This window comes from Hymenobacter sp., from assembly GCF_036388155.1.
GTDB lineage: Bacteria > Bacteroidota > Bacteroidia > Cytophagales > Hymenobacteraceae > Hymenobacter.
Map to the genome: position 1 here is coordinate 1 of NZ_DASVSI010000100.1, position 45,354 is coordinate 45,354.

A 45,354-nucleotide genomic window follows, 5' to 3' on the forward strand; every position below is an offset into this window, starting at 1 on the left:
CTCGCTCGGGGAAGTAAGTAGTTTCCCGAGGCAAGATGTCTCGGCTGCGCTCGACATGACGTTCTTCTTTCTAGTTGCCCTGCTTCAACTTGTACATCTCACTGCCAGCCAGCAGGAAGCAGCCGAGGCCGTAGTCTTCGAAGTCGGGGCGAGACGTGAGGTTCACGGGCTGGCCGTCTTTGGGCTCCTTGCCGGTGCCTTGCACGTAGGCCAGCGAGCCGTCGCGCTGCACGCATTCGGTGGCCATGGCGTTCCAGGCTTTCGCAATGATGGGCTCGTACTGCTTCTTATCGAGCAGGCCTTTGTTCAGGCCCCAGGCCATGCCGTACACAAACAACGCCGTGCCGCTCAGCTCCTTGCCGCCGAAGTGCGTGGGGTCGTGCAGGCTCACGTTCCAGTAGCCGTCGGCACGTTGCAGCGGCGGCAGGGCCTGCATCATGGCCATGTACATCTGCTCGTATTCGGCGCGGTGGGGTGCATCGGCGGGCATGATGTCGAGCACGCGCACCATGGCGGCCACCACCCAGCCGTTGCCGCGGCTCCAGTAGCAGTCTTCGCCGTTGGGCTCCTTGTAGGGCGGTACAAAGTCCTTGTCGCGCCACCACAGCTTGTCCTGCGGGTTGTAGAGGCCATTGCCGCCGTGCTTATACTTGGAGTAGGCGTAAATGCGGTACATCTTGCCGTAGTAGGCCGTGTCCTTGGTTAGCACGCCGAGCTTGGCGTACACCGGCATGGCCATTTGCAGGGCGTCAATCCAGTTCCAATCGTCCACTTTCTCACTCTGCACCATGTTGTCGATGCTTGCTTTGATGACGGCGATACGCTCGGGCTTGGGGTCAATCTGGTAGAGGTCGAGGTAGGTTTGGCCGGCGCACTGGTCGTCGGCGTTGCGGTTGGTGGCGCCGTTGCGGATGCCCCACTGGTGCTTTTCGCCCCAGTCCACGGCGTAATCGTAGTAGCGCTTCTGCTTGTCGGTTTGGTAAAGCGCCATCAGGCCTTCGTAGTACACGCCGCGCGTCCAGATGTGGCTAGGGCGGGCCTTATTCGTCACGATTTCCTTGCCCGTGTCGGGCCACTTCTTCATGAAGTAAGCATTGGCGCGGGTCATGCTTTTGAGCACGGCCTTTTTCTTGGGCAGCTGTTGGGAGTGCGCTGGCAGCGTGAACAATAAGGCAGCACCGAGGCAGGCGTTCAGGATGTTTTTGAGCATAAGATGAAACGTATTTTTCCTATCTAAGAAGTCATTTCAAACTGTCATCCTGAGCGCAGCGAAGGACCTTATCACGCTTGTGCCGCTGGAATTACTGCGAGCGGTTCTAACCTGATAAGGTCCTTCGCTGCGCTCAGGATGACAGACAAGTTTCACGAAGCGGTTTTGGCGATTTCCACGGCGTACACTTGCTCCTGGCCTTCAAAGTTGGCCCGGAAAATCACCCATTTGCCATCGGGTGAGAAATGAATGTTCGGCTCCAGCTTGTAGCCGTGGTGCTGCATGTTCACCAGTTTCTCGGAGCGGAATTTGTCGCCTTCGGGCCGGAACAGATAAATCCACATGCCGTCGGGGGCTTTGGCTACTTGGCCGGCGTCGCCGCCGTCGCCGGCAAATAGCTTCTGGTCGGGCGACACGTTGAAGTGGATGGACCACTCGTTGCGGTCCATTTGGTAGGTGCGCTCCTGTCCGGTTTTCACGTCGGTGCCGCCCAGGTAGAAGGTCACGCTACGGGGCTTCTGCACGTCGAACCAGATGGTTTTGCCATCGGGGCTGAAGAATTCGTGGCCCGCTATTTCGCCTTCCACCGTGCGCTTGTGCACCAGCTTCACGGCCTTGGTTTTGGTGTTGATGTGCCAGATGCGGTCCACCTTGTGCCAGGGGCCCTCGTGGCAAAACATCAACAAATCGGGGTCGGTGGGCGAAAACTGCACGTGGTTCAGCCACGCGTTGTCGGTGAACAGCTTGGTGAGTTTGCCGCTGCCGCCCGCGTCCACCACGAAGAGGGTGCGCGGCAGCTTGGCTTCGTAAATGCGGTTAAAAAAGTCGCTCTTGGCCGGGTACTGCCGGTAAATCTCCTTCTCGGCATCGGTGCCCCAGGCCCCGCCGAGCTGGGTTTCGTCGGCATTCAGCGAGGTGATGTCGGCCTTAAAATCAGCGGGGAATACGAAGACGCGGCGCGTCTTTTTAGTGTCGGCGTGGGTGGCGTACACCGTATCCTGCACCTGGTAGAACACCTCCCGGCGCTTCCGGCCCACTATCTCGCCCTTCACCGACTTGAAGTAGCGGGTAAGCGGCGTGATTTGGCGGGTTTTCAGGTTCAGCAGGCGGATTTGTTTGCCCTGGGCGTCGGTGTGGTAAATTACCATTTGGTCGCCCTCGTTGCCCTTGGCTTTCAGAAACGGGTTGTTGTGAAAGTAAAAGCTGGCATTGCCGCCGTCTTGCGGGGTGAGGCGCACCACTTTGTGGCCGGTGCTCTGGTCAATCCACTCGGCGGCCGGCATGGGCTTTTGGGCGCCGGTTTCCATTTTGGACTGGGCGCGGCTGCCGAAACTCAGCAACAGCAGGCCGCACAAGGCGGGCAAGAAGTAGTTGGTTTTCATGGGTGGGGATGAAAGGGAAAAGAGCAGGTTTTCAAGCTTTACCGGCGAGGAATACTCCCAACCGACGACGCAAGAACTTGCCGCAGTCATTCCCAGCCTTCCTGTACTCTTCGGTTTTCTGCAACTCAGTGCCGCTTCCGCCACTGCGCGGGTCTTCCGGTACTTGGGGGAAGCTTCGTTTTAGACGCTCAGCCTCTCTCCAGCGCCTGCGCAACCCGCTGCCCAATAATGAGGTAACTCTACCACCATCTAATGTAGAGACGCGACCCTTCGCGTCTCCTCGTTAAACGGCACCACGCGGACGACACCCAAACTGCGCAAACGCCGAGACGCGAAGGGTCGCGTCTCCACATCATGCAACCAGTTTCAGAACCTAACCAACCCTTTCGCTTAATTACTTCTGCTATGAAAACCGACAACCTGCTCTCCTCGCTCTCCCGCCGGGACTTTGTCCGGACCCTCTCGCTCGGGCTGGGCGCTACCGTGGCCGGCACCACCGCCCTGGCTCAGCCCCTGGCCTGGCTGGCCGAACGCGGCTACGGCCCCGCCAGCACCGAAGCCTGGCAGGCCGGCAAGCAGCTGGGCGTGGCGCTGGTGGGACTGGGCAGCTACAGCGCCGGGCAGCTAGCCCCGGCCTTGCAGAAAACCAAGCTCTGCAAGCTGGCCGGCATCGTGACGGGCACGCCCAGCAAGGCCGCGCAGTGGAAGCAGCAGTACCAGATTCCCGACCAGAACGTGTACGACTACAAGTCCTTCGACCGCATCGTGGACAACCCGGCCATCGACATCGTCTATGTCGTGCTACCGGTTGCCCTGCACGCCGAGTACGTGGAGCGCGCCGCGCGGGCCGGCAAGCACGTCATCTGCGAGAAGCCCATGGCAGTGTCGGCGGCCGATTGCCAGCGCATGATTGCGGCGATGAAGAAGGCCGGCAAGAAACTCAGCATTGGCTACCGCCTGCACTTCGAGCCTCACCACCAGGAAATGATGCGTCTGGGCCAGCAGAAAGTGTACGGTCCCATCCAGAAAATGAAAGCCGACAACGGCTTCCGGGCCGGTGGCATGTCGTGGCGGCTCGACAAAGAGCTGGCGGGCGGCGGGCCGCTCATGGATATGGGCATTTACTGCGTGCAAGGCATCATATACACCAAAGGCGAGCTGCCGGTATCCGTCACGGCGAAGTTTACGCCCAAGCCCGACCCAGTGCTCTTCAAAGAAGTAGAAGCCGGCGTGAACTGGCAAATGCAATTTGCCGACGGCGCAGTGGCCGACTGCCGCACCAGCTACGCCGAAAACATGAACAGCCTGCTGCGCGCCGAGGCCGCCAACGGCTGGATGGAACTGCAGCCCGCCTTCGGCTACGGCGGGCTGGAAGGCCGCACCAGCAAAGGCCCCATGAACATCCAGAACGTGCCCCAGCAAGCCCGCCAGATGGACGACTTCGCCGACTGCGTACTCAACAACAAGCCCACCCGCGTACCCGGCGAAATGGGCCTGCGCGACATTCAGCTGCTCCAAGCCATTTACCGCGCTGCCGAAACCGGCCAGAAAGTGTCGACCAAAGACGTGGTGGCTGTGTTGGATAAAGTAGGCAGCCGGTAAGCTGCTACCGAATTACCTCCAGCCAGCCTTTGTATTTGCGGCCGTCGGTGTAGGTGACAAGATAGTAGTAGAGGCCGCCCGCGCCCGCGCCGCCCCAGCTAAAGCCCCGGTCGCCCGACTGGTACACCTGCTGGCCCCAGCGCGTGAAAATCTTGACCCCGGCAAAGCGCCGGTCGCAGAAGTCAGCCGGTAGGTTGGGCAGGGCAAACTTGTCGTTTTTGTTGTCGCCGTTGGGCGTGATGACGTTGGGCCGGCGGAAGTCAGCCGAGTCCTTCACGGGCTCGACGATGAACCGGATGGCTCGCTCCCGCGGCAGCGGCTGACAGGGGCCGGTTTCGGCCAGCCGGAACCGCACCAGCAAGCCGTCGGGCCCAGCGGCGGCCACGGCATCGCAGGAAGGTGCCCACGAGAACGTGCCCGTGGCCCGGCCGGCGCCGTTGCTGGCCGCGAAGCTCATGCCCACCGACGCCAGGTCGAAGCCGGTGCCCGCGGCGGAAAGCGCCAGGGCGTGCCGGTCGGCGTCGGTGCCGGTGAGGTCGGCGGTGTAGCGTTCGCCCAAGGTCACGCGCACCACCGTGGGCGGAGGCGTGGGAATGGGCGGCGGGGCCGGGAAGGTGCTGGTGAGGACGGGGGCTTCGTTGGGGGGCTGCACGGCGGTGAAGGCCACCCTAATGGTGTCGCGCCGGGGCAGGCTGCAGCCGTTGTCGGCCACAATCACGTCCAGCAAATACACCCGGCCCTGGGTGTCGACGCACTCCGGAAAGCAGAGAGTGGCGGTGAGCGTGTCGGGCTGGCCGGCGGCGCGCACCGTGCCGCTGCGCGTGGTGGTGAACGACGGGGCGGGCGTAGTGAAATTGACCGGCCGGCTGCTCATGGTGAGCACCGAGTTGGGGTCGGGGTCGGTGTAGCGGATAGTGAGGCAGCGGTTGCCGCCGGGCACCAGCCGCAGCGTGTCGCGGCCGGGGCGGTACACGGCCCGCTCGCCGGTGGCCCGTACTTGGAGTTGCGGGGCGGTGTTGGTGGGGCAGTTCAGCACGTAGAGCTGAAAGTCGCGCCGGGTTTCGCCAATTTTTACGCCCTGGCGGTACTCCGAGCAGCGCACCCCGAACACGAACAAGCCCAGGTCGCGGGGCCGCACCGTGAGCCGGCCCGTGCGCGCGTCGATGCCCAGCGCGGGGTCGCCCGGCACTTGGTTGGTGGTGCTCAGGCCCGGGTTCCAGGTGACGGTGGAATAAGGCGCTGGCCCCGCCTGGTTCACCAAGGGCAGGGCCGACGTGGTGTAGCCGTTGAGCGGCGTCACCATGTCGTAGCGCAGCGAGTCGCCGTCGGGGTCCTGGCCGCCGAAATCGTAGTAGAACAGTTCGTTGCGGCAGGCGTAGTCGCCGAGCGGCGGAAAAATCCGGGGCGTCGAATCGATGAACGCGGCGCCGTTGCGCACCACGGCCGGAAACTCTAAGTAGAAGGCCTGCGCCGCCGCGCCGGGGTTGCGAATGTTGCTGATGGTGACGTTGCGGCAGCACCGCTCCACCGTGACGTAGTAGCCGCCAGCGTTGTTGTAGGTGTTCGAAGCCAGCACGATGTCGCGGGCGTACACGATTTTGCGGGTACTCAGCGAGCCCACCGCGCACGCGGGGTTGGTATAGTTAACGAAGGTATTGCCGGTGTTTTCCAGCACCACGTCGGCAATGCGCCGGTTGGTGCCCTTCTCGAAAATGCTAGCCGTTAGGCGCGGGTCGAGGGCGCCGGGGTCGCCGTTGATGGCGTCGAAATATAGGTTGAGGGTGAGCGAATAGTTGCTGCCGCTGCGGTACTGCAGGTCCAGTTCGCCCCCCACAATGTGCGTGGCCGCGGCGGCCAGCGGCAGCAGCAATGCCAGGACCGCAGCCGAAGCGCGCCAGGCCATTATAACCAAAGTCGACCAAATGGTATTCATCGAGGGTTAAGTTAGCCAAAAACCCTGATAAATGGCAATCATACCCCGCTCGCTACGACAACGAAGCGGGCATTGGCTTCTGCATCGAGCCCATTAGGACCAAACCCATTTTGCAAGTAATGGCGAGGTCTTTACCTACTTAAACGGTAAGCGGGTATGCCGTCGACTCTCAGCAGCGGCTTAAAAACCACATCGCCTGCTACCCAACATGCAGAATGGCCAGCAGCGAGGCCGTGGAAATCATCAGCCACAAGGCCAGCCCGAGCACAAAGGGCCGCGCGCCCACTGCCCTCAGCACCTGGCCCGACAAGCCGGCTCCGATGAAAAAGAGCGTGACGGTGAGGCCAATTTTGGCGATGGCCACCAGCACCGGGCCCAGCGGCTGCACGGCCGGCACGTAGGTGTTCAGCAGCATGGCGGCCACAAACCCGACGATGAAATAGGGCACTTTCACCTTCACGCCCTGCTGCTTGAACAGCACCGCCGTGCCCAGCGAAACCGGGATAATCCACAGGGCGCGGGCCAGTTTCACGGTGGTGGCCACTTGCAGCGCGTCGTCGCCGAAGGCCGCGGCCGCGCCCACCACCGAGCTGGTGTCGTGAATGGCAATGGCGCACCACAGCCCGAACTGGTTCTGCGTCAGGGCCAGGGCGTGGCCGATGGGCGGAAACGCAAACAGGGCCACCGCATTTAGCACGAACACCGTGCCCAGCGCCACCGACATTTCCTCGTCCTTGGCTCGCAGCACCGGGCCCACCGCCGCAATGGCGCTGCCCCCGCAAATGGCGGTGCCGCACGAAATGAGGTGCGCCACCCGTCGGCCCAGCCCCAGCCAGCGCCCCACGAGGTAGCCCAGCCCCAGCGTGCCCGCAATGGAAGCCACCGTGAAGAGTAGCCCCTCGCGCCCGGCTGCGGTGGCCGCGTGCGCATTCATCCCAAAGCCCAGCCCCACCACCGAATACTGGAGCAGCTTGGCCGTGAGGGCCCGCGTGTGCGTGGCGAAGGGGTTGCCCAACGTTTGGGCCAGCCCCAGGCCCAACGCCAAAGCCACCGGCGGTGAAGCCCAGGGCGTGAGGCAGTAAATCAGAAACAGGACAAAGACAACTTGACGCCCGGTTACCTCCTGCCCCGCCACCACGTGCGGGGCATGAAAGAAACGAAACACGTCCGTATTCGCAGCCAAACCATCCGCGCTGGACGGTTGCCCCGGGTTGCCAGCCGCGAACCCTTGCTTGCGGCTCTCCTTGGCAGGTGAGGCAGCGGGCGGAACGACGGGCAGTACGGGCTGGGGCATTGGAACGGGTTTTTACCGGCTCCAAATTTACGGCGACGCCCTGCCGAAAGGTAATTTCAAAATGTTATCTGAAATTACTTTTGGTTATGTCTTCGCGTTGAAATGTTGTTTGATGTCATTCGCCCGAGTGCCCGAAATTTAATTTCGGCTCGCGAGAACGACTGATATTCTGTCGAGTATTCTGTCGAGCCGGAATGAAACTTCCGGGCACTCGGGCGGACGCTCGGCTAAGCAGCGGTTTGAATCAGCCGAAGTAGAGACGCAACATCTTGCGTCTCCTCGTTGAACGACGATGGTGGAACGGCGCGGCCCCGGAAACGCAAGATGTTGCGTCTCTACCCCCCTACTGGGACCATTCACCTTGAAAAAAACTTTAGGGCAAACCGTCTTTAAACTGCTGGTGGGCATAGGTCAAAAACCGCTGCGCCGGGCGCGGCAATGGCTGCCCCTGCACCCACACGGCTTCAAACTGCCGGGCCAGGTGCAGCCCCGCCACGGGCACAATTTCGAGCAAGCCGCCCGCCAGCTCGCGCGTGAGCGCCCGCCGCGAAACGAAGCCCAGCGCTCCGGGCGCCGCCTCCAGATAGGCCTTGATGGCTTCGGTGTTATCGAAGTAAAAAGCCACGGGCAGGCTGCTGAGCTTGATTCTTAGCGTGCGCAGGGCAAATTCCAGCACTTCCAGGGTGCCCGAGCCGCGCTCGCGCAACACCAGCGGGGCGGCCAGCGCCTCGGCCAGCGACAGGGGGCGCCGGGGCAGGTCGCCGGCGGTGGCGCCGCGCACGGCCACCAGCTCGTCGGTCAGCAGCAGCTCGTAGTGCAGGTCGCGGCTTTTGGAGCGTCCCTCCACGAAACCCAGGTCCAGCTCGCCGCGCAGCAAGGCCTCGGCGATGTGCTCGGAATTGGCGCTCAGCAGGGTGAGCTGCACCTTGGGGTGGCGGGCCTGAAAGCCGGGCAGCAGGCCCGGCAGCACGTATTGGGCCAGGGTGGTGCTGGCCCCCAGGCGCAGGCGGCCGGCGGCCTCTTCGGGGTCGCGCAGGGCGTGCAGGTGGTCTTCCAGTTGCTGGTGCGAGTGGGCCACCGCCTCGGCGTGGGCCAGCAGCAGGCGGCCGGCTTCGGTGAGGCCCACGCGGTTGCCGCGGCGTTCCAGCAGCCGCTGCCCGTACTGCCGCTCCAGCTCCCGGATGTGCTTGGTCACGGCCGGCTGCGTGATGAACAGCCCCTGCGCCGCTTTGGTGAAGCTCAGGTGCTGCGCCACGGCCTGAAACACGCGAAGGCGAAAGTCGGACATGCGAAGCTGGATTCTGGATTAGCGGAGTGGCGGCAAGCGGCCTTATTGCGCCGGGGCAGGCCGGTTGAAATGGCTGTCCAGCACCTCGGTCAGCTTGTCCTTGGTCAGCGGCTTGTTCAAGAACCCGGCAATGTTGAGCTTCTTCACGCGCTCCAAGTCCTGCGGGTGCAGGGAAGTGGTGAGCATGACGATGATAATGGCGTGCCGGTGTGCCCAGGGCAATTTATCGTAGGCCTCCAGAAAAGCAAAGCCGTCCATCACGGGCATCTTCACGTCGAGCAAGATGAGCACCGGCGACTCTTCGGTGGCCGCCTGCGCGTAGTGGGGCAGCAGGTCCAGCGCTTCCTGGCCGTTGAGGGCCACGAGCAGTTGGTCGGCAATAGCCAGACGGTTTAGCAGCAGGCGGTTTAGGTAATTGGTCGTTTGGTCATCGTCGACCAACAAGGCGCAAGACAGCTTTTGCATGTACGGGTTGGGGCGGTAGTGGCCCCGTGGGGGACGGCAGCGGAAGGCGCTTACTTGGTAAAGTAAACAACAAACGTGGTTCCATCGTCGAGCTTCGAGCGCACCGTGATGCGGCCGCCGGCGTTTTCCACCATCTTTTTCACCATGTAAAGCCCAATGCCAGAGCCCTCCACGTGGTCGTGAAACCGCTGAAACATGCCGAATAGCTTTTGCTCGCTACCAGCATCCAGACCCAGGCCGTTGTCTTGCACTTCCAACACCACGCGCGCCCCCTCCTGCCAGGTGTGCACCCGCACCCGCGGCGGGCGGGCCGGGTGGCGATACTTGAGCGCGTTGCTGAGCAAGTTGTAGAGCAGCGAGCGCAGGTTTTTCTCCGAAAAAATAACCGTGGGCGCGGCGGCTACGTCCACGTCTATCTCGGCCGCGCTGGCTTGCACCAGCGGCTCCAGGTCGAGGACCACGTCGCGGATGACGGCGGCCAGGTCCACCGGCTCGGTGGCCTGGCCGTGCTCCTTTTGCAGCTTGCTCACGTCGGTCAGGTGCTCGATGGTGCGCTTGAAGCGGTTCACCGAATCCAGCATCAGGTCCAACAGGGGCTGCACCGACTCGTGGCCGGCAATGTTGGCGGGCAGCTCCAGCAGCAGGGCGTCGAGCAGGCCCTCGATGTTGCTGATGGGCGCTTTGAGGTCGTGCGAGGCCGTGTAGATGAAGTTATCCAGGTCCACGTTCACGCGGGTGAGCTGCTCGTTGTTGTCGCGCAGCTGGCGCTGGGCGTGGTCGATGCTTTCGAGGGCCAGCTTGTGTTCGTGGATGTCGGTGTAGGTGCCTATCCACTGCAGGGTTTCGCCCTGCTCATTGCGCGAGGCAATGGCGCGGCCCAGCATCCAGCGGTAGTCGCCGGCGGCGCTGCGCAGGCGGCATTCTACCTCGAAGGGGTTGCCGGTGCGCAGGCTTTCCTGCCAGCGGGCGAGGGCCTCCACGGCGTCGTCGGGGTGCAGGCGCTCGCGCCAGGAGCGGCCGGCCACGGGCCCCTTGCCTTGGTCCTGGCCGATGTAGTCGTACCAGCGGCGGTTGCGGTAGGTGTGCTCGCCGTGGGCGTTGGTGGTCCAAGCAATCTGGGAAATGCCCTCCAGCACGCGGCTGGCCTCGGCGGCGGCGCGCTCGCCCACCAGGCGGGCGGCTTCTTCGCGCCTCAGTTCTTCCGTTTTCCGGTCGAGCAGGGCGTTTTGCTTGGCCACCTGGGCCCGAATGGCCGTGATTTCGCGCTGCGCCGACAAATCGGTGACGATGACGGCCAGCGCCGGCGTCTCGTTAAAGGCCAGCACGTTGGTCGACACCGAAAACGGCACCAGCGCGCCCGACTTGGTTTGCAGCGGCAGTTCGCCCTTGCTTTTGCCCATCCAGCCCAGGTGCACCAGCTCGGCCCAGGCTTCGATGAAGGGCGCGGGCACAAAATCGTCGAAATTGCTGCCCATCACCTCGCTCATGGGGCGGCCCAGCAAGTCGGCCAGGCACACGTTGCAGTAGAGCACGGTGGCTTCCTCGCTCAGCAGCAGGGCGCCCTCGTTCATCTGCTCGATGAGCATGCGGTAGCCTTGGTCGGCGCCTTGCAGCGTAAAAATGCGCGGCCCCTCGGCCCCTTGCACGGCCAGCGCGTCCACGGCCCCCGTGCGGATGGCCTGAATTAGCTCCTGTGCTTCCTCCAGCTGGTAACGCAGTTCCTCATTTTCCTGGGCCAAGCGGGCCAGGGCCGGGTCGGTGCTATCCATGCGTCGAGTCGCCGGCCGGCGGCGTCACGCCCAGGGCCTTCAGCACCCGGTCGCGGTCGGAGAAGTCGCCCACTAGGCGGCGCACCAGCCCCGGCCGCAGCTTGATGAGCGTGGGCACGCCAATGAGGTCCTGCTCCTGCGCCAGTTCGGGCTGCTGGTACACGTCCACAATGAGCAGTTCGTAACGCCCTTTCAAATGCAGCTCCAGAATTTCCTTGATGTTGCGCACGGCGCGCGTCGAGTTGGTGGAGACGCCCGTGATGTAGAGGTGCAACAGATACTCGGGGCCGGTGGGTTCGGGCAGGTCGGCTGCTTCCGTGAATACTTCCATCGGCCGCGTTATTTGCTCGCAAAGGGGCGCACGTCCAGGCCCACCAGCACCCGCTCTTCGTTCGACAAGTCGCCGATGATTTTGCGGATGGGTTCGGGCACTTTGCGCACCAGCGTGGGAATGGCCAAAATCTGGTCGCCTTCGGCCAGTTGCGGGTTCACAAGCAGGTCAATTACTTCCAGCTTGTAACGGCCGGCGAGGTGGAGTTCGCAGTACTTCTTTAGGTTGGCCAGCGCCGTCATGGACTTCAGGATTTGGCCGGCCACGTACAGGCGCAATTCCCAGGTTTCTCCAGTGTCTTCGTCAAATGCTGCTGCTTCCATGGCGCGGGTGGTGGGGCGAGGGCCCAAAAAAAGCCCTTCAATCTCAGTCATACGAATTACTTGCTGCTTTTGCCGGATTTGGGCGGATTTTGGGGGCGCGGGATGCCGCCCCCCATGCGCTGCTTGCCGGTCAAGAGCGTTTCCTGCCGGTTTTGCTCGTCGGTGGCGATGAGCCGCAACTCCTCTTCCACCGACTCAAACTCGGTGCGCAGGTTGGCAATGTTGGCCTCCAGCATGCGGCGGCGGCGCTCCAGCTCCCGGTCGCGGCGCTCGGCTTCCTGCTGGGCCGCCAGGGCCTGGGCGTGCTCCTGCAGCTGCTGGGTGAGGCGGCCGGCGCCGGTCACGATGCCCGTGGGGCCCAGCACCACGTCGAGCAACTCGATGCCCTTGTCGGTCACGATGAACTCGCGCACTTGGTTGGAATGCGCCATGCCGCGCGACTTGAGGATGCTCAGGCCGCGGTTGCGCTCGCCCACGCCTTCCAGGTCGCGCACCGAAACCCAGGTGTCCACCAACGACGACACGCCCTCGTCGGTCATTTCCTGCTGCTGGCCGCGCCCGCTCACCAAGGCCGTAAACAAGGCCGTGATGCCGCTCACCTTCAGAAAGTCGATGAGGCGGGTGAGCATGCTCCGCACCTCTGAAATGTTGCCCACCGTGATGAGGTTGGTAATTGGGTCAATAACCACCGCGTTGGGCCGAAACTCCTTCACCAGGCGGTGCAGGGTCACGAGGTGCTGCTCTAGGCCGTTGAGCGTGGGGCGCGACGCTTCGATGCGCAAGCGGCCCTCGTCGAGGTGCGATTGCAGGTGAATGCTGACTGAGGCCATGTTGCGCATCAGCTGCTGCGGCGACTCTTCGAAGGCGAAGAACAAGCAGCGCTGGCCGGACAGGCAAATTTTCTCCGCGAACGAGGCGGCCAGGGTGGTTTTGGCGGTGCCGGCCGTGCCGGTTATCAGCACGCTGCTGCCCTCGTAGAAACCCCGCATGCCGAACATCTCGTCCAGCGCGTCCACGCCGGTCGACACGACGTTGTCGGACACCTGGTGTTCGAGCCGCAGCGAGGTCACGGGCAGCACCGAAATGCCCTGGCCGGTTATCAGGTACGGGTACTCGTTGGTGCCGTGGGTGCTGCCGCGGTACTTCACCACGCGCAGGCGGCGGGTGGTAATCTGGTCAATCACGCGGTTGTCGAGCAGAATAACGCAGTCCGACACGTACTCTTCCAGGCCCTGCCGCGTCAGCGTGCCGTCGCCGCGCTCGGCGGTGATGATGGTGGTCACGCCTTTGTCCTTCAGCCAGCGAAACAGCCGCCGGATTTCCGAGCGCAGCACGCCTTGGTTGGGAAACCCCGAGAACAGCGACTCGATGGTGTCGAGCACCACGCGCTTGGCCCCGATGGCGTCGATGGCGTAGCCCAGGCGAATGAACAGGCCTTCGAGGTCGTACTCGCCGGTTTCTTCAATTTCGGAGCGGTCGACGTGCACGTGGTCGACGCGCAGCATTTTGCGGGCTTGCAAGTCCTTGAGGTCGAAGCCGAGCGAGGCCACGTTGGCGGCCAGCTCTTCGCTCGTTTCCTCGAAGGCCATCAGCACGCCGGGCTCGTTGAACTCCTCGATGCCGCGCACCAGGAACTCGATGCCCATCAGGGTTTTGCCGCAGCCGGCGCTGCCGCACACCAGCGTGGGACGGCCCAGCGGCAAGCCGCCTTCGGTGATTTCGTCTAGCCCTTCGATGCCGGTGGGGCACTTGGGCAGGTGGGGCAAGGGGGAAGGCGTGGTCGGGAGTTGCGCTTGCATGTAGAGACGTTGGTAGCCTCACAAAGTTAGCCCCGGCGGGTGCACATTGCGTCACGCCCGTCTCTCCCAGCTCACGGCACGCCGCCAAAGCCCGCGCATCACGCCCCGCAAAGCCTAGCGCCTCATGTCGAGGTGAGCTATGCCGTTGGATTCGCGCCTAGCGCCCGGCCCCAAAGGCCAACCAGCCGGCGCGGTGCGCCTCCATTTCCTCGGCGCTGATGCCGTAGGCGCTGCGCACTTCGTCGAAGCTGAGCAGGCCCTGGTCCACGGCGTTGAGGGCGGCCCACACCTTCAGCTTGCGCTCGGCGGCGCTGGTTTCCGGGGCCGGTTCGGGACGACCGTCGGTGTCAAAATAATCGGGCGTGGCTTCACTCATTAGGGCCGCAAGTTAGCGGGTAATTTGTTAAGAATCCATGAATTTATCAGCGAATTAAGTGCCTTTTGTGGTTGTGCTTTTCGCCCGTGCTTTTGAGTCTCAAGCCCTTCACTGGCGCGCTGGGGCGGCTCAACGACAATTTTACCCAAATCATCGATAATCGATTCACTTGCTGCGATGAGCATTCAATCTTTGGGATGTTATCTGGATTACAGAATATCTATTTTACGGTTCGAGAGCAGTTAATTCTCGTCCTTATTTACTCCTATATATCTAATTACTATATAATTTTCCATCGCAATTCTTTCACCTTACCTGCAAATGAACCCCCACCCTGGCGACCTCGCCTTCGATGCCCTCTTTTCCGACATTGCCGTCAGCGGCTGCAGCGTCTCCCCCGACCTTCCTTTTTACTCGTCCCCGGCTGCCGAGCCCCTGCAAAAAGCCCCTTTTAGCCTCGGCCAGAACTACCCCAACCCGTTCCGAGGCGAAACCACCGTGCCGTTCACGCTGAACATGGCCGCCGACGTGCGCCTCGACCTGCTGGACCTCGACGGCCGCAAGGTGGCCGGCGTGGTGCGCAAAGGGCGCAGCGCGGGCGAGCAAAGCATCAAGCTGAACCTGAGCGGCCTGGGCCTTTTGCCCGGCGACTACCGCTATCAGCTCGAAATCACCTGCAAGCACGGCGTGTTCTATCAGCAGCTGATGATGACCGCCGTGTAGCTGGCCCTTGGGTGTGCGTAAATGAGTGAAGCCCCGAGGCTGACCGCTGCAACGGTCAGCCTCTTTTTTGTGCCCAAGCGGCGCACAAAGGCGCGTGGTGCGGCCCTGCGCCACTGCTTCGGCCGAATGCTTTCACGTTAGGCAGCGCCGACCGTACTTTGCTGCCGGGGCGCTGCTGCGGCAGGCCGCATCGTTCACTTGCTCATCCCACCGCGGCGTGCCGCATCATTTCCATTTTTATGGCTGACCAAACCCTTACCGGCCTGCGCGCCGGCGTGCTGCACGGCGACGAAGTGCAGGACCTTTTCCGCCACGCCAAGGCCCACGCCTTTGCCCTGCCCGCCGTGAACGTGACCGGCACCAACACCGTGAATGGCGTGCTCGAAACCGCCAAAGCGGTGAATTCGCCCGTCATGATTCAGTTTTCGAACGGCGGCGCGCAGTTTTTCGCGGGCAAGTCGGTGAGCAACGACGGCCAGCGGGCCAGCATCGCGGGCGGCATTTCGGGCGCCTACCACGTGCACCACATGGCCGCGCTCTACGACGTGCCCGTGGTGCTGCACACCGACCACGCCGCCAAAAAGCTGCTGCCCTGGATTGACGGCCTGCTCGACGCCGGCGAGAAATACTACCAGACGCACGGCCAGCCGCTCTACAGCTCGCACATGCTGGATTTGTCGGAAGAGCCAATTGAGGAGAACATCGAAATCTGCAAGCGCTACCTCGAGCGCATGGCCAAAATTGGCATGACGCTGGAAATTGAGCTGGGCGTGACCGGCGGCGAAGAGGACGGCGTGGACAACTCGGACGTGGACTCCAGCAAGCTGTACACCCAGCCCGAGGAAGTGGCTTATGCTTACGAGCAGCTCAGCTCCATCAGCCCACGCTTCACCATCGCGGCGGCGTTTGGCAACGTGCACGGCGTGTACAAGCCCGGCAACGTGAAGCTGCAGCCCAAGATTCTGCACAACTCGCAGGAGTTCCTGCGCGAAAAGCACAGCATCACGGAGGCGCTGCCCATCGACTTCGTGTTCCACGGCGGCTCGGGCTCCAGCCAGGAGGAAATCCGCGAGGCCATCGGCTACGGCGCCATCAAGATGAACATCGACACCGACTTGCAATGGGCGCTGTGGGAAGGCATCAAGGACTACTACGTGAAGAACGAGAGCTTCCTGCAGGGCCAGATTGGCAACCCCAGCGGCGCCGACTCGCCCAACAAGAAATACTACGACCCGCGCGTGTGGCTACGCAAGGGCGAAGAGACTTTCGTGGCGCGCCTGAAGCAGGCGTTTGAGGACTTGAACTGCATCAACCGCCGGCCCTAAGCAGCTGGCGCAGGGTTCACTCCTACTGCCCAAGATAAAAAAGCCCCGACATCGTTGCTGATGTCGGGGCTTTTCGTTTTTTAAGTGTCTAGCGCTGGGCCAGCACGGGCATCACGGGCGCGAGCGTGGTCGGGAGCACGTCGTTCCAGGCTTGGGCCAGGGCTTTGTCGCGGCCGTAGACGTCGGGCAACTGGCGGAGGCGGTCGCCGTCGGCTTCGCAGGTCAGGTAGCGCACCAGCAGCGTGACCGGGGCTTGCAGGCCGAAAGCTTTGGTGCGGCCGCTGTCGAGGCTGTTTTGCAAGTCGTCGAGGCGGTTGGTGGCGTTCTTGCCGTCGCGCTCCAGCAGGAAGCGGGCCAGGGCCACCGGCTTTTCTACCCGGATGCAGCCGTGGCTCAGGGCGCGGGTGCTGGCGGTGAAGGCTTTTTTGGCGGGCGTGTCGTGCATGTACACCGCATACGGGTTGGCAAAGCGAAACACCACTTCACCCAGGGCGTTGTCTTCGGAAGGCGTTTGCCGGATTTGGTAGGGAAACGCTTCGGGCTTCACTTGGTCCCAGTCCACGCGGTAGGGGTTCACGCGCTTGCCGGCGGCATTGTACAGCTCAAAGCCCCGGTCGTTCAGGAAGTCCGGGTCGCGGCGGAGCCTGGGCAGCATTTCGTTGGCGGCGATGCTTTGGGGCACGCGCCACTCGGGCGCCGCCTGCATGAACGTGATGCGGCTGTAGAGTTCGGGCGTGGGCGTGGCCGCCTTGCCCACAATCACGCGGTGGCTGGCCGCCACGCGGGCGCCGCGCACCACTTGCAGGGTGTAAGCGGGGATGTTGACGGCGATGTACAGCGAATCGGGGGTGGGCTCCCAACGCAGGCGCTCCAGGTTGATGGCCACGGGCAAGGCCACGCGCTGGGCGGCAGCGCTGTCGGTGTTGAGCAAATTGTGCCAGGCGTGGAGCAGCCGCACGTAGCTGCGCGAAGCAGGTTGGGCTTCTAGCAAAGCTTCGGCGAAGCGGCCGCTGCGCAGAGCGTACTGCAAGTGGGCCACCCCGTCGAAAGCCACGGTGGCAGTGGCGGAAGCCGGGCGCAGGTCGGAGCGGGTGATGCGTCCCTCGTGCAGGTGCTGGGCAAAGCGCAGCAGGGCGGCGCTGAGCTGCTGCTCGGCCCGCACCCGGCGCGCGGCGGCCTGGTCGTCGGCGACGGACAGCGAATCGAACAGGGCCACCAACTCCGTGGCGTGGTATTCGGCCGGCTTCAGGCCGTAGCGTGCAGCGGCTAGGAGCAGCTTGACGCCGGTCCGGGCTTCGGGGGCTACGCCGTCGGGGCGGGTCCACACGGGGGCAAAGCCGCTGAGGGCGTAGAAATCCATCACCTTTTTAGCGCTTACCGAGTCATCGCCGCTGGCCATTGCCAGGGGCTGTCGGAGCAGGGCCGCAACCACGCGGTCGGGAGCCGGCGAACCCGCCGCCTGCCCCGCGTGGGCCGCCAGCACCAACGCCAGCGACACCAAACCTACCCAACGCAAGGGCATAATTGTGGCAACATTTTGAGTAAACCAGGAGCCGAAAGACAGAAACGAAGTATAAATATTTTTCATTATCGGCAGCAGAAGGATAATTCGGTATTGAGAATTTACCAAATTTACCAAGCCTAAAAAGGGCTTTTTGGCCTTCTAGTTCAATGGCCACCGGCGCTCGGTGAACGGACCTTTTAAAGGGGCGTTTGGCAGTGCGTTGAGCTTCTTTTGGTGAGATTGATTCAGCCCAAAAATCTCGCTCCAAGTATTTCTAAGGCCTTTTTATATACAATAGTATAATTATTTACCCGTGTCATTTGATGAGCTAAACAGCCGTGTTAGAGGACTGAAGCCACCCATTACAATACAGCTAGCCTAGCTGCCTGCAAGGCCAGATGGGTACCCCTACCGTACTAGGTCGCTCAATAAGAACAGCACGACCCACTCATGTGGCTGGGCAACGGCGAAGTGGCATTTGTAGCTTGCTCGAAGCAGGTGTTTTTGAAGAGTTGAATTGCAGCAGCCGGCGGCCTGAAGTCTGTATTTTTTGTTGAAAAGACCATAAGCCCTGACGCTCCCAATGGCGGCGGGGCTTATTATTGTCTCCCTAACTCACGCCACTTCCCATGCACTACTTGCCCAACCCGGCCCGCTACCAAGACATGACCTACCGCCGCTGCGGCCACAGCGGCCTCAAACTGCCGGCGCTCTCGCTCGGCTTGTGGCACAACTTCGGCGACGTGGACACGCAGGCCAACGGCCGCGCCATTCTGCGCCGGGCCTTCGACAGCGGCGTGACGCACTTCGACCTGGCCAACAACTACGGCCCGCCGCCCGGCTCGGCCGAGGAGAACTTTGGGCGGGTGCTGCGCGAGGACTTCCGGAGCTACCGCGACGAGCTCATCATTTCCACCAAAGCCGGCTACCTCATGTGGCCCGGCCCCTACGGCGAGTGGGGCTCGAAGAAATACCTGGTGTCCAGCCTCGACCAAAGCCTGCAGCGCATGGGCCTGGACTACGTCGACATTTTCTACCATCACCGCCCCGACCCCGACACGCCCTTGGCCGAAACCATGGCTGCGCTCGACCTCATTGTGCGGCAGGGCAAGGCGCTGTACGTGGGCATCAGCAACTACCAGCCGGCCGAAGCCGCCGAGGCGTTTCGCCTGCTGCGCGAGCTGGGCACGCCCTGCCTCATTCACCAGCCCAAGTATTCCATGTTTGAGCGCTGGGTGGAAGACGGCCTGCTCGACTTGCTGGGCGAGGAAGGCGTGGGCTGCATTCCGTTTTCGCCGCTGGCCCAAGGCCTGCTTACGGACAAGTATTTGAAGGGAATTCCGGCCGACTCGCGGGTGGCCAAAGGCGTGGGCTTCCTCACCGAAAATAACCTCACCGATGAGCGCCTGTCCCAGGTGCGGCGCCTCAACGAAGTGGCCCAAGCCCGCAACCAAAGCCTGGCGCAACTGGCCCTGGCTTGGTTGCTCAAGGACGAACGGGTGACCTCGGTGCTCATCGGCGCCAGCCGCCCCGAGCAACTGGATGACTCGTTGCGCTGCCTGGAAAACACACAGTTCAGCTCCGAGGAGCTATCGTCAATAGACCAGATTCTGCGTACCGAAAACCCGGCTGCTTAGCCGGCTAAGCAGCCGGGCCTTACCGGGCAGCTACCGAATGGGGCTGCTTGGCGTGGCCGGTGCGGGCGTGACCGGCGCAGCTGGTGCGGGCACCGCTTCGGAAGCCGCCGGAGTGGTGGCCGGAACCGTAGCCGCTGCGGGGGCGGGGGCGGGGTCGGCCACGGCTGGGGTTGCCGTTTCTGTGACAGCTGGGGCGGCTGCGGGTGCGCTTGGCTCGGTTGGGGCAGTTGCGGGGGCCGCTTCTGCGGCGTTAGTCACCACGGGGGCAGGAGCGCACCCTTTGGTTTCCCACGAGCCTTTTATTTTGGGGCATTTGTCGAGCTTGTTGCTCACCAGGTCGCCGTCTTTGTCTTTGTGGCGGTGGCGGTGCAGGGCAAGGCCTACGCCGAAGTATACGTCGGCGCCGGTGGTGGTGGTCAGGCTCAGCAGGCCGCCCAGGTTGTCGGAGCCGATGAACATGGGCCCCATGCGCACCATGGCGCCTATTTGCAGCTTTTGGTAGCGGTTGGCGAGCATGATGGGGGTAGCCACTTCGAAGCGGCTGAATTCGATGCGCGGAATGACGGCCAGGCTGCTGATGCTGCGCTGCCCGATGGTGGACGCCGGCAGCAGGCTTTGCGTCCAAATCAGGCCCGCGTAGAGATGGTTGACCAGGCGGTAGTCGGCGGTGAGGCGCAAGGTGGTGGGCAGCGCGCTGCGGAAGCGCTTGCTCTGGCTGCTCAGGCCCACGAGGCGTTGCAGCGTCGGCGCCAGGTCATTCGGCGACTTGATGTTCAGGGTATCGAGCTGGCCCAGTTGCACGGTGCGGTTGTTGGCGAGCTTGGCTTGGCGCACGTACCGGCTGTTGTTGTAGCTGATGGCGCCCAGGTCGGTGAGGGCCAGTCCCACCCGCAGGCGGTACTTATTGCTTGAGTTGTCGTCCCAGTTCTTGCCATCCATGCGGTAGGCGTACTTGTCGAAAGTGGGGCGCCACTCGTAGGCCACGCCCAGGTCGAGGCCCAGGCCGCGGCCGAGGCGCTGGCTGCCGTAGAGCGTGCCCGCACTAAAATTCGGTTGGTCGTAGAAATCGGGGTTGGTGAAACCGTAGCTCAGGTTGCGGTTTTGGAGCTGGATGCTGTCGCCGTCGTACACCTGGTACTTGGTGCCTTCGTTCAGCACGTAGCCACCGCCCAGGCCCACCAGGTACTTGGCGGTGAAGCCCGCCTTCCAGAAATGCTCCTGGCTGACGGTGAGCGTGCGGGCGTAGGAGAGGGCAAATTCGTGGTAGGCCCCGGTGGTCAGGTTGAAGCTGTTGTCGTCGAAGACTTTGTTGGCCAGGCCCAATCGGTTGGCGTCGTCGAGGCCATAGCGCGCCAGCCGGGCCAGGCTCTCGCTCACGTTGCTGGCCTGCGCAAACGCGCGCACCCGGTTGGTGAAGGCTAGCCCCGCGCGCGGGCTCAACGCCAGCATGAAGCCCGGCAGCCGCCCCTCGCCCACAATGCTGGCCGCTTTTGTTCCGCCCGCCAACTGCTCATTGAGGTACTCAGAGCGCAATTCCCGGGTGCCATTGATGAACTCCCGGGCTGGCCCCGGCAAATCGAGCTGGAGGTAGGTATTGTAGAAATTGGCTCCCGCCCCGCCCAGGTTCAGGTAGAACTTGTGGCGAGAGTCAGCCAAAGAAGCCGGGTTGATGTACAGGTTGTTGGTGCCACCGTAGTTGCTCAGGGCCAGGCCCGTCCAGCCTTGGCCAGCCCCGGTCTGGGCCAGCAGCAACAGGCTTAGCAGAAAAAAGGTGAGCGGAAATGCAGAGCGTAGGGGTTTAGACATAAAAAAACAGAAAAAGATGAGGACAATGGCGTAGCCAGGCGGAGCCGCGCCCGCCAAGAGTGGTTCGGAAAAAGAAGTGGAGCGCCGGTTGGCGAGGCGCTACGTCCGCAGCGTATTGTGCAGGCTCAACAGCAGGCTCACGGCGCCCACCGAGGCCACTGTGCCCCCAAGCACCGACAAGTAGCCGTGGTGCTGCCAGCCAAGCTGCTCAGTAGCCAGCAGCACCACCACGCCCGTTCCCAACAAACGCAGCGAGGACACCATGGGCAGGTTGGCTCCCTGGGCCAAGTGCCTCAATTTGAGCGCGACAAAGCCCACAATGACTCCCATGGCGCCCCGGAGCAGCCAATCGGGCAGCACGCTAGCGGAGTGAGCGCCGGGCCACCCCTCCCCCGCCACCACCGAGCCCACCAGCAGCAGAAGCAACAACGCGTCGAAGAGCTTGCTCATCTCCAAAAGTCTAGAGTTAGTAAGAGAGGGCATTGATGAAAAGCTGAAGAGGCCTGCATGTACTTGGCTGGCAGCCAGCGGCCTCTCATCTGCATGTGCAACAGCTACATCGAAAGCCATGGGCCGCTGAGTGCCCAATGGAAAAGGAGAGCTGTGACATTGCATAAAAAAGATTAAACAGGATGAATTCAATACTCAAAGGTCCTGTCTGGCTTGGCCCAGGGCAATACCCACTTTTAGGTATATTTCCATTCGACTCCCCCTTTGCCGGTTCCCTGAACCTTGAGTGTCCTGCGTCTTGGTGCGCAAAACGCCTCCCACGAAGCTGCTGCCTTAGCCGCTAGCCTTGGTGAAACGGCGTCGAGGAAAGTGCTTTCGCCTATTAATAAAGCCGTTACAGGAAGCCGGCTTCGCCCGGTCCGACGCCCTAAGCGTCCGACCGGTTGCCGCACACGACACCCACAGGGCCGCTGACCTACAACCGGTCGGACGCATAGGGCGTCGGACCGGCAAGCGAGATATTTCCTAACCAGCTTCAATAACAGGGGTGCAGCCCTCCAATGAGACGCATGTGCACGCCCCCCACACCATTCGGACAGCGAATGAACTAGGGTGTGTGGACACTATTACTTCCTAAATAAAAAAGAACGTCATGCAGAGCGCAGCGAAGCATCTCGCGTGCCATCACTAACCAGTGACTGCGGGCGAGATGCTTCGCTGCGCTCTGCATGACGTTCTTGTGGTTTGCTGTCCACACAGCCTAGCCAATTAGGTTTCTCAGCGCGCCCTGTGCTATTTCCCGATTGAGCCGATTTTGGGCTGAATCTGAATGATGAAGCGCTTGTTGAGCGCCTCCTGGTTGCCGGTGTAGCGGCCGGCCCCGCGGAAGCCGCTGCCCGCCGCCACCACCTCCAGGTTGTTGGGGAAGCGCAGCCCGGCCTGCTCCCACAGCCGAATAACGGCCAGCGCGCGGTTGTAGCTGAGCTGGCGCACGGCCGGGCCGTCGGCGTTGCGCGGGTCGGAAGCGGGAAAGCGGAGGTCCTTGGCCGCGCGGCCTTCCACCACAATCAGGTACTGCACGCTTTCATCGTTTTTGATGGCCTGCATTTGGCTCAGCAGGAAGCGGCCGGCCTTCACCAACGGCGTTTGGGCCACGGCGGGCAGCACGGCGCTCTGCGGCGCAAACGTGACCGGGAAGTTCAGCTCGTAGCGCTTGTAGCGCTGGTTATAGATGAAATAATTGCTTTCCAGCCGCTTAAGGGCGGCTTTTATCTCGTCCAGCTTCTTCTTTTCCTGCAGCTGCACGTTCAGCTGCTTGTTGGCCGCCCGCAGGCCGGCTTCCTTGTCGTGGAACAGCTTGTAGCTGAGCACGAACATGACCAACATGGTCAGGAACAAGGCCGTCATGAGGTCCACGTAGCTGGGCCAGAAGAAATCCTTGCTCTCTTTCATTGATGGAGGTAGTCGGGATTAGTGGACAGTAGCGCGGACTTTCAGTCGGCGCCTTAAAACGGTGATAATGGCACGAAGAAGCTGACCAAACGTCCGCGTTACTTTTTGCCTAAAACATTCCGCTGAAACCAGTTTGGCTTCGTGATTTCTTCCAGCACTTTGTTGGTGCGGTCCACCTGCAGCAAGAGCTGCTGCTGCAACTGCGCATCGGCCAGCAGGCGGGCCTCCATGCGCTGCATGGCCTGCGCGGCCAAAGACGCTTGGCGCTCCTGCAGCACGTTGAGCTGCTGTTGCTGAGCCGGTAATTCGGTGAAGGGATTGAGGTACTCCGTGATTTTCTGGTAGACGTTGTTGTGGTTGAGCTCTCGGAAATGCCGTTGCCACTGCTCGTGGGCTTCGGTGGCTTCTTTCTGTAGCTCCACCAGGCGGCCGTCGAGCTCTTGGTCCATGCGGTGCACGCCCTCGCTCACGCCCTGGCGAATTTGCGCGCCCAAGTCAGCGAGTAGTTTGCCGTGCTGGCTGAAAAACGCTACTTGCTGCCGCAGCGCGTCGTCGTGCTGCTGCAGGTACTGCGGCACGCTGGCCAGGCCCTGCTCCAGCGCAGTGAGTCGGTTGAGCAGCGCCGTGATTACCTGCGCCACTTCGGCGCCGTGGGTCACGGTGTTGTTCAGCGCCTGCTGGTAGCCCAGGAATTTCTCAAAGGTCTGCGCGCTTTCGTCCACCCGGTCAAACACCTTCACGGTGGCGTTGGCCAGCTCCGAGTACCCAATTTTCTCCAATTGTTCCAGGAAGCGCTTCTGCACGCTCACGTTCTCCGTGATGCTGGCAATGAGCGGCGTGAACTCGTGAATCTTGCTGAAAAAGTCGTTCTGAATCTGGCTAAAAAACTCGGCGTTGAACGTGTCCAGCACCGACTTCAAATTGGCCATGCCGGCCTGCATATCCGAGTTCAGCTTGGGCAGCAGCGCCTTTTGCAGGTAGGTGTAGTAGGCGTTGATGTTGCGGTCGCGCACGGCGCGGGCCTGCTTCAGCAGCTGGTTGCCGGCCAGCGTAAAAGCCAGCCCGAACAAGCTGCCAACCATGGCAATGAGCACGCCCCCCAGGAAGTGCTGCACGTCGGTGTTGCTGAACGACGTGTCCAGGGCTGGGTCGGTTACCACATCAGCAAAGGGGTTCCCCACTAGCGACAACAAGCCCAGAATGGCCCCCGTGAAGGTGCCCAGCAAGCCCAAGTACAGCGGCGTGGCAATCTGGGCCTGAATCTCTTCGTCCAGGGCCTCCGCGTGGCGCTCCGAAATGTCCTTCAGGATACCAAAGTCAGCGGCCGCCCCGCGGTTGTTTTGCAGGTACTCGTTGGTGTCGGCAATGATTTGGCTGAACTCCGGCGAGGCGTCGCGGGTGATGAGCGCATCGTAATGCACCTCAAAATTCTTGTCCGGGTTGGCCGACGTGAACGGGATGGGCTGCACGGCCACCCGGCCCGCGGGCGGGTACATGGCGCTCACCCGTTCGATGAGTTGCCGGTTGCGCCAAAACACCACGGCCTGCCAGGCCACCAACGCCAGGATTAGCGCAATTTCTATAAAGAGCATAAAAAGAGGTTACAAACCGTAGAGACGCATAGTTGCGTCTCATCGTTCGCGCCGCCAGGAGTTGCCCGGGCCTTATTGTTCAACGACGAGACGCAAATATGCGTCTCCACCAGCTAGCTCAGCGCAATGCCGGCCTTCTGCACCACGTGCCAAGTGTCGTCGCGCTTTTCCAGTTTGCCCGGCGCCAGATTCTTGATGGTAGTGAACTGCTCGGTGGGCGGCAGCTCGAAGGCAAAGAATTCCTTTAGCTCCCGCACGCCGTTGCCGATGATGCGCGACTGGTCGGCCTGCGGGCTGAAGGAAAATTGCGCCGTGGTGGCGTCGGCCTGCAGCAGCGTAATGAGCAGCGGCATCTGCGGCAGCGGGTTGGGACTGAACTTGCGGTGCTCGATGCTAGGCACGTCGGGAGCAGGGGCGTAGTAATGCAATGGACCTGTGGAGGCTGCCGGTGCGGCAGCGGCAGCCGCTGCTTCCAACGCCTCCAGCGACTCAACGCGGGCATCGCGGTCAATGGGAATTTCGTTGGCCGTTGAGTCAATCAACTCCTGAATGGCGGGCGGCGTGGACGTAGGCGCCGACCACTCCACGGTCTGGCCGGTTTCCAGGGGCTGGTCGTCGCCGGCGGGCGGCCCGGTGGGCGTGCTTGGGTTCATAGCTGAACGGGGGGAAATGGCAGGCCACGACTCAGAGCGAGTCGGTTGGTTGGGCTTGTTGGATTTGTTTTTTGGCTTCCCGCCAGTCTGTGGTTTTGGCGGGACTTTCGCGGGTGGCGGCAGGTTGGGTGGCGTCTGGACCCCACGCAACGATTGCACCTTCGGGCCGCGCGGCACGTTTTCGGCCGGCTTCTTCCTGACTGGTTCGCTCACGGGTTCCGCTGCGGCAATAGAAGTCTCGGGCACAGCCGGCCGGTGCCGCGACGAACGCCGCGACCGCGACGAGCGCGACCACATGCGCGCCCCCAACACCCCCAGGGCAATGCCCCCCAGCACCCCAAGTATCAGGGGCCAGTTCGACGACTCGGCTTCCACAGCGGTGCCGGGCGCCACTACAGCGGCGGTATCCTGCACCGAGGTTAGCGGCGCCTCCCGCAGCGAATCGGCGCGGGGCTGGGCCAAAGTGGACTGCCCGCTGCCGAATACCAGCAGCCAGAGCAGCGCCCCTTGGCCCAGGTGCCTAGTTAAGCGGCTGCGCGTCATGAAGCACCTTGGATAGCTCATACAGGGCGTTTTTGAACGGCAGGAAGAATAGCGTTTCGGGCACGGTGTCGCCGTCGCGCAGCACGTCGGCGTACTGCTGCCGGTACAAGTTGAACGAGTCGCTGATGTGACGGTCAAGCGTCGCCATCACCAGGCCCGGGTCGTTTTTCACGCCCAGGTCGGCTTGCAGGCGCTTCACTTCGGGGTCTTCGAGCAGCAGCTTCAGGCAGGCGCGCACGTTGGCCAGCACGGCTTGCTTAATGTCGTCGGTCACGGCCGCGGCTTCGAGGTGGTGCTCGCCTTTGTCAGCTTGCGGGTTCTCCGGGTCCGGAGCGATGCCGACGGGGCGAACCAGCGGCGGGTCTTGCGGAATCTGGCCGGTGGCCAGCACGCCGCCGTTGGCCGTGGTTTGCTTGGGGTCGTCGGCCAGCTTGATGCGGAAGTCGGCCGGCATGGTCTGGCCCGTGGCCTTTTCCATGATGAGGCGGGCCAATTTCTCCACGGGCTGCAGGTTGGTGCCCGCCGCCAGCAGGCGCACGTATAGGCTGCCGCGGCCCGTGAAGCACAAGTAGCGCGGCAGTTGCTGGCCATTGGCCACCACCACCTGCGCCACGTGGTAAATGAGGGCGCCAAAGTGCAGATAGAATAGCACGCGCAAGTGCTCGGCCCGCAGCAGGCGCTCGCTAAAGCCCAGCAGCTGGTCGTAGTTGAACAGGAAGCTGGCCACGTCTTCGGACCCGAAATTGTCGGTTCCTTCGGCCACCAGCACGTATTCGCGGGCCCGGCGAGCGGCGGGCGACAGCACCGCGCTTTGCACCCCGGCCACGCCGAAGCGCACCAAGCCGTTGTCCTTAGCGCCGCGTACTTCAGCGCCACCGTCGCCCCACAGGTCGTTGCCGGCAAAGCGGAAGGACGTGCTCAGCACCGGCTTGCGGTCGGCGTAGAGCAGTACGTCGGTGGTGCCACCGCCGATGTCGATGAAGGCGGCGTTCTCGCCCGGCCCCAGGGTTACGATGTTGCGGCGGGTAAGGTAATAGTACGGCGCCGTGCTTTCCACCATGCAGGGCATGGAGTTGGTGGTGTGAAATATCTGGTGGAAAAGCGTGTCCCACTCGCGCTGGTACAGGTTGCGCTGGTAGGTCGAGAAGCTCAGCGGGGCAAACCAGGTGATTTGCGTGGCCGCGAGGTTGCCGCCGTTCAGGGCCACTTTCGCGCGGCACAGCAGCAGAATTTCCTGGAAGAAAGCCCGCACGCGGTTGGTGCTGGCTTGGTTCAAGCTGTTGTCCCACTTCAGGTTGGTGTGGTAGTTGGGGCGGCGCTGCTCCTCGGTGATGATGCCGAAAGCCACGTTGATGTTGCCCAACACGCTCAGTTCCTGAGTGGCGTAGTTGTTGGCCTCGTATGTGGCCGTGCGGGCCGGGAAGGCGTAGGGCGAGCTGTCTTGGCCGATTATAGGCGGCACAAACTCCCGCTCCTGGTACTGCTGCCAGCGCTTGATTTGCACGAAGTTGGCCGGGTCGTCGTCGATGCCGCGGTACAGGCGCTCGTAGGCGGTGCGGTCGGGCTCGCCGGTGCTCTTTTTCAGCAGGGCCACCGGCGTATCGGTCAGGCCGAAGCTGAACGGCTTGGGCTCCTGGCCGGGGTTGTCTTGCATGGCCACGTGGGTGTTCGTGGTGCCGAAGTCGATGGCAAAGCGGTACTCCTTGGTGCCTTGCCGCACCTCGGGCCACTTCGGAATCACCAGCGCCGAGCCGGCGGCCGGGGCGGGGTTCTGCACTTCCAGATAGTCGAAGTGGGTGCCGCGCACTTCGTAGTAGGTACTACCTTCGTCCTGGCCGGTTTTGGGGGTGCGCTCGTAGCGCGTAGCGCTCTGGCCGGTCCCGGTTTCGCCCAGCGGGCGGCCGTCCACCCAAAATTTCAGGTCGACTTTCTTAGTCACCATGCTTGGGTCGATGTTGTTGGCATCCACCAGCATGACTTTGTAAAAGTCGTTGTACTGCGGCGCGTCCACCACTTTCACAAAGGGAAACACCGACAGGGCCACGTTGGTCACCAGCAAGCGGCCGAGGTTGTCGCCCTGCGGGTTGGTGTAGTAGGCGCGTTCGTAGTCCACGTAATCGCCGCCGCTTACGGGTACCCGCAGCTTTACGCGCACGCAGGCCGGGTCCAGCTCCATGCTCAGGTGCTCGGTTAAATCCTGGGCAGAGAAGTAGTCGAAGTAGGCCGGCTTGATAGGCAGCAGTGGCCAGTTGTTGGGCTTAAAGCCGGGCGCAATCTTCAGGTAACCGCAGTGAAAGCGCGCTTCGTCCACCTCGTAGGGCACCGTGAGCAGCGTGTCTTCGAGCAAGTCGTTCACCGTGAGGTAAGGGTACGGCAGCTCCGGGCCAGGCAGCGTCCGCTCCTTGAGGGGGCGGGCATCAGCCGCGGAAATGATGGCGCCGCTGTCGGCAAACATCGTTTCGTTGAAATAGCGCTTGCCGATGGCTTTCAGGCCAGGCCGCAGCACTATGGGCAACGGGCCCGCCACGCCGGGCTTGCTGGGGCGGATAAACAGGTCCGAGTTGCGCACCGTGCCCTCGTCGGGGCGCACGCGCAGCAACACGCCGGCCACGTCAATCTGGTTGTTCGACGCGTCGGTGAGGGCGGGAAAAATGCCCAGGTTGGTGCCGCCTTCCATGGCCCACTTCTGCAGCAGGCCGCGGTCCAGGGTGTCGCGCACCAGCGGGGCCATGGCCGTCAGGGCTGGGTCGCCCACAAACTGCTGGTACACGAAGTCGCGAAACGCGGCTTCGCGGTTGGCCAGCGGCACGTAGGTGCTGTCGAAATAATAGCCACCGCCCTGGGGTCGCTGCACCGGCAGCGGGCGCACGTTGGGCGCCGGGAAAAACAGCGTGAGCGGCGAAGTGCCGCCAATGAGCTGCGGCACGCCGTTGGCGCCGGGGAAGTAAATGAGGTGCAGCTCGGTGAGCTTGGCGAAGCGGCCGTCCAGGTACAGGCTCAGCACGTCGGCCAGGGGCCGGGTGGCGGGGTTGGCGCGCAGTTTGGCCAGTTCCTCGTCCTTGCGCCAGGCCCGGATTTGCAGGCGCTGGCTGGCCAGCTTGCGCTGGTGGTAGTTGAACACCATTTCCCACACGTCCCAGAAGTGGCTCACCAGTTGGTGATACACCGAGTCCTGGGCTGCACCACCTTGCGTTACAAACCGCAACGCGGTTTCCACCAAGTGCATGCGCGCAAACGGCGACGGGATGGACACCGCCACCTTGGCGGCGCGCCCACCTTGCGGGTCGCGCAGCCGCTCCACCTCGTGGGGACCAATTTTACCAGTGGGCCCCCACCCTTCGTGGGTGCTGGAGCCGGTATCGTGCAAACGCAGGATTTTAGCCATGAAAGTTACTTTCGGTCAGGTGGCGCGTGTCGTAGAGCGTACGTCAGTCATTGCGAGGGCGCAGCCCGTGGCAATCCGTCCTGTTCTCAGCGCGTCACCTATTTGATGTAATGAGTTTAAAATTGGTGAAGCAGTTAGTCCTGCTTCAACTTAAGTAAAAAGCTAGTCACGACTCGAGACTGGTCACTTAGGGAGGAAGGATTGCTTCGCTCCGCTCGCAATGACTTAAGGTCGCGCGAGCCGCCTACGAATACTGGAGCTTCTTATCCAAAATCTCTCCGGTGGCTTCCTCAAACGCCTTCACTATCCAGCGCAAGGCCTCATTCTCGGTCGGGTTCTTCAAGGTATCCTTGCCTACAGCCTTGGTCAGCTCGTCGCGGAAGTAGCCCGGCGTGATGCCTTTGTTGAAAATGCCGGTTTCGACCGATTTGTCGGCTACCATTTTATTGAAGTCCATTTCCTCGGCCCGAATGGCGGTGTAGCGGCGCTGGTTCACGCCCAGCTCCCGAATCCACTCGTTGTACTCGCCGAAGAAGTCGTACAGCTCGCGCAGGGCGCGGTTGTTGCGCAATTGCGCCGCTAGGTCGCCAGCCTCGTAGTAAGGCGCTTTGGCGTCGTCGGGCGTGTGCTTGAGGAAGTAGCGCGCGAAGTAATGCAGCTGAATGAGCGGGCGGGCCACCTCCTGGCGCAAGTCGGCGGGCAACTGGCCGAAGTCCACCTCGGCAGCGTCCGACTTGAGGCCGTATTCGTGGAAAAGCGGCTGGTTGGTGTCGAGCTGATTGTCGGGCACCTCCATGAAGTGCTGCACCGACAGCGCGCCCAGCATTTCCAGCAAGTGGGCCTGGTTGCGCTGCTCGGCGCGGCCGGGATGGTTGGCCAGCGGCTGGCCGGGCTGGTCGCCCAGGTAGTACATGGCCTCCAGCCCTTGCAGGTTGTCGGCGTAGTACGACAGGGCAGTTTTGGTCTTCGTGATGAAGGTATTTGAGTCGATGAAGTCCTGGCCGGCGGCCTTTTCATCGGCCGACGGCTCCTGCAGCTTGAAGTAGGGCAGCATCACCAAGGCACCGGCTTTCATGCGGCGGCGCACTTCGGGGTGGGCCAGGGCCGAATTGGAATCGCGCAGGTTTTTCACCAGCAGCGGGAAGCCAGCGGCGCCCGTGCCGCCAAAAATTGAGCTGATAAAGAAGGCGCGGTCGCCGTCTTGCAGGCTCTGGGCGAGGTAGCGCATTTCCTTGGATTGCACCACGGCATTCAGCACCACCGAGCCTACGTTGGGCGAACCGCGGAAACCCACGTCCAGGTTGGCCGCCAGGCTGTCCTGGGTAAAGAGCAAATCGACCAGGCCCTGCGTTTCCACCGAGAGGTCGTTGTATTTCAGGTAATCCCGGAAGGGCTGGCTGATGCCGCCGAAGTCGTACACGAACGAGTCGCGCAGCTCCTCGCCGCCCCCGCTGGTGTTCAGGTGGGCCAGCGTGTTCATGGGCTGGCTGAAGAAGCCGGCCTTTTCCTTCTGGCCGTCGCTGTACAGGGCCTCGTGAATGCGAGCGTAGCGCTTGAGCAAGGCCACGGTGCGGGTCACGTCGCCGTTTTGGGTGTCGGGGTCGATGAGGACGGGCACCACTTGGTCGCAATTGGGAATGCGCACGCCCGAGGCCAGCAGCATGGTGAGGGAGCGCAGGACGCGTGCTCCGGTGCCGCCCACGGCAAAGATGAATAGTTTGGACATAGCGTTGAAAATAGCGCGAAGCTCCAGCTTCGCGTGTCGTTAACCGACTGGCTTTAAGACTTAATTGCAGGCCGCACTTCGGCGCGGCCAATACGCGAAGCTGGAGCTTCGCGCTACATTACTAGAACGGTCCCACAAAAGGCGTAGTGCGTGCATAGGTGCTCCACCGTTTCAGCAGCACCGAGAACAGCAGGAACCACAGCGCGGCCACCACCATGTTCACCACCATAAAGTAACCCAGGTAGCTGCTGGCTTCGGCGCCGTGCCCTTTGCTCAGGCTGTGGGCCATAAACGTGCCCAGGCCCGCGGCCAGAGCCAGGGTGAGCACCCAGTGCGTGGTACGGAACATGCCCGTTCGCAGGGCCGAATTGAACACATAGTAGAAAGCGAGTACCAGCAACAGGGCCACGCCGAGGGTGCTCCAGCCTACCAGCGAAAACAGGTCGGTTTTGTACAGGCCGTAGTCGGCCGGGCGCTGGCTTTGAAAGATGGAAATGAGGGCCGAATACAGGCTGGTGAAGAATGTTTGCATTGGGTATTGGTTGTCAGTTGTTCGTTGTCGGTTGTCAGGCTTCGGTGTCGTCAGCCCTCAGAGCAACCTGACAACTGACAACGAGCACCTGACAACTAATCTTTCTTAATCGGAAGCTGAACCGTGAATACGGGCGCCAGCGGGGTTGGGTACGATTGGCGGACGCCCGCCAGAATTTGGTCGAGGCCAAACGTGCGGGACGCCGGCGTATTGTCGTTGCTAGTCGACCACGCCGCCACCCACTCCGGCGTTTCCGGCGCGGGCAGCGCCACGCTGAGCGTGGCCGTGGGGCTGGCCAGCTTGCTCACCCGCAGCCGCAGCACGTGCGTGTACGGCGCCAGCACCGGCTGCCCGCTCTGCTCGTCTTCCGTGAGCGGACGCACCGAGTTGGGCACCAGCGACGCCTGGCCGTTGGGCAAGCGCACCTGCAGATGTTGGGCCAAAAATGCCGGTTGTTGCCACGCCGCGGGCAATTCTTTTAAATTAACCCCCACCGTAAAATCAACTGGGTCGTCCGACACGTTCAGCGTAAGGCCGTTGCCCTCGCCGTACACGCTGCCGCTGGGCTTCAGTTTTACGTCGGTCAGTTTGGTGAGCACGGGCGCAAAAGCCGGCGTGGTCGTCTTCAACCCAAAGAAGGCCTGCTGGACCGGCGCATTCTTAAATACTTCCGCCGAATAGCGGGCCACCAACGCGGGCGGGCCAATCACCCACACGTAGTACGGCACTTTTTCGCCGTTGAGGGTACGCTTGGCCATAGGCGTTTTCACGGCCGGGTGGTAGGTGCCGTAAAATTTTGAGGTTTCGCCAAACACGGCCACGGCCAGTTGCTGCTGGCTGACGGGCGCAATGGACGTGCGAATTAGGTTGGGCAGCTGCGAAAAATCCGACTTGCGGGCCGGCCCATAAATGAAGTCCGATATCACCACGCTCACCTGCTGCGGGGCTTGCGGCATACTCAGAATGCCTTCCAGCATCTGCGGCAGCTCGGTGCCGAGGGCGGCCTGGTTCACTTCGCCCTGCACCACGTCGCGCAGCTGCGCAAACTGCACGGCACGCGGCGCGGCGTTTTCACACAAGTAGTACTTGCGGTTGGCCACGGCCCCGCTCACCTGGGTTTCGGTTAGGAGGGCCCCGATGCGCCGCTGAAACTCCGTGGCGGGCTTGTCGGCCCCTCCGCGCGGCACAAAGCCTCTCATGCCCCCCGAATACTCCAGGAAGACGCTCACATTTAAAGGAGCCGCCTGCTCAGCGGCAGGTGCTGCTGCGGTGGGCTTTGTTCCTTTGGCCGGTTTGCTGGCGGTGTTTTCACTCGGTTCGGAGCCGCAGCTACTCACGGCTGCCATCACGCCCAAAAGCGCACTCAGACGCCGGAAACCGGCAAAAAAACGCGCGGCCGGACGCCCCGCAGAATCAAATAGTGGCATAGTACAAGCGCTAGGCTAGATTTTGGCGAAGTATAGGCATTACGCAGCGAAGTGCCCCGCGGCCGAAACTTGGCCGCTAAACGCAAGCGCCCCCCTAATGGTACCCGCGGCGGCATTCATTTCATTATTGAAATACGTATTAATTCACTGCTAAAAACGTGTTGCAGTGAATTAAATAACGGGAGCCGTAGAATGCGGGCAACCAGCTACGCGCCTTTGGGTGAGGCAGTAAAGTCGACCCAGTGCGCAGAGCGCAGCACTGCGTCGGACACTTCAGCTTAAATTTGTAGCGCTACAAATACCAATACCCAAACTAAGTACTAATATCGTCCTGCGGTTCAGCCGTTCATTTCCTTTGTTTTTCGTGCTGCTATGCGCCTCATTGCTTTTCGCCCCGAGTACCAGCTCACGGTAGACGACACCAAAAATCTCATTTTTTACCAGAATTTCGAACCGATGCAAGAGGCTACGGCCTTGCCGCATTACCTCGAAGACTGGCACGCGGCCCTGGCCACGGTGAAGCCCGGCTTCACCATCCTCAGCGACATGCAGGTCATCAACCACGGCAGCCCGCAATTGCACACCAGCTTTAAAACCGTGGAGCAGCTGATAGTGGAACGCAGCGTGCGGATGGTGGCCGAAATTCACGTACCCGGCGTCTCGACCGGCCGCCGGGCTGCCGCCGTTACCACCAGCCTGGCCATGCCCGTGCGCCAGTTTCTCAACTTGTGGGACGCGGCCCAGTTTCTCGACGAATTAAACGCCGTGCCCGAAGTTAACCTGGCGGAAGTTGGCTAGGCTGAAGTCGATTTTGTGCGCTGGGCCAACGATTTAGGCCGTCGGGTTGTTATCAGGCGGGTCGCGTTGGCGGCCCCGGCCGTGGGCCGTACCTTTGCATTGCGGCGCCCCGTGGCGGGTGGCCGCGTTGAACCCGGCGCCTGTCCAGGCCCCTATTTGCGACTATGTCCAATACGATTTCCACCGATATCTGCATTATCGGAGCCGGCCCAGTGGGCCTTTTCGCCGTTTTTGAAGCGGGTTTGTTGAAGCTTCGCTGCCACGTGGTCGACGCGCTGCCCCAGCCCGGTGGCCAGCTGTCCGAAATCTATCCAAAAAAGCCGATTTACGACATTCCGGGTTTCCCCGAAATCCTGGCCGGCGACTTGGTAGACAACCTCATGAAGCAGATTGAGCCCTTTCACCCCACCTTCACGCTGGGTGAGCGGGTGGAGCGGTTTGCGAAACTGGAGGACGGCTCTTTCCAGCTCTACACCACCGACGGCACCGAAATTCAGTGCAAGGCCGTGGCCATTGCCGGCGGCCTGGGCTCGTTCGAGCCGCGCAAGCCGGCCGTGGAAAACCTGGAGCAGTTTGAGGGCGGCAAAGGCGTGCACTACATGGTGCGCGACCCCGAGCATTTCCGCGACAAGAAAATTGTCATCGCCGGCGGCGGCGACTCAGCCCTCGACTGGACCAACTTCCTCGCCAACGTGGCTTCGGACGTGACCCTCGTGCACCGCGGCACCACCTTCCGCGGCGCCGCCGACTCGGCCGAGAAAGTGCAGAAACTGGCCGAAGCCGGCAAAATCAAGCTCGTGCTCAGCTCCAACGTTACGCACCTGCACGGCAACGGCAAGCTGGCCGAAGTGACCATCACCGGCAACGACGGCAAAGCCGAAACCGTGCCGCTCGACCACTTTATCCCGCTTTTCGGCCTCACGCCCAAGCTCGGCCCCATCGGCGAGTGGGGCTTGGAGCTGGAGAACGATGCCGTAAAAGTTGACACATTGGACTACAGCACCTCGCTGCCCGGCGTGTTCGCCATCGGCGACATCAACACCTACCCGGGCAAGCTCAAGCTCATCCTTTGCGGCTTCCACGAGGCCGCGCTAATGTGCCAGGGCGCGTTCAAATACATTTTCCCCGACAAGAAATACACCCTCAAATACACGACGGTGAACGGGGTGCCATCCATGTAAACTGGTGGACCAATAGTCAGAATGAGCGAGGCCGAAGCATTTCTCCTGCGCCACTAATCAAGGTTAGTGCAACAGGGAAATGCTTCGGCTTCGCTCATTCTGACGTTATTTTGGGTGCTACAACCAACCAATTCATGCAAGAAGATATCCGCGTTTACGTCGAAGAAGCCCCCGGACAGCGCACCGAAATTGTGGGCCCCACCGACATGGGCCTTAGCCTCATGGAACTGTTGAAAGCCAGCGGCTACGACATCATGGCCACTTGCGGCGGCATGGCGCTGTGCGCTACCTGCCATGTGGAAGTGCTGGCCGGACCCGCCCTGCCCGAGCCCGGCGACGACGAATTGGATATGCTGGAAACCTTGCCCGTGGTGCACGAAGGCAGCCGTCTCAGCTGCCAGATTCGCCTCACGCCCCACACTGACGGCTTGGTGGTACGCCTCGCTCCCACCGGCGCCTGAGTTAGTTCTCTTGCCTGATAGCAGGCTGGACTTGTTTTGGTTACTGATTCTTTTACATCTAGGCCAGGAGCTGGCGCATGCGTTCTTTAGCAAGCTCTGACAGTGCGGGCCCGGTGGTTTCCCTGGCGGCGGCCGCAGCGCGAGCTAGGTCGGCAACGAGCACCGTTTGCTCGGCGTAGCGGTTGCAGTAGGGACAGTACTGCAGGTGCAACAGCAGGCCAGCGCGCACTTCCTTGGCCACGGGTCGGTCGGCCTGCTCTTCGAGCAGCAGGGTCGCGCTTTGGCAAGTAATGAGTCGTTGCATAAACAGAGGTTAATTCTTGCCCAAGCCGTGCTTTTCCAGGCAGCGGCGCAACTGCAGTTTGGCCCGGTGTACGATAATCCAGTAGTTGGCGGCCGTCAAACCCAGCTCTTTACAAATTTCCTCGGCGGATAATTCCTCCACAAAGCGCATGACAAACACGGCTCCTTGCTGCGGCGGCAGCCGGCCTTGGCAGCGCTGCAGGATGTCGTGCTGCTCGGCTTGTTCCAACGCCGCGTCGGCGCTGAGCCAGCTGGCGGGCGCCTGGGCATCGGCCCAATGCCCGGTTTCGGGGTCAAAGAAATCTGCTTCTGTTGGGCCGGTTTCGCCGATTGCGTCCAGGCTGACGTGGATGCTCCGGGCTTGGCGACGGTAGTAATCGATGATTTTGCGGCGCAGAATAACGAAAAGCCACGTCCGTTCCGACGCCTCGGCCCGAAAGGTGGCCAAGCCGTCGAGGGCGCTCAAGAAGGTTTCCTGCACCAGTTCTTCGGCGGCCACGGCATCGCTCACCCGGCTCAGGGCAAAGCGGTAGAGCTCGTCGCCGTAACGGTCGGGCCACTGGGCCGGAACTGGGAGAGATGAAGTCATGTAGCGCGACGCAAAGGCCAGCAAAAGCCGCATCGCAAGATTACAACTGTGCTGGCAAACAACCGCCGCAGCCGAAGCTTCCCTTCATCAACAAGGCCTTCGTCTCACGTGAGACGAAGGCCTTGTTGGCATCAATCGCAGAACGGCAGGACGGTGTTAGTCGCGCTTGTTGGCTTGCTCGCTGGTAGCGCCCCCGCCATCGGCGGCGGCGGCCCCTTTGGCGTCCTTGGGGGCCTCCGTGTTGTTGAATACTTCCACCACCAGCTTCCAGCCGGCCACGGCCTCCCGTTTCCAGATGCGCAGGTAGCTGCCGTTTTCCTCGGCGTGTTTGGGCGTTGCCTCGCGGCGGAATTCGCCCACCACGTAGCCCAGGTCGCCGCCCGCCGCCAGGTAGCCGCCGGTGGGCGCAAAGAAGTAGCGGCCTTCCAAGTTTTTCATGTTGGCCGCGGCAGCTTCGCCTTGCATCATCGACAGGCCGGGGCGGTAGAGGCGGGCCTCGGCGCTCAGGTATTGCTGATACGTGGCGCCGGGTTTCATCATCTCCGCTTCTGAAAACTTGCGGTCGAGGTCGAGCACCACGCTCGAGGGCGCGGTGCTCGGAGTGGCCGCCGCCGCCAGCAAACGGGGCTGGGGCACGGTGGCGGGCTTGGCGGGCGCGGTGCCAATGCGCTGAATGCCCATGTCCACCACAAATTTCCACTTGCCGTCGGGCTGCTTGCGCCACACGGTCACGTATTCGCCGTCGGCCTGGGGCTTGTCGTTCTGAAAAGAGGTCCAGGGGCCGGTGGTGTACCCAAGGTCGCCCGATTGAGCGGCATCGGCCAGCACCGGGTACCACGTCAGGCGGCTGCCGGACTTTGCCGGTTGCGCCTTCCAGAACTCTTGCGCATTCACCAATTTGCCGTTGTCGGCCACCAGGGCGTTGGGGGCGCTGTTGGCAACAAATGCAGCCGTGGTGCCTGCTTGCGCGGCCTGGGCGGCGAAGGATTGTTCGGCTTCAACCACGGCTTGCCGGGTTGACTGTGCATATGACGAGAAGGATATTGTGAGGGCGAGCGCGGCGCCCATAGCCAACTGATTCTTCATAAGATACAAGGATAAGTAATTCTTTAAGCCAAGTTACGGTTTCCGGGATAATTACAATTGCTATTTAACGAGTATTTACAAAAAAATGCCTTTCTTGCGGTCAAATTCACTTTTAATACTCGATTTAGTCAATTTCTTTCCGTTGTTTTTCTTGCTTTTATGAAACTAGCCGACCTCACTGCCCGTGCCCGCCGCATTCGCCTTGTTTTAACCGATTGCGACGGGGTGCTCACCGACAGCGGCGTGTACTATTCCGAGCGCGGCGAGGAAATGAAGCGCTTCAATATCCGCGACGGCATGGGGGTGGAACGGCTGCGCGCGCTTGGCATCGCCACGGGCATCATGACCGGCGAGTTGTCGCCGTCGGTGCGCACCCGCGCGGCCAAGCTTCGCATTGAAGAGCTCCACTTGGGCATCAAAGACAAGCCCGCTTGCCTGCGGGAAATCCTGGCCCGGACCGGCTTGCAGCCCGAAGAAGTTGCCTTCATCGGCGACGACACCAACGACGTGGAAATACTAGGCATGGTGGGCCTGGCGGCATGCCCCGGCGACGCCACGTCCTTTGCCCGGGCCGTGGCCGACTTTCATTGCCAGGCGGCCGGAGGCCACGGCTGCTTCCGCGAGTTAGCCGAATTCATCATCGCCGCGCGAGAACGGTGAGATGGTGCGTGGTGAGGTGGCGAGTTTGCTGTTTTGACGGCGCAACAGGCGCGGCTTGAACAGCAAACTCACCACGCACCATCTCACTGCTTAATCGGGCAACAGGCCTTGGCGCGCCGCCAGTTTGATGAGGGCGGCGGTGTTGCGCGTCTGGGTTTTGTCCATGATGTTTTGGCGGTGCGTTTCCACGGTGCGCTTGCTGGTGAACAGTCTCACCGCGATTTCGGCGTTGGTGAGGCCTTCGGCCACCAAGCCCAGCACTTCCATTTCGCGCTTGCTCAGGCCCAGGGCGGCGCGGGCGGCCTCGCTGTCGGCGGGAACGCTGGTGTGAAAACGCCCCAGCAAGGCCAGCCCGATGGCCGAGCACAGGAACGGGCGGCCCGCCGCCACCGTGGTCAGGCCGTGCAGCAGCTCGCTGGGCAGCGTGCTTTTAAGGATGTAGCCGTGCACGCCCAGGTCGAAGGCCCGGGCCACGTAGTGTTCGTTGGTGAGGTCGCCTTGCGCCAGCACGCGCACCTGTGGGTACTGTCCGCGCAGGGCGGGCAGCAGCGCAAAGGCATCGGGACCGGGCAGGCTCAGGTTGAGCAACACCACGTCGGCGGGCGTCGTTTCCAGCAGGGCCAGCAGTTCGTCGCCGGTAGTTGCCTCCCCTACCACCGCCACGTCCTTGGCAGCTTCCATCCCGATGCGCAGTGCCTCACGCGTCAGAGTGTGGCCATCGGTGAGAAGCAAAAGAATCATAAAGTAGCGGCAAACGACAAACTAAAAGACTCATTTTAGCGGAAAGTGAGCCGCTAAGTCCATTTTGAGCACCTCGAAAGTACAGCTTCGGAAAAGTCAACCCTCGAATTCAGCGGCAAAAGCCGTATAAATCCCGGCAAAAAAGTACTCTATGCGGGGTGATTTGGTACAAATACGGAGCCTAGTTTTGCGTATAGCCTCTTTGGCCCACCTTTGTGCGCTGGCTTTTTCCGCTACCCCCTTTTCCGTTACCCCCTTTTCTATTCCCCCGCTATGACCCGCATCCTTCTTGCTGACGACCACACTATTTTGCGCGACGGCATCCGAGCCCTGCTTTCCGCCGACGGCGACCTCGAAGTGGTGGGCGAAGCCAGCAACGGCGCCGAGGTGCTGGCCATGTTGGAAACGACGCCCGCCGACGTGGTGCTCATGGACGTGCAAATGCCCGTGCTCGACGGCTTTGCCACCATGCCCGAGCTGCGCCGCCGGTTTCCCGAGGTGCGCGTGCTGGTGCTCACCATGCTCGACCACGAAAACTACGTGGCGCGCATGTTTGACGCGGGGGCCCTGGGGTACGTGCTGAAAAACGCCGCCATCAGCGAAATCACGCACGCCATTCGCACGGTGGCCGGGGGCAACCAGTTTTTGTGCACGGAAATTGGCCTCAACATGCTCTACAAAGCCGTGGCGCAAACGGCCAGCGTCAGCATCGACGACAGCGGCAGCAATTCGGGTTCCGACTTGACCGCCCGCGAACTGGAGGTGCTCAAGCTCATTGCCGAAGGCCTGACGAACGGCGAAATCTCCGACAAACTGTTCACCAGCAAGCGCACCATCGAAACGCACCGCCAAAACATCATCGCCAAAACCCAGGCCAAGAACACCGCCGCCCTCATCAAGCTAGCCGTGAGCCGGGGACTGATTTCTTAATGACTACCAATTAATGGTGAATGACAAGCGCACTATCTACCACTAGCTGTTTACCATTTACAATAGCCCGCCCACGGCGCTGATGCTCAGGGTCACAATGGCGGTGTTGAAGCCGAAGGAGATGATGGCGTGCAGCAGGGCGGTGCGGCGCTGCCGCCGGCCGGGAATGGTGACGTCGGCGGTTTGGGCGGCCATGCCGATGGTGAAGGCAAAGTAGGCGAAGTCGAGGTAGTCGGGCTCGGGGTCTTGGCCGGGAAATTCCAGGCCGCCGGTGTCGCCGCCGCGTTGCTCGTCGGCGTCGTAGTAAATGTGGGCGTAGTGCAGCGTGAACACGGTGTGCACCAGCAGCCACGACTCCAACACCGCGGCCACGCACAGGGCCACGTGGCGGGTGAGCGCCGCGCGCGACATGGAGTCGAGCGTGCCCAGCAAGGCCACCACGGCCAGCAAACTCGCCACCGCCGACACCAGCACAAACACAAACGCCAGCACGCGGCCGAGGTCTTCGCCGTTGGCCACTTTGCGAATGGTAGCAGCATCGGCCGTGAACATGGCCGCCGCAATAATGAGCAGCGTGCTGGCCGCATACACGTCCCAAGCGGCTACTGAGCGGCTGAGGGCGTCCTCCCCGGCCGGAGCCAGGGCCCACGCCGCGGCGCCCAGCCCCAACCCAATCAGTAGCCGGTACTTGGCAGGAATCTGCCCGATGAGGTGGACAACTCGGAAAACGGCGGAAGGAGAAGATGGCGGCACGGCCTGCAAAGTAACGCCCTGCGGCATGAGCGCCGCGGCGGCGTTGGCGCGGCGGGTAGTGCGCAACTCCTCGCTGCCGTTGCTTCCTTTGTGGCCTTCGCCGTCATTGCTCTGCTTATGAACTCCGCTCCCCTTTCCGGCCTGTACGCCCCCTCCCTCGCCCTCGTCACCGACTTGTACCAGCTCACGATGGCCTACGGCTACTGGCAGCAGGGCATGCAGGACCGCGAAGCGGTGTTTCACCTCTACTTCCGCAAAGCCCCGTTTCAGGGCGGCTACGCGGTAGCGGCCGGCCTGGCCCTGGCCGTGGACTGGATGGAAAACCTGCGCTTTTCGGACGACGACCTGGCTTATTTGGGCAGCCTGCGCGGCAGCAAAGGCGGGGTGCTGTTTCCGCCGGAGTTTCTGGAGTATTTGCGGGCCCTGAAATTTACCTGCGACGTGGACGCGGTGCCGGAAGGCACGGTAGTCTTCGGCAACGAGCCCTTGATTCGGGTGCGCGGGCCGTTACTACAGGCCCAGCTGCTGGAAACGGCGCTGCTCACGCTCGTCAATTTCCAAACGCTGATTGCCACCAAGGCGGCCCGCATCCGCGAGGCCGCTGGGCCTTCGGACCAGATTCTGGAGTTTGGCCTGCGGCGAGCGCAGGGATTTGACGGTGGCATTGGGGCCAGCCGGGCCGCGTATTTGGGCGGGGCCGACGCCACCAGCAACGTGCTGGCCGGGCAACGGTTTGGCATTCCGGTGAAAGGCACGCACGCTCACAGTTGGGTGCAGGCATTTGGCGACGAAACCGAGGCCTTCTCGGCCTACGGGCAGGCCTTCCCCGACGACTCGGTGTTCCTGGTAGATACCTACGACACGATAGAAGGCGTGCGCCGGGCCATTCACGTGGCCCGCGAAATGCGCGCCAAGGGCCACGAGCTGGCCGGCATTCGGCTCGATTCGGGCGACTTGGCCTACCTCAGCCGCGAGGCCCGCGCCGTGCTCGACGAAGCCGGTTTCCCCAACACGCGCATCGTGGCCAGCAATGACTTGGAGGAAAATCTCATTACCAGCCTCAAGCAGCAGGGTGCCCGCATCGATACCTGGGGCGTGGGCACGCAGCTCGTGACGGCCTATAACCAAGCGGCGCTAGGAGGAGTGTATAAGCTGGCTGCCCTGCGCAAAGCCGACGACTCGGGCTGGGATTTCACCATCAAGCTCTCGGAGCAAGTAGCCAAAACCAGCATCCCCGGCATCCTGCAAGTGCGGCGCTACCTCAATGAGTATGGCAAGCCCCGCGCCGACATGCTCTACAACACCGCCGAGCCCCTCCCCGACCAGCTAACCATCGTTGACCCCGCCGACTACACCCGCCGCCTAGCCATCAAGCCCGAAACGAAGTTCAAGGAACTGCTGGAGCCCGTATTCCGGGAAGGCAAACGCGTGCTGGACCTCCCCACCCTCACAGAAAGCCGGGCCCACGCCCAGCGCGAAGTGCAAAGCCTGGACCCCAGCATCCGCCGCTTCCTCAACCCCCACACCTACCCCGTGGGCTTGGAGAAAAACCTGTGCGACTACCGCACGCAGCTCATTCTGGACAAGAAGCCGGTGCGGGGGGCGTAGTGCAGTCTGGGTTTGTCTGAACTCGTCTTCTATTATAAAGCAATTTGTGCAAGTTCGTTAACTCGATAATTACTCTGGCATTCTTTAATTAGTAAGAGGCAAACACCAATGTGGAAGAGCTTGATTTCGGTATTAGTGCTGTGCGTGGGTTGCCAGCTGGGCAGGAACACCAGTCAACTGACGAGTCCAAAGCCACACACTATTTTGGTAAAAGGCTCCCTGATTGGCACGCGCGACACGACTGATTTGCTGACGGGCGTACGCGTTGTTTTCACCCGGCGCTTACCTAACGGCACACATGAAGTCGTTATCGACTCGCAGGGCACTGGGCACTATCAAGTTCGTTTGACCACAGGCGTGACGTACATAGGTGCAATGAGATGGCGCAACTGTGACATTGAAGCGCAAGTAGTCCCTATTCCAATAGAGAAGCCTTCTTTTGTTATGGTAAAGAACTTCTACATGTCTTATCCCGACAGCACCCATTACGGAGGTTGTACAGCCGAATGGGAAAAAGCTCGTTACCACAAATAGACTATGCGTACCGCAGCTCTCCCGAGTCCACCCGCAACGTCACGCCGCTTTCAGCGGTAAGGTACCCCGCCACCTGCGCCGCGTAACCATTGCTTTCCAGCGAGGCCACCACGGCGGCGGCGGAAGCTTCTTCCGTCACGATGAGCATGCCGGTGCCCATGTTCCAGTAGAGGTAGGCGGTTTCGGGGCTGAGGTCACCGATTTCACAGAGGCGCTGCATGGCCGGCAGGGGCTCGAATAGGTTGTCCAGCACCGCGCCGAGGCCGTTTTTGAGGACGCGTTTGAAGTTGTCGGCCACGCCGCCACCGGTGATGTGGGCGGCACCGTGCAAGGGCAGGCCGGCGTCGAGCAGGGCCGCCACGCCGGGCGAATAAATGAGCGAGGGCGCGAGCATGGCGTCGCCCCAGGTGGCGTATTGGTCGGCGTCGGTCCCGTCGTAGGGCGCCTCGTGCCAGTTGTCGCCGAAGAGGCGCTGCAGGGTTTTGCGGGCCAGCGAGTAGCCGTTGGAGCGGAAAGAGGGCGACTGGATGGCCACCACGGCCATGCCGGCTTGAGCGGTGTGGCCGCTCAGGGGGCGCGCCAGGCTGGGGTGCAGGCTGCCGATGGCCGTGGAGCACCAGTTAAAATTCATTTTTGCGCCGGGCCAGCCGCCAATGCGGTTGCCGAGTTCCGCGATTTCACCGCCGGTGATGGCGAGTTGGGCGAAGTTGCAGGCGTCGTGCAGGCCGCGCATCATCTGGTCCACCACGTCGTAGTCGAGGTGGTTCACGTCGATGATGTTGGAGAGGTTGGTGGGCACGAAACCGGCCACGATGAGGTCGTCGGCGGTCATGGCCACCAGGTCGAAGCCCAGCGTGTCGTAGCGGCCCACGCGCTCGGCCACTTCAATCTTGGTCCCGATGCCGTCGGAGCTGATGCCGAGGCGGGCGTTGCCAAAGCGGATTTCGTTGGCAAAGCCGCCGTCGAGGTCCTGGGCAGCTTCGCCGGGCTTACCGGCGCGGTTGGCGAAGGTCTTTTTGGCCCAGCCGTAGGCATTGCGGGAAGCGGCGTTGCCTTCTTCAATGGAGTAGCCGGCGGGGTTGTTTTTGGTGTCGTTCATGGTGGGGGCCTCACCCCCGGCCCCTCTCCGGTGGAGGGGGAGCCACGGCGGCGCGGACGATTTTGATTGATTTAACAGTTTACCTAATCAGGAATTGGCTTGTGGTGATTTAGGTCCAATAGCAATGGCTTTGGGAACCCGGTTACGGTATATAAATCCACTTATGCTACCGTTATAGCTTTTCCCGTTGTACCGATTTTTTATGTATGGTCGCCCGCCATCGCCAGGAGAGAACTCCGTACATAAATACGCTTCCTCTTCTGCATCCAATTCGCGCACAGTGCCGTCAGATTCAACATACACATAGGCAAATCCCTGCTCTTTCCGCAACGGAATGAAATACTTCAAATAACCGAATACTGCCCCAACCACCGCTAGAACAATTACCACGGCAATCAAATAAAAGAATGTCGTTTTCAGGAATACGAATGGGTGTTCCGAATCCATAAGCGCGTTGATAATAGCCATGCAAATAGCCGTTGCAAGCACACGACCAATGACCTTTTTCGCAAACCGGCCCATTACCAAAATTTAAATTAATGCTCAGTCGGCGCGGGCGCTTTCGCACTCACCGACTGGCCTTTTTTATCGCCGCGATGGCTGGCGCGCTCTTCCTGCACGTGGCGCAGGTAATGGGTCACGTCGCCGGTGGGGTACTTGCCGGAGAAGCAGGCGAAGCAGCTGCCGCCGTGGCCTTTCTCTTCGGAGAACAGCTCCTGGAGGTCCTGTAAGTCCTGGTAGATAACCCGGTCGGCTTCGATGTAGCGGCAGATTTCGTCTTCGGTGTAGTTGGCGGCAATCAGCTCGGTGCTCATGGCCATGTCGATGCCGTAGATGCAGGGCGAGACGATGGGCGGGGCGCTGGAAATGAAGTAGACCTCGGAGGCGCCGGCGTCGCGCAGCAAGCGCACGATGCGGCGCGACGTGGTGCCGCGCACGATGCTGTCGTCCACCACGGCAATCTTTTTACCTTCCACAAATTCGCGGATGGGGTTCAGCTTCTTCTTCACCACGTCCTCGCGCCCGGCTTGGGTGGCCACGATGAAGGAGCGGCCCATGTGGTTATTCTTCACCAGCGCCCGGCGGTAGGGCACGCCGATTGCCTCGGCCAAACCGGAAGCGGAGAAGTAGCCCGAGGAAGGCACGTCAATCACCATGTCGGGCTTGAGGCCAGCATTTGACACTTTGCGGGCCAGTATTTTGCCCAGGCGCACCCGCTCGCGGGCCACCAAGCGGCCGTGGATGGTGGAGTCTTCGCGGGCAAAGTAAATCTGCTCGAAGGCGCAGAAATTCTTGGGCAGCTCGTAGGGGTTCTTGTAGTGAACCTGGTAGTCGTTGTCGATGAATATGGCTTGGCCTGGGCCCACGTTCTCCACGAATTCAAAGCCCAGAAAATCGAAGCAGGTGCTTTCCGAAGCGAAGGCGTAGACCGGGCCGGTGGCGCTTTCGCGGCGGCCCAACACCAGCGGCCGAATGGCCAGCGGGTCGGTGAAGGCCAGCAGGCCGTGACCGGCAATGAGTGTGATGGTGGCATAGGCGCCCTTCACCAGCTCCTGGGTGGTTTCCACGGCGTCGAAAATGTCGACGACGGAGAGGTGGTCGAGGTCTTTCACGCGCAGCTCCGAAGCGAAGGTGTACATGATGAGCTCCAGGTCGTTGGTGGTTTTGGGCAGCACGTGGTACTTGTCGTGCAGGCGCTTGGCCACGTCGCGGAAGTTGATGACGTTGCCGTTGTGCACCATCGCCAGGCCGAAGGGGTAGCTGGTGGTGAAGGGCTGGGCCAGGTTGGAATCGTTGGCGCCCTGCGTGGTGTAGCGCACGTGGCCGATGCCGCTGTTGCCCTTCAGCTTCTTCAGGTGCTTTTTCTTGAACACGTCGTTCACCAAGCCCTGACCCTTGTGCAGGTGAAACGACGTGCCGTCGAACGTGGCGATGCCGGCCGCGTCCTGCCCGCGGTGCTGCAGGGCGGTGAGGCCCACCACCATGTCGGCAACAACATCGTCAGGACCGTGAAAACCTACTATTCCGCACATATCAATTGGAGTTATTTCTGGTCAATAAAAACGTCATGTCGAGCGCAGCCG

At 61.8% G+C, this 45,354-nt stretch carries 39 protein-coding genes; 10 read left to right on the forward strand and 29 right to left on the reverse strand.

Going from position 1 to position 45,354, the window contains the following annotated elements; translation table 11 throughout:
• Positions 1–70: 70 nt before the first annotated feature.
• Entirely contained in the window at positions 71–1,210 is a 1,140-nt protein-coding gene (locus tag VF629_RS13690) for a glycoside hydrolase family 88 protein (protein WP_331059051.1), read from the reverse strand.
• Positions 1,211–1,362: 152 nt separating this feature from the next.
• Positions 1,363–2,592 carry an oligogalacturonate lyase family protein gene (locus VF629_RS13695; RefSeq protein WP_331059052.1) on the reverse strand — a complete coding sequence of 410 codons (1,230 nt, stop codon included), beginning with the start codon at positions 2,590–2,592 and terminating at the stop codon, positions 1,363–1,365.
• A 405-nt stretch (positions 2,593–2,997) separates the two neighbouring features.
• Between VF629_RS13695 and VF629_RS13700 the strand changes: the two genes are divergently transcribed.
• Positions 2,998–4,194 (forward strand): Gfo/Idh/MocA family oxidoreductase, encoded by a 1,197-nt coding sequence (locus VF629_RS13700; protein WP_331059053.1) that lies wholly within the window; start codon positions 2,998–3,000, stop codon positions 4,192–4,194.
• Positions 4,195–4,198: 4 nt separating this feature from the next.
• On the opposite strand, the gene VF629_RS13705 is transcribed toward VF629_RS13700, so the two are convergent.
• The 9 genes from VF629_RS13705 to VF629_RS13745 form a co-directional block, all read right to left on the reverse strand.
• Positions 4,199–6,127, reverse strand: coding sequence for a gliding motility-associated C-terminal domain-containing protein (locus VF629_RS13705; protein WP_331059054.1), 1,929 nt, complete (start codon positions 6,125–6,127; stop codon positions 4,199–4,201).
• Between the two features lie 199 nt (positions 6,128–6,326).
• The gene (locus VF629_RS13710; protein ID WP_331059055.1) at positions 6,327–7,421 is read right to left on the reverse strand and encodes a YeiH family protein; all 1,095 of its coding nucleotides are present in this window, start codon (positions 7,419–7,421) and stop codon (positions 6,327–6,329) included.
• 373 nt (positions 7,422–7,794) lie between these two features.
• The gene (locus VF629_RS13715; protein ID WP_331059056.1) at positions 7,795–8,709 is read right to left on the reverse strand and encodes a LysR substrate-binding domain-containing protein; all 915 of its coding nucleotides are present in this window, start codon (positions 8,707–8,709) and stop codon (positions 7,795–7,797) included.
• Positions 8,710–8,751: 42 nt separating this feature from the next.
• Positions 8,752–9,174, reverse strand: coding sequence for a response regulator (locus tag VF629_RS13720; protein ID WP_331059057.1), 423 nt, complete (start codon positions 9,172–9,174; stop codon positions 8,752–8,754).
• A gap of 50 nt (positions 9,175–9,224) precedes the next feature.
• Entirely contained in the window at positions 9,225–10,943 is a 1,719-nt protein-coding gene (locus tag VF629_RS13725; protein WP_331059058.1) for an ATP-binding protein, read from the reverse strand.
• On the reverse strand, positions 10,936–11,274 hold the full coding sequence (locus tag VF629_RS13730; protein ID WP_331059059.1) for a circadian clock KaiB family protein: 339 nt from the start codon (positions 11,272–11,274) through the stop codon (positions 10,936–10,938). Before VF629_RS13730 ends, VF629_RS13725 begins: the two co-directional genes overlap by 8 nt.
• Before the next feature lie 8 nt (positions 11,275–11,282).
• Positions 11,283–11,597, reverse strand: a complete 315-nt coding sequence (locus VF629_RS13735; protein WP_349256787.1) for a circadian clock KaiB family protein — start codon at positions 11,595–11,597, stop codon at positions 11,283–11,285.
• Positions 11,598–11,653: 56 nt separating this feature from the next.
• On the reverse strand, positions 11,654–13,396 hold the full coding sequence (gene kaiC, locus VF629_RS13740; protein WP_331059061.1) for a circadian clock protein KaiC: 1,743 nt from the start codon (positions 13,394–13,396) through the stop codon (positions 11,654–11,656).
• Between the two features lie 157 nt (positions 13,397–13,553).
• On the reverse strand, positions 13,554–13,772 hold the full coding sequence (locus tag VF629_RS13745; protein ID WP_331059062.1) for a DUF1153 domain-containing protein: 219 nt from the start codon (positions 13,770–13,772) through the stop codon (positions 13,554–13,556).
• A gap of 321 nt (positions 13,773–14,093) precedes the next feature.
• Here VF629_RS13745 and VF629_RS13750 point away from each other — a divergent pair, with 321 nt between their 5' ends.
• Positions 14,094–14,495 (forward strand): hypothetical protein, encoded by a 402-nt coding sequence (locus VF629_RS13750; RefSeq protein WP_331059063.1) that lies wholly within the window; start codon positions 14,094–14,096, stop codon positions 14,493–14,495.
• 239 nt (positions 14,496–14,734) lie between these two features.
• A complete protein-coding gene (fbaA, locus tag VF629_RS13755) occupies positions 14,735–15,820 on the forward strand; it encodes a class II fructose-bisphosphate aldolase (RefSeq protein ID WP_331059064.1) in 1,086 nt (361 codons plus the stop codon).
• 88 nt (positions 15,821–15,908) lie between these two features.
• On the opposite strand, the gene VF629_RS13760 is transcribed toward fbaA, so the two are convergent.
• Positions 15,909–17,408, reverse strand: a complete 1,500-nt coding sequence (locus VF629_RS13760) for a L,D-transpeptidase family protein (RefSeq protein ID WP_331059065.1) — start codon at positions 17,406–17,408, stop codon at positions 15,909–15,911.
• Between the two features lie 545 nt (positions 17,409–17,953).
• Here VF629_RS13760 and mgrA point away from each other — a divergent pair.
• Positions 17,954–18,961 (forward strand): L-glyceraldehyde 3-phosphate reductase, encoded by a 1,008-nt coding sequence (gene mgrA / locus VF629_RS13765; RefSeq protein WP_331059066.1) that lies wholly within the window; start codon positions 17,954–17,956, stop codon positions 18,959–18,961.
• Positions 18,962–18,991: 30 nt separating this feature from the next.
• Here the strand turns inward: mgrA and VF629_RS13770 are convergent, their stop codons facing one another.
• The 9 genes from VF629_RS13770 to VF629_RS13810 form a co-directional block, all read right to left on the reverse strand.
• Positions 18,992–20,767, reverse strand: coding sequence for a DUF5723 family protein (locus VF629_RS13770; RefSeq protein WP_331059067.1), 1,776 nt, complete (start codon positions 20,765–20,767; stop codon positions 18,992–18,994).
• A 99-nt stretch (positions 20,768–20,866) separates the two neighbouring features.
• A complete protein-coding gene (locus VF629_RS13775) occupies positions 20,867–21,250 on the reverse strand; it encodes a hypothetical protein (protein ID WP_331059068.1) in 384 nt (127 codons plus the stop codon).
• 759 nt (positions 21,251–22,009) lie between these two features.
• Positions 22,010–22,669, reverse strand: a complete 660-nt coding sequence (locus VF629_RS13780; protein ID WP_331059069.1) for a hypothetical protein — start codon at positions 22,667–22,669, stop codon at positions 22,010–22,012.
• A gap of 98 nt (positions 22,670–22,767) precedes the next feature.
• Positions 22,768–24,261 carry a hypothetical protein gene (locus VF629_RS13785; protein ID WP_331059070.1) on the reverse strand — a complete coding sequence of 498 codons (1,494 nt, stop codon included), beginning with the start codon at positions 24,259–24,261 and terminating at the stop codon, positions 22,768–22,770.
• A 113-nt stretch (positions 24,262–24,374) separates the two neighbouring features.
• Positions 24,375–25,457 (reverse strand): hypothetical protein, encoded by a 1,083-nt coding sequence (locus VF629_RS13790; protein WP_331059071.1) that lies wholly within the window; start codon positions 25,455–25,457, stop codon positions 24,375–24,377.
• Positions 25,435–28,842, reverse strand: a complete 3,408-nt coding sequence (locus tag VF629_RS13795; protein WP_331059072.1) for a hypothetical protein — start codon at positions 28,840–28,842, stop codon at positions 25,435–25,437. Before VF629_RS13795 ends, VF629_RS13790 begins: the two co-directional genes overlap by 23 nt.
• Before the next feature lie 244 nt (positions 28,843–29,086).
• On the reverse strand, positions 29,087–30,568 hold the full coding sequence (locus VF629_RS13800) for a hypothetical protein (RefSeq protein ID WP_331059073.1): 1,482 nt from the start codon (positions 30,566–30,568) through the stop codon (positions 29,087–29,089).
• Between the two features lie 121 nt (positions 30,569–30,689).
• Positions 30,690–31,100, reverse strand: a complete 411-nt coding sequence (locus VF629_RS13805) for a hypothetical protein (RefSeq protein ID WP_331059074.1) — start codon at positions 31,098–31,100, stop codon at positions 30,690–30,692.
• A gap of 95 nt (positions 31,101–31,195) precedes the next feature.
• Positions 31,196–32,329: a hypothetical protein gene (locus tag VF629_RS13810; protein WP_331059075.1), complete on the reverse strand. Its 1,134-nt coding sequence runs from the start codon at positions 32,327–32,329 to the stop codon at positions 31,196–31,198.
• Positions 32,330–32,899: 570 nt separating this feature from the next.
• On the opposite strand from VF629_RS13810, the gene VF629_RS13815 reads away from it, so the two are divergent.
• From VF629_RS13815 to VF629_RS13825, 3 genes are all read left to right on the forward strand, one after another.
• Positions 32,900–33,325: a hypothetical protein gene (locus VF629_RS13815; RefSeq protein WP_331059076.1), complete on the forward strand. Its 426-nt coding sequence runs from the start codon at positions 32,900–32,902 to the stop codon at positions 33,323–33,325.
• A 164-nt stretch (positions 33,326–33,489) separates the two neighbouring features.
• The gene (locus VF629_RS13820; protein WP_331059077.1) at positions 33,490–34,506 is read left to right on the forward strand and encodes an NAD(P)/FAD-dependent oxidoreductase; all 1,017 of its coding nucleotides are present in this window, start codon (positions 33,490–33,492) and stop codon (positions 34,504–34,506) included.
• A gap of 134 nt (positions 34,507–34,640) precedes the next feature.
• Positions 34,641–34,967, forward strand: a complete 327-nt coding sequence (locus VF629_RS13825) for a 2Fe-2S iron-sulfur cluster-binding protein (RefSeq protein WP_331059078.1) — start codon at positions 34,641–34,643, stop codon at positions 34,965–34,967.
• A 58-nt stretch (positions 34,968–35,025) separates the two neighbouring features.
• Here the strand turns inward: VF629_RS13825 and VF629_RS13830 are convergent, their stop codons facing one another.
• The 3 genes from VF629_RS13830 to VF629_RS13840 all read right to left on the reverse strand — a co-directional run bounded on the left by VF629_RS13830 (position 35,026) and on the right by VF629_RS13840 (position 36,945).
• Entirely contained in the window at positions 35,026–35,271 is a 246-nt protein-coding gene (locus VF629_RS13830) for a hypothetical protein (RefSeq protein ID WP_331059079.1), read from the reverse strand.
• 9 nt (positions 35,272–35,280) lie between these two features.
• Entirely contained in the window at positions 35,281–35,859 is a 579-nt protein-coding gene (locus VF629_RS13835; protein ID WP_331059080.1) for a sigma-70 family RNA polymerase sigma factor, read from the reverse strand.
• Between the two features lie 156 nt (positions 35,860–36,015).
• Complete coding sequence (locus VF629_RS13840) at positions 36,016–36,945, reverse strand: hypothetical protein (RefSeq protein ID WP_331059081.1); 930 nt, start codon at positions 36,943–36,945, stop codon at positions 36,016–36,018.
• A 159-nt stretch (positions 36,946–37,104) separates the two neighbouring features.
• Here VF629_RS13840 and VF629_RS13845 point away from each other — a divergent pair, with 159 nt between their 5' ends.
• Positions 37,105–37,605, forward strand: coding sequence for an HAD-IIIA family hydrolase (locus VF629_RS13845; protein WP_331059082.1), 501 nt, complete (start codon positions 37,105–37,107; stop codon positions 37,603–37,605).
• A 90-nt stretch (positions 37,606–37,695) separates the two neighbouring features.
• Here VF629_RS13845 and VF629_RS13850 read toward each other — a convergent pair whose 3' ends face one another.
• The gene (locus VF629_RS13850; RefSeq protein WP_331059083.1) at positions 37,696–38,346 is read right to left on the reverse strand and encodes a response regulator transcription factor; all 651 of its coding nucleotides are present in this window, start codon (positions 38,344–38,346) and stop codon (positions 37,696–37,698) included.
• Positions 38,347–38,619: 273 nt separating this feature from the next.
• Here VF629_RS13850 and VF629_RS13855 point away from each other — a divergent pair, with 273 nt between their 5' ends.
• Positions 38,620–39,276, forward strand: a complete 657-nt coding sequence (locus tag VF629_RS13855; protein ID WP_331059084.1) for a response regulator transcription factor — start codon at positions 38,620–38,622, stop codon at positions 39,274–39,276.
• Between the two features lie 57 nt (positions 39,277–39,333).
• Here VF629_RS13855 and VF629_RS13860 read toward each other — a convergent pair whose 3' ends face one another.
• On the reverse strand, positions 39,334–40,095 hold the full coding sequence (locus VF629_RS13860; RefSeq protein WP_331059085.1) for a DUF1345 domain-containing protein: 762 nt from the start codon (positions 40,093–40,095) through the stop codon (positions 39,334–39,336).
• 51 nt (positions 40,096–40,146) lie between these two features.
• On the opposite strand from VF629_RS13860, the gene VF629_RS13865 reads away from it, so the two are divergent.
• Entirely contained in the window at positions 40,147–41,637 is a 1,491-nt protein-coding gene (locus VF629_RS13865) for a nicotinate phosphoribosyltransferase (RefSeq protein WP_331059086.1), read from the forward strand.
• Between the two features lie 535 nt (positions 41,638–42,172).
• Here VF629_RS13865 and VF629_RS13870 read toward each other — a convergent pair.
• The 3 genes from VF629_RS13870 to purF all read right to left on the reverse strand — a co-directional run bounded on the left by VF629_RS13870 (position 42,173) and on the right by purF (position 45,303).
• On the reverse strand, positions 42,173–43,270 hold the full coding sequence (locus tag VF629_RS13870; protein ID WP_331059087.1) for an AIR synthase-related protein: 1,098 nt from the start codon (positions 43,268–43,270) through the stop codon (positions 42,173–42,175).
• Between the two features lie 87 nt (positions 43,271–43,357).
• On the reverse strand, positions 43,358–43,738 hold the full coding sequence (locus VF629_RS13875; protein ID WP_331059088.1) for a hypothetical protein: 381 nt from the start codon (positions 43,736–43,738) through the stop codon (positions 43,358–43,360).
• Positions 43,739–43,806: 68 nt separating this feature from the next.
• Positions 43,807–45,303, reverse strand: a complete 1,497-nt coding sequence (purF, locus tag VF629_RS13880) for an amidophosphoribosyltransferase (protein ID WP_331059089.1) — start codon at positions 45,301–45,303, stop codon at positions 43,807–43,809.
• Positions 45,304–45,354: the final 51 nt, after the last annotated feature.

Coding starts and splice junctions, on each gene's coding strand:
- VF629_RS13690 (WP_331059051.1), bottom strand. CDS start 1,210: ATGCTCAAAAACATCCTGAACGCCTGCCTCGGTGCTGCCTTATTGTTC.
- VF629_RS13695 (WP_331059052.1), bottom strand. CDS start 2,592: ATGAAAACCAACTACTTCTTGCCCGCCTTGTGCGGCCTGCTGTTGCTG.
- VF629_RS13700 (WP_331059053.1), top strand. CDS start 2,998: ATGAAAACCGACAACCTGCTCTCCTCGCTCTCCCGCCGGGACTTTGTC.
- VF629_RS13705 (WP_331059054.1), bottom strand. CDS start 6,127: ATGAATACCATTTGGTCGACTTTGGTTATAATGGCCTGGCGCGCTTCG.
- VF629_RS13710 (WP_331059055.1), bottom strand. CDS start 7,421: ATGCCCCAGCCCGTACTGCCCGTCGTTCCGCCCGCTGCCTCACCTGCC.
- VF629_RS13715 (WP_331059056.1), bottom strand. CDS start 8,709: ATGTCCGACTTTCGCCTTCGCGTGTTTCAGGCCGTGGCGCAGCACCTG.
- VF629_RS13720 (WP_331059057.1), bottom strand. CDS start 9,174: ATGCAAAAGCTGTCTTGCGCCTTGTTGGTCGACGATGACCAAACGACC.
- VF629_RS13725 (WP_331059058.1), bottom strand. CDS start 10,943: ATGGATAGCACCGACCCGGCCCTGGCCCGCTTGGCCCAGGAAAATGAG.
- VF629_RS13730 (WP_331059059.1), bottom strand. CDS start 11,274: ATGGAAGTATTCACGGAAGCAGCCGACCTGCCCGAACCCACCGGCCCC.
- VF629_RS13735 (WP_349256787.1), bottom strand. CDS start 11,597: ATGGAAGCAGCAGCATTTGACGAAGACACTGGAGAAACCTGGGAATTG.
- kaiC (WP_331059061.1), bottom strand. CDS start 13,396: ATGCAAGCGCAACTCCCGACCACGCCTTCCCCCTTGCCCCACCTGCCC.
- VF629_RS13745 (WP_331059062.1), bottom strand. CDS start 13,772: ATGAGTGAAGCCACGCCCGATTATTTTGACACCGACGGTCGTCCCGAA.
- VF629_RS13750 (WP_331059063.1), top strand. CDS start 14,094: ATGAACCCCCACCCTGGCGACCTCGCCTTCGATGCCCTCTTTTCCGAC.
- fbaA (WP_331059064.1), top strand. CDS start 14,735: ATGGCTGACCAAACCCTTACCGGCCTGCGCGCCGGCGTGCTGCACGGC.
- VF629_RS13760 (WP_331059065.1), bottom strand. CDS start 17,408: ATGAAAAATATTTATACTTCGTTTCTGTCTTTCGGCTCCTGGTTTACT.
- mgrA (WP_331059066.1), top strand. CDS start 17,954: ATGCACTACTTGCCCAACCCGGCCCGCTACCAAGACATGACCTACCGC.
- VF629_RS13770 (WP_331059067.1), bottom strand. CDS start 20,767: ATGTCTAAACCCCTACGCTCTGCATTTCCGCTCACCTTTTTTCTGCTA.
- VF629_RS13775 (WP_331059068.1), bottom strand. CDS start 21,250: ATGCCCTCTCTTACTAACTCTAGACTTTTGGAGATGAGCAAGCTCTTC.
- VF629_RS13780 (WP_331059069.1), bottom strand. CDS start 22,669: ATGAAAGAGAGCAAGGATTTCTTCTGGCCCAGCTACGTGGACCTCATG.
- VF629_RS13785 (WP_331059070.1), bottom strand. CDS start 24,261: ATGCTCTTTATAGAAATTGCGCTAATCCTGGCGTTGGTGGCCTGGCAG.
- VF629_RS13790 (WP_331059071.1), bottom strand. CDS start 25,457: ATGACGCGCAGCCGCTTAACTAGGCACCTGGGCCAAGGGGCGCTGCTC.
- VF629_RS13795 (WP_331059072.1), bottom strand. CDS start 28,842: ATGGCTAAAATCCTGCGTTTGCACGATACCGGCTCCAGCACCCACGAA.
- VF629_RS13800 (WP_331059073.1), bottom strand. CDS start 30,568: ATGTCCAAACTATTCATCTTTGCCGTGGGCGGCACCGGAGCACGCGTC.
- VF629_RS13805 (WP_331059074.1), bottom strand. CDS start 31,100: ATGCAAACATTCTTCACCAGCCTGTATTCGGCCCTCATTTCCATCTTT.
- VF629_RS13815 (WP_331059076.1), top strand. CDS start 32,900: ATGCGCCTCATTGCTTTTCGCCCCGAGTACCAGCTCACGGTAGACGAC.
- VF629_RS13820 (WP_331059077.1), top strand. CDS start 33,490: ATGTCCAATACGATTTCCACCGATATCTGCATTATCGGAGCCGGCCCA.
- VF629_RS13825 (WP_331059078.1), top strand. CDS start 34,641: ATGCAAGAAGATATCCGCGTTTACGTCGAAGAAGCCCCCGGACAGCGC.
- VF629_RS13830 (WP_331059079.1), bottom strand. CDS start 35,271: ATGCAACGACTCATTACTTGCCAAAGCGCGACCCTGCTGCTCGAAGAG.
- VF629_RS13835 (WP_331059080.1), bottom strand. CDS start 35,859: ATGACTTCATCTCTCCCAGTTCCGGCCCAGTGGCCCGACCGTTACGGC.
- VF629_RS13840 (WP_331059081.1), bottom strand. CDS start 36,945: ATGAAGAATCAGTTGGCTATGGGCGCCGCGCTCGCCCTCACAATATCC.
- VF629_RS13845 (WP_331059082.1), top strand. CDS start 37,105: ATGAAACTAGCCGACCTCACTGCCCGTGCCCGCCGCATTCGCCTTGTT.
- VF629_RS13850 (WP_331059083.1), bottom strand. CDS start 38,346: ATGATTCTTTTGCTTCTCACCGATGGCCACACTCTGACGCGTGAGGCA.
- VF629_RS13855 (WP_331059084.1), top strand. CDS start 38,620: ATGACCCGCATCCTTCTTGCTGACGACCACACTATTTTGCGCGACGGC.
- VF629_RS13865 (WP_331059086.1), top strand. CDS start 40,147: ATGAACTCCGCTCCCCTTTCCGGCCTGTACGCCCCCTCCCTCGCCCTC.
- VF629_RS13870 (WP_331059087.1), bottom strand. CDS start 43,270: ATGAACGACACCAAAAACAACCCCGCCGGCTACTCCATTGAAGAAGGC.
- VF629_RS13875 (WP_331059088.1), bottom strand. CDS start 43,738: ATGGCTATTATCAACGCGCTTATGGATTCGGAACACCCATTCGTATTC.
- purF (WP_331059089.1), bottom strand. CDS start 45,303: ATGTGCGGAATAGTAGGTTTTCACGGTCCTGACGATGTTGTTGCCGAC.